Source organism: Exiguobacterium sp. SH1S21 (assembly GCF_004337175.1).
GTDB classification, from domain to species: Bacteria; Bacillota; Bacilli; order Exiguobacteriales; family Exiguobacteriaceae; genus Exiguobacterium; species Exiguobacterium aurantiacum_A.
The window spans coordinates 171184-226454 of record NZ_SJUY01000001.1; the positions used below are offsets into that span (position 1 = coordinate 171184).

At 53.7% G+C, this 55271-nt stretch carries 65 protein-coding genes (2 of these 65 only partly in view); 21 read left to right on the forward strand and 44 right to left on the reverse strand.

The features are described from left to right. The 3 genes from EVJ24_RS00810 to EVJ24_RS00825 all read right to left on the reverse strand — a co-directional run. Positions 1-198, reverse strand: partial view of a siderophore ABC transporter substrate-binding protein gene (locus EVJ24_RS00810; RefSeq protein ID WP_442899251.1) — the start only. 804 nt of this gene lie to the left of the window's left edge; only the first 198 of its 1002 coding nucleotides appear in the window; it begins with the start codon at positions 196-198; the stop codon falls past the left edge of the window. A 266-nt stretch (positions 199-464) separates the two neighbouring features. Beyond that, on the reverse strand, positions 465-1061 hold the full coding sequence (locus tag EVJ24_RS15480) for a hypothetical protein (RefSeq protein WP_236637503.1): 597 nt from the start codon (positions 1059-1061) through the stop codon (positions 465-467). Then, positions 1058-1630 carry a zinc dependent phospholipase C family protein gene (locus EVJ24_RS00825; RefSeq protein WP_131438897.1) on the reverse strand — a complete coding sequence of 191 codons (573 nt, stop codon included), beginning with the start codon at positions 1628-1630 and terminating at the stop codon, positions 1058-1060. Before EVJ24_RS00825 ends, EVJ24_RS15480 begins: the two co-directional genes overlap by 4 nt. 111 nt (positions 1631-1741) lie before the next feature. Between EVJ24_RS00825 and EVJ24_RS00830 the strand changes: the two genes are divergently transcribed. The 5 genes from EVJ24_RS00830 (at position 1742) to EVJ24_RS00850 (ending at position 3942) form a co-directional block, all read left to right on the forward strand. Next, a complete protein-coding gene (locus tag EVJ24_RS00830) occupies positions 1742-2269 on the forward strand; it encodes a TetR/AcrR family transcriptional regulator (RefSeq protein ID WP_131438899.1) in 528 nt (175 codons plus the stop codon). Between the two features lies 1 nt (position 2270). Then, positions 2271-2579 (forward strand): DMT family transporter, encoded by a 309-nt coding sequence (locus EVJ24_RS00835; protein WP_131438900.1) that lies wholly within the window; start codon positions 2271-2273, stop codon positions 2577-2579. 13 nt (positions 2580-2592) lie between these two features. Further along, on the forward strand, positions 2593-2928 hold the full coding sequence (locus tag EVJ24_RS00840) for a DMT family transporter (RefSeq protein WP_131438902.1): 336 nt from the start codon (positions 2593-2595) through the stop codon (positions 2926-2928). Positions 2929-2952: 24 nt separating this feature from the next. Beyond that, the gene (locus EVJ24_RS00845; RefSeq protein WP_131438904.1) at positions 2953-3294 is read left to right on the forward strand and encodes a nuclear transport factor 2 family protein; all 342 of its coding nucleotides are present in this window, start codon (positions 2953-2955) and stop codon (positions 3292-3294) included. Between the two features lie 132 nt (positions 3295-3426). Further along, positions 3427-3942 carry a hypothetical protein gene (locus tag EVJ24_RS00850; protein WP_131438906.1) on the forward strand — a complete coding sequence of 172 codons (516 nt, stop codon included), beginning with the start codon at positions 3427-3429 and terminating at the stop codon, positions 3940-3942. A gap of 37 nt (positions 3943-3979) precedes the next feature. On the opposite strand, the gene EVJ24_RS00855 is transcribed toward EVJ24_RS00850, so the two are convergent. The 5 genes from EVJ24_RS00855 to EVJ24_RS00875 form a co-directional block, all read right to left on the reverse strand. Continuing rightward, a complete protein-coding gene (locus tag EVJ24_RS00855; RefSeq protein ID WP_131438908.1) occupies positions 3980-4342 on the reverse strand; it encodes a VOC family protein in 363 nt (120 codons plus the stop codon). Continuing rightward, positions 4339-5112 carry an ABC transporter permease gene (locus tag EVJ24_RS00860; RefSeq protein ID WP_131438910.1) on the reverse strand — a complete coding sequence of 258 codons (774 nt, stop codon included), beginning with the start codon at positions 5110-5112 and terminating at the stop codon, positions 4339-4341. The genes EVJ24_RS00855 and EVJ24_RS00860 overlap by 4 nt, the downstream gene beginning before the upstream one ends. Then, positions 5109-5813 carry an ABC transporter ATP-binding protein gene (locus EVJ24_RS00865; protein WP_131438911.1) on the reverse strand — a complete coding sequence of 235 codons (705 nt, stop codon included), beginning with the start codon at positions 5811-5813 and terminating at the stop codon, positions 5109-5111. The genes EVJ24_RS00860 and EVJ24_RS00865 overlap by 4 nt, the downstream gene beginning before the upstream one ends. Positions 5814-5846: 33 nt before the next feature. Beyond that, the gene (locus EVJ24_RS00870; RefSeq protein ID WP_071398173.1) at positions 5847-6068 is read right to left on the reverse strand and encodes a DUF6440 family protein; all 222 of its coding nucleotides are present in this window, start codon (positions 6066-6068) and stop codon (positions 5847-5849) included. 141 nt (positions 6069-6209) lie between these two features. Next, a complete protein-coding gene (locus tag EVJ24_RS00875; RefSeq protein WP_131438913.1) occupies positions 6210-6926 on the reverse strand; it encodes a GntR family transcriptional regulator in 717 nt (238 codons plus the stop codon). A gap of 174 nt (positions 6927-7100) precedes the next feature. Here EVJ24_RS00875 and EVJ24_RS00880 point away from each other — a divergent pair, with 174 nt between their 5' ends. The 5 genes from EVJ24_RS00880 to EVJ24_RS00900 are packed head-to-tail and all read left to right on the forward strand — an operon-like array spanning position 7101 to position 11046. Continuing rightward, positions 7101-8420, forward strand: a complete 1320-nt coding sequence (locus EVJ24_RS00880; RefSeq protein WP_131438915.1) for a 6-phospho-beta-glucosidase — start codon at positions 7101-7103, stop codon at positions 8418-8420. After that, positions 8417-9736, forward strand: a complete 1320-nt coding sequence (gene celB / locus EVJ24_RS00885) for a PTS cellobiose transporter subunit IIC (RefSeq protein WP_071398176.1) — start codon at positions 8417-8419, stop codon at positions 9734-9736. Before EVJ24_RS00880 ends, celB begins: the two co-directional genes overlap by 4 nt. 29 nt (positions 9737-9765) lie before the next feature. Then, positions 9766-10065, forward strand: coding sequence for a PTS lactose/cellobiose transporter subunit IIA (locus EVJ24_RS00890; protein WP_035386318.1), 300 nt, complete (start codon positions 9766-9768; stop codon positions 10063-10065). Further along, complete coding sequence (locus EVJ24_RS00895) at positions 10062-10358, forward strand: PTS sugar transporter subunit IIB (protein ID WP_070328493.1); 297 nt, start codon at positions 10062-10064, stop codon at positions 10356-10358. The genes EVJ24_RS00890 and EVJ24_RS00895 overlap by 4 nt, the downstream gene beginning before the upstream one ends. Further along, complete coding sequence (locus tag EVJ24_RS00900; protein WP_131438917.1) at positions 10351-11046, forward strand: carbohydrate deacetylase; 696 nt, start codon at positions 10351-10353, stop codon at positions 11044-11046. Before EVJ24_RS00895 ends, EVJ24_RS00900 begins: the two co-directional genes overlap by 8 nt. Before the next feature lie 55 nt (positions 11047-11101). Here EVJ24_RS00900 and EVJ24_RS15565 read toward each other — a convergent pair whose 3' ends face one another. Both EVJ24_RS15565 and EVJ24_RS00910 read right to left on the reverse strand, forming a co-directional pair. Then, entirely contained in the window at positions 11102-11407 is a 306-nt protein-coding gene (locus EVJ24_RS15565) for a kinase to dihydroxyacetone kinase (RefSeq protein ID WP_370259157.1), read from the reverse strand. 60 nt (positions 11408-11467) lie between these two features. Then, a complete protein-coding gene (locus EVJ24_RS00910) occupies positions 11468-12028 on the reverse strand; it encodes an AAA family ATPase (protein WP_070328491.1) in 561 nt (186 codons plus the stop codon). A gap of 123 nt (positions 12029-12151) precedes the next feature. Here EVJ24_RS00910 and EVJ24_RS00915 point away from each other — a divergent pair, with 123 nt between their 5' ends. Then, positions 12152-13063: a cation diffusion facilitator family transporter gene (locus EVJ24_RS00915; RefSeq protein ID WP_131438919.1), complete on the forward strand. Its 912-nt coding sequence runs from the start codon at positions 12152-12154 to the stop codon at positions 13061-13063. A 31-nt stretch (positions 13064-13094) separates the two neighbouring features. On the opposite strand, the gene EVJ24_RS00920 is transcribed toward EVJ24_RS00915, so the two are convergent. The 5 genes from EVJ24_RS00920 to EVJ24_RS00940 are packed head-to-tail and all read right to left on the reverse strand — an operon-like array spanning position 13095 to position 18181. Beyond that, on the reverse strand, positions 13095-13871 hold the full coding sequence (locus EVJ24_RS00920; RefSeq protein WP_131438921.1) for a VLRF1 family aeRF1-type release factor: 777 nt from the start codon (positions 13869-13871) through the stop codon (positions 13095-13097). Positions 13872-13883: 12 nt separating this feature from the next. Next, positions 13884-15053: a hypothetical protein gene (locus EVJ24_RS00925; protein WP_071398181.1), complete on the reverse strand. Its 1170-nt coding sequence runs from the start codon at positions 15051-15053 to the stop codon at positions 13884-13886. Between the two features lie 21 nt (positions 15054-15074). Then, the gene (locus tag EVJ24_RS00930) at positions 15075-15914 is read right to left on the reverse strand and encodes a YitT family protein (RefSeq protein ID WP_131438922.1); all 840 of its coding nucleotides are present in this window, start codon (positions 15912-15914) and stop codon (positions 15075-15077) included. A gap of 19 nt (positions 15915-15933) precedes the next feature. Next, positions 15934-17052, reverse strand: a complete 1119-nt coding sequence (locus EVJ24_RS00935) for a M20/M25/M40 family metallo-hydrolase (protein ID WP_131438924.1) — start codon at positions 17050-17052, stop codon at positions 15934-15936. 1 nt (position 17053) lies between these two features. Next, on the reverse strand, positions 17054-18181 hold the full coding sequence (locus EVJ24_RS00940) for an AI-2E family transporter (RefSeq protein ID WP_131438926.1): 1128 nt from the start codon (positions 18179-18181) through the stop codon (positions 17054-17056). A 155-nt stretch (positions 18182-18336) separates the two neighbouring features. Between EVJ24_RS00940 and EVJ24_RS00945 the strand changes: the two genes are divergently transcribed. Then, complete coding sequence (locus tag EVJ24_RS00945; RefSeq protein ID WP_161568718.1) at positions 18337-19653, forward strand: S1 family peptidase; 1317 nt, start codon at positions 18337-18339, stop codon at positions 19651-19653. Positions 19654-19670: 17 nt separating this feature from the next. Here EVJ24_RS00945 and EVJ24_RS15400 read toward each other — a convergent pair whose 3' ends face one another. Both EVJ24_RS15400 and EVJ24_RS00950 read right to left on the reverse strand, forming a co-directional pair. Continuing rightward, positions 19671-19835, reverse strand: coding sequence for a hypothetical protein (locus EVJ24_RS15400; RefSeq protein ID WP_167615699.1), 165 nt, complete (start codon positions 19833-19835; stop codon positions 19671-19673). 19 nt (positions 19836-19854) lie between these two features. Next, positions 19855-20079: a DUF3221 domain-containing protein gene (locus EVJ24_RS00950; protein WP_131438930.1), complete on the reverse strand. Its 225-nt coding sequence runs from the start codon at positions 20077-20079 to the stop codon at positions 19855-19857. A 127-nt stretch (positions 20080-20206) separates the two neighbouring features. Between EVJ24_RS00950 and EVJ24_RS00955 the strand changes: the two genes are divergently transcribed. Next, complete coding sequence (locus tag EVJ24_RS00955; RefSeq protein ID WP_236637504.1) at positions 20207-21088, forward strand: tetratricopeptide repeat protein; 882 nt, start codon at positions 20207-20209, stop codon at positions 21086-21088. 67 nt (positions 21089-21155) lie between these two features. On the opposite strand, the gene EVJ24_RS00960 is transcribed toward EVJ24_RS00955, so the two are convergent. The 7 genes from EVJ24_RS00960 to EVJ24_RS00990 form a co-directional block, all read right to left on the reverse strand. Further along, entirely contained in the window at positions 21156-21905 is a 750-nt protein-coding gene (locus EVJ24_RS00960) for an SDR family NAD(P)-dependent oxidoreductase (protein ID WP_131438932.1), read from the reverse strand. Between the two features lie 352 nt (positions 21906-22257). Further along, positions 22258-23961 carry a methyl-accepting chemotaxis protein gene (locus tag EVJ24_RS00965; protein WP_131438934.1) on the reverse strand — a complete coding sequence of 568 codons (1704 nt, stop codon included), beginning with the start codon at positions 23959-23961 and terminating at the stop codon, positions 22258-22260. 191 nt (positions 23962-24152) lie between these two features. Next, a complete protein-coding gene (locus tag EVJ24_RS00970; protein ID WP_131438935.1) occupies positions 24153-25988 on the reverse strand; it encodes a methyl-accepting chemotaxis protein in 1836 nt (611 codons plus the stop codon). Positions 25989-26109: 121 nt separating this feature from the next. Beyond that, a complete protein-coding gene (locus tag EVJ24_RS00975; RefSeq protein ID WP_071398188.1) occupies positions 26110-26322 on the reverse strand; it encodes a DUF2922 domain-containing protein in 213 nt (70 codons plus the stop codon). Between the two features lie 30 nt (positions 26323-26352). Continuing rightward, entirely contained in the window at positions 26353-26565 is a 213-nt protein-coding gene (locus tag EVJ24_RS00980) for a hypothetical protein (RefSeq protein ID WP_071398189.1), read from the reverse strand. Positions 26566-26591: 26 nt separating this feature from the next. Next, a complete protein-coding gene (locus tag EVJ24_RS00985) occupies positions 26592-26732 on the reverse strand; it encodes a YvrJ family protein (RefSeq protein ID WP_016510821.1) in 141 nt (46 codons plus the stop codon). Positions 26733-26805: 73 nt separating this feature from the next. Next, entirely contained in the window at positions 26806-27018 is a 213-nt protein-coding gene (locus EVJ24_RS00990) for a hypothetical protein (RefSeq protein ID WP_131438936.1), read from the reverse strand. A gap of 314 nt (positions 27019-27332) precedes the next feature. Between EVJ24_RS00990 and EVJ24_RS00995 the strand changes: the two genes are divergently transcribed. Continuing rightward, positions 27333-27776: a MerR family transcriptional regulator gene (locus tag EVJ24_RS00995; protein ID WP_131438937.1), complete on the forward strand. Its 444-nt coding sequence runs from the start codon at positions 27333-27335 to the stop codon at positions 27774-27776. Between the two features lie 53 nt (positions 27777-27829). On the opposite strand, the gene EVJ24_RS01000 is transcribed toward EVJ24_RS00995, so the two are convergent. The 4 genes from EVJ24_RS01000 to EVJ24_RS01015 all read right to left on the reverse strand — a co-directional run bounded on the left by EVJ24_RS01000 (position 27830) and on the right by EVJ24_RS01015 (position 31618). Then, positions 27830-28564, reverse strand: a complete 735-nt coding sequence (locus EVJ24_RS01000; RefSeq protein WP_131438938.1) for a Fic family protein — start codon at positions 28562-28564, stop codon at positions 27830-27832. Between the two features lie 118 nt (positions 28565-28682). Continuing rightward, positions 28683-29027 (reverse strand): YxeA family protein, encoded by a 345-nt coding sequence (locus EVJ24_RS01005; RefSeq protein ID WP_131438939.1) that lies wholly within the window; start codon positions 29025-29027, stop codon positions 28683-28685. Positions 29028-29040: 13 nt separating this feature from the next. After that, the gene (locus tag EVJ24_RS01010) at positions 29041-30870 is read right to left on the reverse strand and encodes an FtsX-like permease family protein (protein ID WP_131438940.1); all 1830 of its coding nucleotides are present in this window, start codon (positions 30868-30870) and stop codon (positions 29041-29043) included. After that, positions 30857-31618 (reverse strand): ABC transporter ATP-binding protein, encoded by a 762-nt coding sequence (locus EVJ24_RS01015; RefSeq protein WP_131438941.1) that lies wholly within the window; start codon positions 31616-31618, stop codon positions 30857-30859. The genes EVJ24_RS01010 and EVJ24_RS01015 overlap by 14 nt, the downstream gene beginning before the upstream one ends. A gap of 107 nt (positions 31619-31725) precedes the next feature. On the opposite strand from EVJ24_RS01015, the gene EVJ24_RS01020 reads away from it, so the two are divergent. Then, positions 31726-32415 (forward strand): response regulator transcription factor, encoded by a 690-nt coding sequence (locus EVJ24_RS01020; protein ID WP_131438942.1) that lies wholly within the window; start codon positions 31726-31728, stop codon positions 32413-32415. A gap of 12 nt (positions 32416-32427) precedes the next feature. Further along, the gene (locus EVJ24_RS01025; RefSeq protein WP_131438943.1) at positions 32428-33798 is read left to right on the forward strand and encodes a HAMP domain-containing sensor histidine kinase; all 1371 of its coding nucleotides are present in this window, start codon (positions 32428-32430) and stop codon (positions 33796-33798) included. 17 nt (positions 33799-33815) lie between these two features. On the opposite strand, the gene EVJ24_RS01030 is transcribed toward EVJ24_RS01025, so the two are convergent. Beyond that, positions 33816-35669 carry a bifunctional diguanylate cyclase/phosphodiesterase gene (locus EVJ24_RS01030; RefSeq protein WP_131438944.1) on the reverse strand — a complete coding sequence of 618 codons (1854 nt, stop codon included), beginning with the start codon at positions 35667-35669 and terminating at the stop codon, positions 33816-33818. 275 nt (positions 35670-35944) lie between these two features. Between EVJ24_RS01030 and EVJ24_RS01035 the strand changes: the two genes are divergently transcribed. Then, positions 35945-37774, forward strand: coding sequence for a C40 family peptidase (locus tag EVJ24_RS01035; protein WP_236637505.1), 1830 nt, complete (start codon positions 35945-35947; stop codon positions 37772-37774). A 114-nt stretch (positions 37775-37888) separates the two neighbouring features. Then, positions 37889-40594, forward strand: coding sequence for an EAL domain-containing protein (locus tag EVJ24_RS01040; RefSeq protein WP_131438945.1), 2706 nt, complete (start codon positions 37889-37891; stop codon positions 40592-40594). A 28-nt stretch (positions 40595-40622) separates the two neighbouring features. Here EVJ24_RS01040 and EVJ24_RS01045 read toward each other — a convergent pair whose 3' ends face one another. Together EVJ24_RS01045 and EVJ24_RS01050 are read right to left on the reverse strand one after the other, a co-directional pair. Beyond that, positions 40623-40883 carry a hypothetical protein gene (locus EVJ24_RS01045; RefSeq protein ID WP_131438946.1) on the reverse strand — a complete coding sequence of 87 codons (261 nt, stop codon included), beginning with the start codon at positions 40881-40883 and terminating at the stop codon, positions 40623-40625. Next, complete coding sequence (locus tag EVJ24_RS01050; RefSeq protein ID WP_131438947.1) at positions 40880-41608, reverse strand: DUF3784 domain-containing protein; 729 nt, start codon at positions 41606-41608, stop codon at positions 40880-40882. Before EVJ24_RS01050 ends, EVJ24_RS01045 begins: the two co-directional genes overlap by 4 nt. Positions 41609-41738: 130 nt before the next feature. Between EVJ24_RS01050 and EVJ24_RS01055 the strand changes: the two genes are divergently transcribed. Beyond that, the gene (locus tag EVJ24_RS01055) at positions 41739-42212 is read left to right on the forward strand and encodes a DinB family protein (protein ID WP_131438948.1); all 474 of its coding nucleotides are present in this window, start codon (positions 41739-41741) and stop codon (positions 42210-42212) included. Between the two features lie 75 nt (positions 42213-42287). Here EVJ24_RS01055 and EVJ24_RS01060 read toward each other — a convergent pair whose 3' ends face one another. Further along, positions 42288-43529: a UDP-glucose dehydrogenase family protein gene (locus EVJ24_RS01060; RefSeq protein ID WP_131438949.1), complete on the reverse strand. Its 1242-nt coding sequence runs from the start codon at positions 43527-43529 to the stop codon at positions 42288-42290. A gap of 126 nt (positions 43530-43655) precedes the next feature. On the opposite strand from EVJ24_RS01060, the gene EVJ24_RS01065 reads away from it, so the two are divergent. Both EVJ24_RS01065 and EVJ24_RS01070 read left to right on the forward strand, forming a co-directional pair. Continuing rightward, on the forward strand, positions 43656-43895 hold the full coding sequence (locus tag EVJ24_RS01065; RefSeq protein ID WP_071398208.1) for a hypothetical protein: 240 nt from the start codon (positions 43656-43658) through the stop codon (positions 43893-43895). A gap of 213 nt (positions 43896-44108) precedes the next feature. Then, entirely contained in the window at positions 44109-44762 is a 654-nt protein-coding gene (locus EVJ24_RS01070; protein WP_131438950.1) for an excalibur calcium-binding domain-containing protein, read from the forward strand. Between the two features lie 19 nt (positions 44763-44781). On the opposite strand, the gene EVJ24_RS01075 is transcribed toward EVJ24_RS01070, so the two are convergent. The 12 genes from EVJ24_RS01075 to EVJ24_RS01130 all read right to left on the reverse strand — a co-directional run. Beyond that, positions 44782-45429 (reverse strand): DsbA family protein, encoded by a 648-nt coding sequence (locus tag EVJ24_RS01075; protein WP_131438951.1) that lies wholly within the window; start codon positions 45427-45429, stop codon positions 44782-44784. A 130-nt stretch (positions 45430-45559) separates the two neighbouring features. Next, the gene (locus EVJ24_RS01080; RefSeq protein ID WP_131438952.1) at positions 45560-45979 is read right to left on the reverse strand and encodes a GNAT family N-acetyltransferase; all 420 of its coding nucleotides are present in this window, start codon (positions 45977-45979) and stop codon (positions 45560-45562) included. After that, complete coding sequence (locus tag EVJ24_RS01085; RefSeq protein ID WP_131438953.1) at positions 45976-46917, reverse strand: hypothetical protein; 942 nt, start codon at positions 46915-46917, stop codon at positions 45976-45978. Before EVJ24_RS01085 ends, EVJ24_RS01080 begins: the two co-directional genes overlap by 4 nt. Further along, positions 46914-47891 carry a glycosylase gene (locus tag EVJ24_RS01090; RefSeq protein ID WP_131438954.1) on the reverse strand — a complete coding sequence of 326 codons (978 nt, stop codon included), beginning with the start codon at positions 47889-47891 and terminating at the stop codon, positions 46914-46916. Before EVJ24_RS01090 ends, EVJ24_RS01085 begins: the two co-directional genes overlap by 4 nt. Positions 47892-47897: 6 nt before the next feature. After that, the gene (gene rfbB, locus EVJ24_RS01095) at positions 47898-48947 is read right to left on the reverse strand and encodes a dTDP-glucose 4,6-dehydratase (protein WP_131438955.1); all 1050 of its coding nucleotides are present in this window, start codon (positions 48945-48947) and stop codon (positions 47898-47900) included. Beyond that, the gene (gene rfbA / locus EVJ24_RS01100; protein WP_131438956.1) at positions 48850-49824 is read right to left on the reverse strand and encodes a glucose-1-phosphate thymidylyltransferase RfbA; all 975 of its coding nucleotides are present in this window, start codon (positions 49822-49824) and stop codon (positions 48850-48852) included. Before rfbA ends, rfbB begins: the two co-directional genes overlap by 98 nt. Further along, on the reverse strand, positions 49821-50942 hold the full coding sequence (locus tag EVJ24_RS01105; protein WP_131438957.1) for a DegT/DnrJ/EryC1/StrS family aminotransferase: 1122 nt from the start codon (positions 50940-50942) through the stop codon (positions 49821-49823). The genes rfbA and EVJ24_RS01105 overlap by 4 nt, the downstream gene beginning before the upstream one ends. A gap of 23 nt (positions 50943-50965) precedes the next feature. Continuing rightward, entirely contained in the window at positions 50966-51664 is a 699-nt protein-coding gene (locus EVJ24_RS01110) for a WbqC family protein (RefSeq protein ID WP_236637507.1), read from the reverse strand. 14 nt (positions 51665-51678) lie between these two features. Next, the gene (locus tag EVJ24_RS01115; RefSeq protein ID WP_131438958.1) at positions 51679-52659 is read right to left on the reverse strand and encodes a glycosyltransferase family 2 protein; all 981 of its coding nucleotides are present in this window, start codon (positions 52657-52659) and stop codon (positions 51679-51681) included. A 12-nt stretch (positions 52660-52671) separates the two neighbouring features. Next, complete coding sequence (locus tag EVJ24_RS01120) at positions 52672-53787, reverse strand: polysaccharide biosynthesis C-terminal domain-containing protein (protein ID WP_131438959.1); 1116 nt, start codon at positions 53785-53787, stop codon at positions 52672-52674. Continuing rightward, a complete protein-coding gene (locus EVJ24_RS01125) occupies positions 53751-55010 on the reverse strand; it encodes an ATP-grasp domain-containing protein (RefSeq protein ID WP_131438960.1) in 1260 nt (419 codons plus the stop codon). The genes EVJ24_RS01120 and EVJ24_RS01125 overlap by 37 nt, the downstream gene beginning before the upstream one ends. Before the next feature lie 20 nt (positions 55011-55030). Continuing rightward, positions 55031-55271, reverse strand: the end of a protein-coding gene (locus EVJ24_RS01130; protein WP_131438961.1) for a glycosyltransferase family 4 protein. The gene runs 890 nt beyond the window's last position; the window shows 241 of its 1131 coding nt (coding positions 891-1131); its start codon lies beyond the right edge, outside the window — the gene reads right to left on this strand; its stop codon occupies positions 55031-55033.

Genomic DNA, 55271 nt, shown 5'->3' on the forward strand with positions numbered 1-55271 from the left:
CGTCCGGTTGTCGAGCGCGACGACCTTCTCCGGATTGACCGGTACTTCGATTGTGCCATGTGCGTCCGTGATTTCCACCGTCTTCGGTTTCGCTTCCGCTTCCGCGTTACCCGTATTGGTCGCCTCATTCTCATTCCCACATGCCGCAAGTAATAAGACAAGCGATGTCGCCATGATTGATGCTTTTAATTTCCCCACTTTTTCCATCTCCCTATATGTATTGATTACGCCGACAACCTTCTCAATCGAACGGCATCCCTGTTGTTGATCTTGTCTATGTAGGCAACAGGAATGCTTTATCGTTGATAATGATTATCATTGTCGTTTTCATTGAGAAGCATAGCAAACAAAAAAAGGATGCGCAATGCCAAATTTACAAAAAACGATTGGAAATCATTTTCCTACTATCTAATGCAAAATAAAAAAAGAAAGCAGCTTGTGTCGCTACTTTCTAGATTATACGGCTATTCTTTTTCTCGTTTTCTTTTCCGACCCCAAATGCTGTAGGTGATAAATATAACGAGTGTGTACGTGAATGAAAAGACGATGATTTGTAAAATACCGTCCGGAAGAATTTTTGTGATGAACATAAGTGAGAACAAGATAGACATAATCATATGAGGACCGCGCCTATCTTCTGGCAAATCACGCCAATAAATCACGACGAGCCCTAACGCGAGCGGCCCGCACAATGCGAGCAAGATGAAAAATGGGATCGAACGCATGAGAAATGGCAGGTTAGGCTTGGAATTACTCATATGACCCGCCTCGTATGCTTCTGAAATGCCGTTAGCGAGCACCAACAAGAAAATCCAAATCGATAACGGCATAATCAACCCAAGATTCCCAACGAGGCTGAACACGCGTACCGTCTTTTCTTTCGAGAATAGTCCCCAAATCAATGTGGCAATCAGGGCGACATCTAAGGCAATGTAGACCCAAATAGCCGTCATCAAATCCAAATCGGGAAAAAAGCGAGCGTTCAACGTGAACAGCGCCATGATTGTCAAGATAGAAAGTCCAAATGTTACATAAAGTGGCGCATAGAGGCGTTGAATCATGTGATCACCCCACTCTTCTGTTGGATCATCTGTCGACATCGAAGGATGCACGTCTCGACGTAACCATCGAGCTGGTGTGGCAAAAATATCGAGTATGTCCCTTCCTCTTTCGCCTCCGCATCTTGTTTGATTTTGAGTATCAGTGCCAGCAGCTCGTCTCGTGCGGCATCTGTTAACACGTCGAAATCGAAGGCGCCCAATCGCTGCACCAAACGAGCGTTATACGCATCAAAATCAGCATAATACATCGCCTGCTTTTGCGAGTCCTTCGTGATGACTTGCTTGAGCCAGGCTTTATAGAACCCCTGCAACCAAATCTCGTCCGCGACGAGGTGGCAATAATAGCCGAGTCTGAACGATTGATTCTCGTCCACACTGTCCATCCAATATTGATCAAGGTCGAGCCGTCGTGTCATATCCTCATGCCTTCCCGCGTAATAGTGGGTGTTTTGTTTAGAAGTCGTCGCATCGGGCGCAAGATTCCCTAATAAAAAAGCCGTACGATCAACATCTGGCAAATGCGCCAACACCTCATTCGCGATGACGAGATGCATCAAATGTGAACCCATCCTCTCTACCCCCTTTTCCTAATTATCCCATTCATGTATTCATCTCGACAACCCACCTCTAGTCTGATACATTCACTATACTGACCGTTCAGTATAGTAAGGAGGAAACATATGAGTAAAAAACAACTGTTACTGCGGACCGCCGCACAGATCATTCAAACCGAAGGCATTCAACAATTGTCGATGGACCATCTGGCCAAACGCGCCGGTATCACGAAAGGCGGCGTCTTGTATCATTTTGAAAGCAAGGCCAATCTGTTGCAGCAGATGAATATGATGGCGCTCGATGAGTTTGAGAGCCGAATCGTCCATCATCAAATAGGGTTAGACGGGCCTTATCCATTCACACGCGCCTATGCTCTCGCGACGCTCGATTATAGCGACGGGGACGCCGACTTGATTGCCGTCTTCATCTCGTCTCAAGAAGATTCAAGCGGACAGCTCTGGAATGACGCTGCCAAGCGTTGGGATGAACAGTTCGCCGCGGACGGGCCTGACGCCGATTGGGTGCTCGAGTTGCGACTTTTATGCGATGGATTTTGGTTCGCGCTAACGTATGGTTATAGCGCCGCGTTCAAGGAACGGGCCATGCGCATCATCCAATCCAAGTGCGATGAATTGACGAAAGGAAACGGTTAAGATGGGATTCATCTATCTCTGCTTAGCCATCGTCTCCGAACTTTTCGGCTCAAGTATGTTAAAACTGAACGCAACATCGACGAACCGACTACCGATCCTCGGTGTCGCGCTCGGATACGTGACCGCGTTTTATCTGTTGTCGCTCGCGCTCTTGTCCATCCCGCTCAGTTTCGCCTACGCGTTTTGGAGCGGTGTCGGTACGGCCGCGACGGCATTGATTGGCTTTCTCGTATTCAAGGAACAAGTTCGTAAACAGACCGTCGTCGGCATCGGACTCGTCATCGTCGGGCTCGTCTTGATGAAAATATGAAGGAGGGACACGTGTGAAAGGGTATATGTTATTACTGGTTTCGATTTCGTTCGAAGTGCTCGGCACATCGATGCTGAAGCTGTCGGACGGCTTCACAAATTTGTTGCCGAGCGTGATCCTGCTTGCGAGTTTCGCCGTCTCGTTCACGCTCATGGGCTTCGTCTTGAAGACGATCCCGCTCAGTATTGCCTATAGCGTCTGGGCAGGTCTTGGCACGGTCGCGACCGGATTGATCGGGGTATTCGCCTACGGTGAGGTTCTCTCGACACTGAATAGCATCGGGCTCATCGTCATCGTGCTCGGTGTCATCGTCATGAATTTCGGGAAAATGAATACGGTACACGGCTAACGTTTTTAGAAAGGAGTGACGCGAATGCTCGCACCATTGATCGAAGAGAAAGAACGCCTTTTATTGACGACGGAAGTTCGGACGTCGCCCGAGCGATTGCGTGAACTGTTGACCGAAGATTTTTTTGAAATCGGTAGTTCCGGTCGTGTTTTATACAAAGAAAACGACACAAATACGATGGACCTTGGAGAGATTGACATCACACTGTCCGACTTCAACCTCGAGGTCATCCGCGACGACGTCGTGCTCGCTACGTATCGAACCAAAAATCACGCGACTGAGAAGACCGCTCTCCGCAGCTCGATTTGGGTCAGGATTGACGGCGTATGGAAAATGCGATTCCATCAAGGGACACCTGCACAATAACGATAGGTAGGGCGCGCCGATTTAAGCGCCCCCTTTTTTTCTATTCACCCTGCCATTTTTTTTGCTCACCCGCCTTGTCCGGATGTCCTATAATTCACGTATGAATGACACCAAAAGAGAGGGTCGACAAAATTGAATACATATAGCACACGCAACCACCTTGAACCGGTCATGCGACGACCGAGAGCCACGTTAGAAGAGAAGTTAGCGCTTATGGAGTCACGCCGAAAGAAATTGATGTTCGAGCCGACGATCCCGCTCGATGCCATCCGTAAAAAGAAACCGTCCATCACCGTCACGTTCTCCGTCGGTGGCTTCGGTGTCCACAACGAGTCCACGTTGACGTTCTTTGAAGACGGGTCGGTCAAACGAGAAGTGATTTGGCGCGAAGATTACGACTTGAGCGTAGCAATCCCAAGCTCAGGTTGGTACGAGAAGGAGGATGCAATACGCGTCCACGAACGATTTGTCGCCCTCTCCTCACATCGTTGGCCTGAAGTGTTTGAAGAAAAAGGATATTACACCACCGATGGGACGCAGTGGAGCCTTGTTGTGAAACGTCTCGGGAAACTGACCCATCAGCATTCCGGCAGCAACGCCTATCCATCGAGCTGGAAAGCCGTCACGGAACTGTTCGGCATCTCGTGAACCGACAAAGGGAGCACCCACTGGGCGCTCCCTTTTCTCATATCGCCTGAATCATCTCGACCCGATTGCCGAACGGGTCGCGGAACTCGAACCGGTCAAAGCCAGGGATTGGAATCCCTTCAATCCGCTCGATTCCCTCTGCTTCAAGTTTTCGTCCCCACTCCGCTAAATCGGTCACCGTATAGGCGACATGTGCTTTCGTTTTCAGACGATTGACCCCGTCCTCGGTACCTACATGGACGCTTCGGTTACCGACTTGAAGCCAAAACCCGCCTCGTCCTTGAAGCGACTCCGGTTTGTCGATTTCATTCAAGCCGAGCACATCGCAATAAAACGCGCGTGCTGTCGCTTCTTCACCTTTTGGGATCGTGATTTGGACGTGATGGATGCCTGTGATCATGTCGTTTTCCCCTTCCGATACGTCAATCCGATAAACTGCAGTTTTTGGTTAAACAAGCGTGGATACGACATATAACCGACCATGACGGCTGAGATCGTCGCCGTCGTCAAAATGAGGAACAAGATGAGCAGTTGGTACAACACCGCCTCCATCGGGTCGGCGCCGCCGATGATAAGGCCGCTCATCATGCCCGGAAGCTGGACGAGCCCCATCGTCTTTTGCGCCTCGACGGTCGGGATCATACTCGTCCGGATGGCGTTCTTCAAGCTCCGCTCGATTGCGATTTTCGGTGCCCCGCCCATCGACAGGATGAGCTCGATGACCTCGTCGCTCCGTTCGACCTCGTCTTTGAACTTGTTCAAAAACAGGAGTGACAACACCATACAGTTGCCGATGACCATACCGCTGATTGGAATGATTTTCTCCGGCTCGAACGGGATGATGCCGAGCCCGAGCATGAGCCCCATCGTCAGCGATTCGACCGTGACGAGTGTGAGGACGATCATCCAGGTGATGCCAGGGATGCCGTCCCCTTTTTTGATGATATTTTGCGTCGCCGCGCCAATCATGAGGAGGATCATGAGAAGCATGAACACCGGGGTATCGCTCTCGAAGACGAACGTCAAAATGTAGCCGATCAACAACAGTTGAATGATCGAGCGTACCGTCGCGATGACGATGTCACGCTCGAGACCGAGCTTCAAAAACAACGCCAACCCGAGCGGAATCGCCACGAAAATCAAGGAAGTCATCAGTTCGATGAACGTCATAGCTCTTCCCCCCTGACGAAACGTCCGATCATCGGATTGTCCGACTCGTCGATGAACGACGCGTCACCGAACTCAATCAATTCCCCGTTCCGTAAAAACCACATGTCGTCACTGACCCGTCTCGCTTGATCGAGGTCGTGGGTGATCCAAATGACGGTGACCCCGAAATCTTTTTGAAGTCGCACGATCAAATGCTCGATCTCTTTCACCGTCCGGTAGTCGAGGCTCGACGTGATCTCATCTAACAGCAAGACGTCCGGTTTATTGACGAGCGTCCGGGCGATGGCGACCCGGCTCCGCTCCCCGCCCGACAACGTCTTGATCGGTTGGTCGAGCGAGATGCCGTCCAAGTCGACTTTTCCGAGCAGCGCTGTCGCTTTAGCCCGGTCGAGCGTCTCGCCGAAAATCGCTTTCGGTAAATTCAAGTTGTCGTACACCGTCCCGTCGATCATCGGGGCGCTTTGGAACGCCATGCCGATCTGTTTCCGGAGCGCGATGACATCGATATCGCGGATGTTCTCGCCTTTGAAATAAATGTCGCCCGCGTCCGGCGATAGTAGCCCGTTCATATGCTTCAGGCACGTCGTCTTGCCGGCGCCGCTCGGTCCGACGAACGTCGTGATCCGGCCTTCGCGGAAGTGGCCGGTGATGTTATGTAGGATGTCGTTATGACTGACCCCAATGAATTCGATAATGTGCATGTGCCTTCAATCCTTTCTCGATCCGATCCCTATTTACTGAAAGTTAGACACGTCGTCGACCACGACGTCACCGTTTGAATCAAGTAACGGCGTGATGCCACCACCCGTCCCGACCCATGTCTGGATGTAGTTGACACCGGTCGCTGTGTCGACGAGTACCATAACTTGGCCAAGTTCCGGCAACTGTTCCGTCAATTTGACTTGGAAACGCGTCGCCCCTGTCACTTCCTCGTCTGTTTTTTTCTTGAATAACATGACATCCCGCCTTCCTACTGTTAACTGTACGCAACATGACCCTTGGTTTCAATGAATGCGATATCTCCAAGGCTGACAAATCCTAAACCCGTTCATTTTTGTTTAATATGACTACAAAAAAACACGCCGACCTCGGCGTGTTTAGGAATAGCTCCGTTCGATGACAAAACTTGTCTTGTCCCCTCGGAAATATGAACGCGAGTACTCGATCGTTTTTCCTGACGCGTCCTCGGTCACCGTCTCGATATAAAAGCACGGCGTCCCGAGCGGACAGTCGAGAAGATCGCTTATCCGTTCGTCGGCGAGCGCGATCTCGAGCGCCTCGGTCGTTTTGGCGACGTGGACGTCGTGGACTTCCGCTAGCGTCTGGAACAGCGAATGCTCGGCCTGGTCTTTCGTGATACCCGGCGCGATCTGCCACGGGATGAACGAGACCTCGTACTGCGTCGGCTCCCCGTCGGCGTGACGGATCCGTTCGATCTTTTGGATCGGTGCTTGTTCGTCGACCGTGAACACGTCGGCGAGCTGGGCGTTCGCCGAGACGACCGACAAGTCGATGAGCGACACTTGGCCGCGCTTGCCTTGAACGGCGAGCTGGGCCGCGTAATTGTTCGGCGTATGCGATAACGTCTGCCGGACTTTCTTCCCGGCGACGAACGTGCCGCGCCCTTGCTGGCGGACGAGATAGCCTTCCGTCGTCAACTGGTTGAGCGCGCCGCGGACCGTCGTCCGGCTGACGTCGAACTCTTCGCATAACGCGTACTCGGTCGGGAATTTCTCGCCCTCTGTATAATGTCCGCTCTTGATGCGGGACAATAACTCTTCTTTGATGGCTGTTTGAAGCGTCGACTGCGACATTCTGTCACCCCTTTGTGTCATCCTTCTTTCCTTTATTCTGATACAGCAAACATACAAATGCAAATACAAAAAACAATTTGTATTATTTGTACTTTTTATATTGCGACAAGTTGTACTATTTGTTATATTTGTTACAACAAAAAGAAATCGCTTTCACAAGGAGGAGTTGGCACTATGGCAGTCAAGGTCGTCATCATCGGTGGAGGTTCGAGTTATACCCCCGAAATCATTGAAGGTTTGATCCAGCGGCAAGCGACGTTTCCGGTTCGGGAGATCGTTCTTGTCGACATCGAGGAAGGGAGAGACAAATTAGACATCGTCGGCCGTCTCGCCGAACGGATGATTCAAAAGGCAGGCGCTGACATCAGACTCAGTTGGACGCTCGACCGGAAAGCCGCACTTGTTGGCGCCGACTTCGTCTCGACGCAGATCCGCGTCGGTGGCCTGAAAGCCCGCGCCTTGGATGAACGCATCCCGCTCAAGCACGGCTTCATCGGTCAAGAGACGAACGGTGCTGGCGGCTTGTTCAAAGCGTTCCGGACAATCCCGGTTTTGATCGAGCTCGCTAATGAGGTGGCGGAGATTTGCCCGGACGCGTGGCTCGTCAACTTCACGAACCCGGCCGGTATCGTCACCGAGGCCGTCTTGCAACACTCGGCCCACAAAAAAGTCATCGGCGTCTGTAACATCCCGTTCAACATGCGCAACTCGGTCGCTGAGATTTTAGACACCCCGGTCGAACGTGTCGCCATCGAATTCATCGGACTCAACCATTTCGTGTTCGGCCGCCACGTCTGGGTCGACGGCGTCGATCGCACGGACGACGTGCTCGCGTCACTGAACGCCGGCACCGACTACTCGCCGGCGAACATCGTCGGGCTCGGTTGGAGCGAATCGTTCTTGAAATCGCTCCGCATGTTGCCGAACCCGTACCATCAATACTATTTCCAAACGGCGGACGTACTCGCGAAAGATTTAGCGGCGTATGAACAGAACGGCACGCGCGCCGAGGTCGTCCAGCAAGTCGAGGCGCAACTGTTCGAGAAATACAAAGACATCGAACTCGACGTGAAGCCTGTTGAGCTCGAACAGCGCGGCGGCGCCTACTATTCCGACGCCGCCTGCAACTTGATGGATTCGATCTACAACGATCGCAGCGATATCCAGACGGTGAACACGTTAAACCGCGGCGCGATTCGTGATTTACCGGACGACGCCGTCATCGAAGTGAACGCCGTCATCACGAAGGCTGGTCCACGTCCGATTTCAATCGGCGCGTTACCGCTCCCGATCAAAGGACTCATCACCAACTTGAAGACGTTTGAACAGCTCGCCATCCGCGCAGCGATGTCCGGCTCATACAACGATGCCTACCTCGCCTGCCTGATGAACCCGCTCATCCAAGATGAGAAGAAAATCGATCCGCTGCTCCGTGAGCTATTCGACGCGCACGAAGCGTACTTACCACAATTTAAGAAGGAGGTTTACTCATGAACAAGTTTATCGAAATCGCTGGGCGCATCGGTTCCCAGCGACACTTAGTCGCCATCCGTGATGGATTCGTCTCGGTCATGCCGCTCATCATCGTTGGTTCGCTCGCTGTCCTCATTAACAACTTCCCGGCTATCAATTTAGGTGGCCTCTCACTCGACTTCGTCGGCATGATGAACAATGCGTTCGGCGAAGGGAACTGGCAAGGACTCGGCGGCAACATTTGGACGGCCTCGTTCGCCATATTAGGCCTTTTGGTCGCTTTCTCGATCGGGTATAACTTGGCCCGGTCATATGGAGTCGATGGGCTCGCCGCCGGTATTTTATCGGTCGCATCATACATCATGCTCGTGCCGGTCACAGAAGACTGGGGACTTAACTTCGCTTGGCTCGGTGCCCAAGGATTATTCGTTGCCATCATCGTCTCGATCGCAGTCACCGAACTGTTCCGTTACCTCATTAACACGAAATTGACGATCAAGATGCCGGAAGGCGTACCGGGCGGGGTCACCCGTTCGTTCCAAGCACTCATCCCGTCGATGCTCATCTTGACGCTCGTCGCCGGAGTTCAACTGTTCATGACACTCCAAGTCGAGCTAAGCATTTTTGAAGTCATCTTTAAAGTCATCCAGCAACCGCTTCAAGGGTTCGGCGACTCGCTCGCGGCCGGTCTCGTCATCGCTTTCTTGAACCATATCCTTTGGTTCTTTGGACTGCACGGCACGAACATCATCGGTTCGGTCATCGAGCCGATCTATCTCCCGCTCATCGAGCAAAACTTGGCCGCGTTCCAAGCAGGCGTGTCGGCGTATGACGTCCCGTACACGGTGACTAAACCGTTCCTCGATTCATTCGTCTTCATGGGCGGATCAGGTACGACGTTCGCCCTGCTTCTCGCCATCTTCATCGTCGTCCGCAAACAGCGCAACCACCCGTACCACCAAGTTGCGAAACTGTCGGCTCCGGCCGGACTGTTCAACATTAACGAACCGGTCATCTTCGGTCTCCCGATCGTCTTGAACCCGGTCATGTTGATCCCGTTCATCTTGGTACCGGTCACGCTCACGATCGTATCGTACGTCGCCCTCTCAACGGGCATGGTACCGAAGACGGTCGCCATCGTGCCATGGACGACGCCACCGATCATCAGCGGTTACCTCGTCACCGGCGGTAGCGTCCGCGGCGTCTTGCTCCAAATCGTCAACTTGACGATTGCGACGGCGATGTATATCCCGTTCGTCATGGCAGGAGCGAAAGCGATGACGGCCGAAATCAATAAAAATAAAGCAGAAGTCAACGAAGGAGAGAAAATCAGTTGAAGACAGAAAGCATCCAACAATTATCGTTCATGATCATCTTGCACGCCGGAAACGCCCGCTCATCGGCGTTCGAAGCGATCGCCGCCGCCAAACGCGGCGAAGGTGAACTCGCTGAAGCGAAAATGAAAGAAGCGGATGAGGCGTTTCTAGAAGCCCACAAGCTTCAAACCGAACTGTTGCAAGAAGAGGCACGCGGTGCGACGAGCGACATGAGCGTCCTGCTCGTCCACGCCCAAGATCACTTGATGACGGCAATGACCGTCAAAGAACTTGCGATCGAGATGGTCGATATGATCACTCGACTCAACCAATTGGAGGAACTGAAATGAACATCTTACTCGTCTGCTCGGCTGGTATGTCGACATCGATCCTTGTTGAAAAAATGCGCACCGAGGCCGCAGCGCGCGGCTTGGACGCGACAATCGAAGCCATCCCGGAATCACGCTTGAAAGAACAAACGAACGTCGACGTCATCTTGATCGGACCACAAGTCCGCTACCTCGAAGGCAAGATCAAAGCATCCGTCACGGTACCGGTCGCTGTCATCGACAATATGGCTTACGGGCTCATGAAAGGCGACCAAGTGCTCGACCAAGCGCTCGGTCTCGTACAAAATGCATAAAACGCACGTCTTGATCAACGCCGATGACTTTGGACTGACATCTGGTGTGAATACCGGAATCCTCGACAGTCACGTCAACGGCATCGTCAATTCGGCGACACTCATTATGAACGGCTATGCCGTCGATGAGGCCGTCACGCTCGCAAAACTCCATCCCGGCTTACGTGTCGGCGTGCATCTCGCCTTGACGTGGGGACGGCCGCTCGCAAAGACGAGTACACCGCTCACGAAAGAAGACGGGACGTTCCGCTACACGAACCGGTTTCTGACGGAAGCGGCACCCGACCCTGAGCTCGTCTACCTCGAGTGGAAAGCGCAAATCGAGGCGTTCCGCGCGACGGGACTGTCGCTCCATCACCTCGACAGCCATCATCACGTCCATGGCTGGCCGGCGATCCAAGACGTCATCGTCCGTCTCGCCGAAGAATATGACACGACGTTTCGGGCCTTAACGACACTCGATGCACGACGGGACTTGTGGGTGACCGAGCGGTTCAGTGACCAGTTCTACGGCGATGGTGTGTCCCGGGCAACGCTCGACGCCATTCAACCAGGCGACTCGATCGAAGTCATGGTCCACCCGGCCGACATCGATGAGATTTTACCAAGCGTCACGTCTTACCTCGTGCAACGCTTACTGGAAAAGCAACTATTGATCAACTATGAGCGCCCTGATTGGTGGGTGTAGAAAAAGAGAGTTGTTCACCGTTTACCGGCGAACAACTCTCTTTTCTGTTCGTAGATTAACCAGGTAGACCTCTTTCTTGTCTACTCATGTCTTCAATCACTATGTCATAGATCTCACCTAGCGACGCACAATATTTAACGAGATCCCACGGTTCGTTCGTGTGAAAATGAATTTTAATTAGATTTTCGTCCCCGACTGCCAACAAACAATCTCCCGCGAAGCTTGTGTTAATGTACTCAAATATAGCATCTTCGGACAGTTGCTCCCCTTCGATCAACAGTTGTGTATCATACTTGAATTCTATCATCTTGTTCACCTCCAATTTCAAAGGATAGACTAGACAGAGTGTAATGATTACCATCTAGTGCTAGATTATCTCTTTTAGTACCGATTGGCAAATCAGCCGTCGCTCTTCAAACTTCTAAAGGTTGAATTGGCGTTGAATCTGTCGCGCGACCGTTTCGGCATCAAGGTCCGTGTTATTGATCCGCAAATAGTTGTCGACATCGATCTCTCCATCACGCGAGTTCAAGCGGTACAGCGTCGCCGTCTGCTTCAACTCGGCCTCGGACCAGGCGATATCCCGTTTCGTCGGCTTATGCGCCAGCCGGTTCTCGGTCGTGTTCCGGGCGAGCCGCTCCTCGATGTCCGCTTCGAGCTCGACGTAGTAGACGTCGGCCCCGTGCGACTCGAACAGTTCCGCCACTCCTTCGATGTACGTCCGGTCTTCTTCCATATCAAACGCCCAGACGAATGTGAAGATCAAGCCGGGCTGATCGCTTTTCGCGACCGCTTCGAATAACTCGTGCCGAAATAATTGGACGAGTCGGCGCCCCTCGTCTGTCCCGTAATCAAAGAACGGGCTGACGAGATCGATCGTCATATGGTTATGTAGTAACTTCAATCCTGTCTGTTTCGCTAGCTCCTGGCCGACCGTCATCTTGCCGACGGCTTGTGGACCGATCAGTATGACAAGCTTCATTCCTTCCCCGTCCTTTATCCATTTTTTTCTAGCATACCATACGGCTCGAGTTCTCGAATAGGAACACTGAAAAGCGGGAAAACACGTACCAACGGCTGCTCAGCTTCTAAGGAGGACATTCTCATGCCAAAAGACCCCAAACTCGAACGCTTCGTCTTGCGTGTCTCAGTATTCGGTTCTTTATTCTTCGCCATCGCCGGGATCATCGTCGGTTACGCGTTATCGTCCGCTTTCATCCTGTTCGATGGCGTCTATTCGTTCTTGAGCGTCATCATGAGCTGGATCTCGCTCCGGGCCGGCGTGTTCATGCTGACGTCGGACAAGCGCTTCCCGTTCGGCAAGAGCACGATCGAGCCGTTCATCATCTTGTTCCAATATGGTGTCCTCTTACTCGTCATCGTCAACGCCTTCCTCGGTGCGATCGATGATATCCGCGCCGGCGGCAACGACCTCGTCCTCGGTTGGGCGCTCGTCTATCTCACAATCAGCGGCGCATTGACGTACGGGATTTTCCGCTACTTACGGACGTTCCAGATGAAAGCGAGCTCCGGTCTCGTCAGTGCCGAGATCGTCCAATGGCGACTCAGCTTCATCTTGACCGGTGGTGCCCTCATCGGCTATTTGATCGCCCAAGTGCTCGTCTGGCTATCGTTTGACGCCATCTCCCCGTACGTCGACCCGGTCATGCTCATGCTGATCACCCTTTGGCTCGTCAAGACGCCGCTCATCGAGATGTGGGTCGCCATCAAAGAATTGATCGGGATGAACACCGAGACCCCGTACAGTAAACAGATCACACTCACCATCCTCCAAGTCGCCCATCAATACGAAGTCTCGAAAACATACGTCCGGACGACGAAGTCCGGTAATCTTCTCTTCATCGAGATCGACCTCGTCGTGGCGAAAGACTACCCGTATGACAAAATCGCCGAGCAGGACCGGATCCGTCAAAAGATCGAGGACGCGCTCGCCTTCTTGCCGTATGAGAAATGGCTGACGATCTCGTTCACACAAGACAATCGCTGGGCAGAATAATAGCGAGCGACATAACGTCACTCGCTACTTTTTATTGCTCAAACGCCCGGCGCAGAATCTCTTCTTCCTCGGCGTTTCCTAAGTTCCGGTTCACGACGCGCTCGATGTCGATGTCGAGTTCATCTTTCAATAAGTTCGCACTCCGATCTTGCCCGATGATGACGACCTCGTTCCATTTATGTTTCTTGTGTAAGGAACGAATCTCACCGGCGATATCCCGGTAAAACCGTCGGACTTGTTTTTCTTTCCGGCTGTCGAATTGGTCGATTTGGCTGCTTGACGCTGCCTCGCCGCCTTTGCCGCGACCTTGGTACCGTCTCCATTGATCGGTGTCTAAATCAAGATCGAACACGACGACGTCCTCAACTTCACCGAGCCGCGTATCGTAGGCGGTGATGCTGTCGAGCTGGGCGAGCAAGATGCCCGTGTTCGGGAATTCGGCGTCGAGTCTCTCGATTTGGTCCAAGTTAGGTTTGTCACCGTAATGGAAGTCGTTCTCGACGTCAAGCTGCAGGAAGTGGAGCTCGAATAAGCCATCATTTCCTTCCGCAAACAAGACGATGCTGCGCAACAGCTTATGCTCGTTGCCCATAATCTCACGCTCGGCCCGTTCCCGGACGCCTTTGAACGCTTTCAACTTCGCCTCGTCTCCGTTCTTGATTTCTTGCTCGAGTCGGCGCAGCTCGTTCTTCAAATGAATCTCCCATTTGTCGCGCTCGCTCGGCTTCGTACTTAAGTAGAGACTCAGTACGCCCGCCTCCGCGTTATGCAGTTGCTTGATCTTTCCGAGTTCTGTTGATAATGCCATCTTGTTCCCTCCTCAGTAAATGAACGCAGCAAGTATCCCTGTGATGAACACAGATGTGATCGTGACCGTCGAGAACCCGGCGACAATCATTTTCGGTAATATTTCATCCTCGATAATATGCACCTCCTCTTCCGTCTCCCCGATATTCTTCGCCGCCTCTTCGCTCAAGATGAGTGTTCCTGGGAAACCATATAACGACGTCAACCCGATCGCCATCGACATCTCTTTCGAGTAGCCGAGGAAGCGGCCGACGAGGAGCGCAAACAACAAAAGTCCGGACACGCCGAGAACGAATGAAATCGTGATCGGCACGATCAAATCGAACAACGCACTCGGTGACAGCGTCGCGAGTGGTCCGAAGATGATGAGCAGGATGGCGATCATGATGAGACCGTACGCATCGATCCCGTTCAACGCGTTCGCTTTCAAAACCTTGAAGCGGCGCAACACGATACCGAGGATCAAGGCGATGACGAACGTGTTCAGGTAACCGTTCGTCCATCCGCTGATGACGGTCGAAATCAAGACGACGACCCCCATGACGAACAACGTCCCGGCCGTCGTATGGAACGGCGCCGGCAAAATCGAATCATCTGTCTCGTCATGGACGACGGCATGTTGTTCAGGCGTGACGAGCGTCCCGTCCCGATGTGCCGTCCGGATGCGGAGTGCCTCTTTCCGTAAGATGATCGACGTGAGCGGAAAACCAATCAGCCCTTGCGTCGCCGCGATCAAGACCGGGAATACAGCGACCGAGACGAGTCCCGCGTTGACGGCGGCGTCTTGGACGAGAATGATCGAGATCGTCCCGCCGCTGATGGCTGCGATGGCACTTAAAATATAGTTCGTATCGAGGAAAAATTGCCCGATCACGTATAGAAAAATCCCGATGCCGAGCACGGCGGAGACACCGATGACGAACGTCTTCCATTGTCGCTTGAACTCGTCGAGACTGATGAGCGTCCCGAGATGGACGATAACGAGTCCGACGACCGTCTGACCGAGGGCTAGTAAAGATGATGACGGTAACAAATCTTCCGGGAACAATCCGGATTTGAAGCCGACGAGAAAGATGACAGACGCGACAAATAGCGAGGACAGCAACGCTTTCGTTTTCTTGGCGACGAAATCACTGATCGTCCAAATGAGCATGACGATTGTGAAGGCGAGTAAGGAGTTCATGAAGGGCTCCCCTTTCCAAAGTTAGACGCGCGGTTGGTAGCTGAATCCTAATCCATGCACATCGGCGACGTTGTAGACGATCATGAACGAGCGTTTATCGATTGCGTCGATCGTTCTGAGTGCCGTCTGATATTCGCCACGTGTCAACACGATCATCAACATTTCCCGATTTTCTCCTTGAAACCCTCCTCTCACGTCAAAGACGGTGATTCCCCGGTCGACGTCCCGATAGAGTGCCTGCTTGATGTCGTCTAGGTGCGACTCGCTCATGATGAAGATGGCTTTTTTCCGGTCGAGGCCGAGCTCGATATACGCCATGACCGCCGACGTCAAAATGATCGAGGCGATTGCGAACAGGAACGATTCGATCCCGAAGACGAACAAGCTTGAGACGACGATGAGCGCATCGGTCAAAAAGAAGCCGATCGCCGTGTTCAACCCGGTGTATTTGTGCAAGATGAGCGGCGGGATCGTCGTCCCTCCGCTCGAGGCACCGATTCGATACAGCATGGCGACCGCCGCAGCGAACAAGATACTGCCAAACACGACCGAGAAGAACCGGTCTGTCGTGACCATATATTTCGGGACGACGGCGAGAACGAGCGGCAAGAACAGGCTGCCGAGCAGCGTATTGTAAAACACTTTCTTCCCGAGAAAGACGAACGTCAAGACGAGCATGACCCCGTTCAAGACAAAGACGACGATCGAGCGGTCGATGCCGATCACTTCTTCTAACAAAATCCCGATCCCGGTCACGCCACCAGCCGCAATCTCGTGAGGACCTAAAAACAAGTTGATCGCCAACCCGAGGACGATGATCGAGGCGAGGATGATGCCGACGTCAATGATTCGTTTTCGCACGACAACCCATCCCCTTCCCTTATGCTTTGAACGACTGCATCGTCTCAATCAACCGGAGTACGAACGTCACACTGTCCTCGAGCTCTTTGATCGGGATCGACTCATCGACCGTATGGATCGCGTCGTACCCGATGGAGACGTTGAGTGCGACTTTTCCGAACTCGTTGAACACGTTGGCATCACTCCCACCGCCGCTATGCTCATAACGTACCGGGAACGAAGTATGCGCTAGCGCTGCCGAGACGTGGCGGACGAACGGTTCGTCTTCCTCGAACCGATAGCTCCGGATCATCTGTTGTTGCTTGATGTCGACCGTGCCGCCATGGTTTTGTGCCGCTCGTTCGAACGTCTCGATCATGTGTGCGACTTGTTCGACGCAGGCGTCGTGATCGAGCGACCGGGCCTCCCCGACGAGCGTCGCGTGTTCCATGACGACGTTACTGCCGGTCCCTCCCGAGATCTTGCCGATGTTCGCGGTCGTTTGTTCAGTGATGCGCCCGAGTTTCATCTGATGAATCGCCTCGGCCGCGATGACGAGTGCCGAGATACCTTTCTCTGGTTCGAGTCCGGCGTGAGCCGCCTGCCCGTGGATATCGATATTCAGGCTGAACATACTCGGTGAACTTAAGATGATGCCGCCGACCGATCCGCCGTTGTCGAGGATGAGCCCGTGCTTCGCTTTCAGTGTTGACATATCGAGTGCTTTCGCTCCGAGCAAACCGACTTCTTCTCCTGGTGTGAGTACGAGTTCGATCGGCCCGTGCCGGGTTCGTCCTTCACGCAACCGTTCCACCACTTCAATCATGATGGCGATTCCGGCCTTGTCGTCGGCCGCTAAAATCGTCCCTCCTTCTGAATAGACAACATCATCCCGAATGACCGGAACGATGCCTTTACCAGGTGACACCGTATCGATATGAGCCGACAGGAATAACGGTGCGATCGAGGCGTCGCCGGCTAGACGGGCGATCAAATTGTTCGAACCGAGACCGGTCTCTGCTGTCGAGTCATCCTCGTCAAGTTCAAGACCAAGTCCATCGAATCGTTCTTTTAAATACTCTAAAAATGGACCTTCGGCATAAGACTCTGAATCAATTTGGACGAGTTCCATGAACGTGTGGGTGATGCGCGAGGACATATTAGTCGCTCCTTTCGATCGGAAGCTTCGACTGTTTGCGTAACGCGTATAGTTTTTGCAAGTTGAGGAATGTGACTTTCAAGACAGCATAGAACGGGACGGCGAGCAACATGCCGACGATACCGGCGAGGCGTCCCGCGACGAGCAGGACAAGAGTGATGGTGATGGGATGGACACGGAGTGACTTGCCTTGGACGAGCGGTGAGATGACGTTGGCATCAAGCTGTTGGACGATGGTGATGGCGATGATGACGTAGAGCGCTTTGACCGGTTCGTCGATGAATGCAATCAAAACGGCGGGTGCGGCCCCGAGAAACGGACCGAAGTAAGGGATGATGTTCGTCGCGAAAATGAACAGACCGAGCGGCAGGAAGAACGGGACGTCGAGCAGCCAAAGAGCGATTGTCGCGAAGAAGCCGACGAACGTACAGACGATGAGCTGGGCCCGGACGTAACGTTTGATCGTCTCGTGCATGTCGTGCAAGATGTGACGGGCGTTTTGTTCATACGCCTCAGGGATCCACCGCACAATCGCCGTCGCGAGCTTGCCCCCGTCAATGAGCATGAACACGTACAAGAATAGAGCGATGAACAACGTGAACAGTCCAGACACGATCAGTGCGAGCACGCGCCCAAGCGAACCGGCGACAGTACCGATGAGTGAACCGAGCGCGTCGGTCAACTGACGAATCCACGTCTCGATCGATGCCGCGTTCTGCTCGGCATAGTCCCGAAACCACGCGTATTCCTCGAGCCGTCCGTACAGCAACAAAAACTGACGGTAGCTCCCTTCAGCAAAACGTGGGAACGCGTCAAGCAGCGCGAGCAGTTGCCTTGTGATGAGCGGTCCGAGCGTGACGACGAACAACACGACGAGGGTGAGGAGCAACAGGAGCACGCTCAAAATCGCAAGTGACCGTCGCTTCCATTTGATCTCAAGGAAATCGACGAGACCGACCGTCAAATAAAACAAAATGCCGGCGAACAAGAACGGTGTCAGTACGGTCGCGAAAAAGATACCGATCGGATAGAACAAAAACTCGACTTGTTTCGCCATGAAGATGATCGTCAAGATCAGCAGTACCCAGATGCCGTTACGGAACGCACGCGTTGTCCAAAAGGGCTGCATGGGCGTTTCCCCTTTCTTGAAATATATCTATCTCTTTCCCGATTTCCGGAAGTTCATTCCATCCCTGTCTGCTTACCCCGTCAAAATATTGTTTATCCCTGTTCCATTTAAGGTATAGCTAATCATCTATGCATATGAAGGAAGGTGTCACCCTCGTGACTTGTCCACGCTGCGGAACGAAGACCCGCTCAAAAACAACTGCTTGTCCGACGTGTGGCCATCGCCCCCGTCGCTTAAAATGGATTGCCATTCCGACCGTGATTGCACTTATAGCATTCATCTCTATTTTAACAGTCGCCTATTTGAAAGAAGCTCCTCGTTCGACGGACTCACTCGCTGACAAAGTCAACTTGAACATCTCCGAAGACACCGTCTCAGCCGATAACGCTTCGATGATTGATTTGACGACGCTCGAGAAAAGTCTGTTTTCCGTCGGTGCCGGGACAGGGTTTTTAATCAGCCCGCAAGACATTTTGACGGCTGCCCATAATGTTGAAGGTTTGACGACGATAACAATCGACCACGATGGGAAGAAAATTAAAGGGACCGTCGTCGGTCGTACCGTCGACGTCGCCGTCATCCGGATCAATCAAATGAAAGAGACGCCGTTCATGTTCAGTCACGCGATTGCTGCGGCGGACGAGACGCTCATCACACTCATGCCGTCTAAACGGATCGAAGGCCAGATGACGTTCAATGAAACCGGGTATGAGCGCGAGTTCGATATCCCGAGACGGGCAATCGGCAGTCCGATTGTTGCTTCAGATGGACGGGTACTCGCCATGCACCTCAAGTCAAAAGCACTCCCGGTCGCCCTGTTCGAACAAGACGTGCTCGCGTTTCTTGAATCGGACACACCAGCACCGCCGCTCGCTAAATTGGCACCGGTCGCCCCAATCACACCACCTCGAAATGAGCAGCCTGTGACGCCAACGGCACCAACGCCACAGCCAGAAACCGAGGCCCCTGCTCCGGAAGCAGCACCAGAACCGACCGCGCCTGCTGAAGAGCCGATTGAAGCCGCACCGGCAACGCCAGAGGAAACACCGGAGCCTGAAGTCGTTGAACCGGAAGTACCAGCCGAAGAACCGGAGACTCCTCCCGTCACGGAAGAGCCGGCCGAACCTGAACCGCCTGTGACGGAACCCGAAGAACCGGTTACCCCTGAAAAACCGGCGGCTGAAGCGGAGAAACCAGTCAAAAAGCAAGAAAACAAACCGAAAGATCAGCCACAAGAGAAACCGGTCACAGAAGAAAAACCGGTTAAAAAAGACCAACCCGCTGAACAAGAAAAGCATGTTGAAAAAGAACAACCTGCTAAACAAGAAAATGCCGTTAAAAAAGAACAACCTGCTAAACAAGAAAATCCTGCTAAACAAGAACAGCCTACCAAACAAGAAAAGCCTGCTAAAGAAGAAAAAGCTAAACCGGCTACCACAGAGCGAGACGAAGAAAGCACGCCTTCCGACTAAATCGGAAGACGTGCTTTTTACTCGCCCTTATTCAATTTGCGTTGCACGTTACCGACCGCGGCTCCGAGTAACAGCAGCAAAATCGATAGCATCCAAAACGGGATCGCGTCTTGCAAGAGCCAGACGAGAAATGCGCTCAGCGCGATGACGCCGCCGAGCCAAAGAAAATTCCACTGTCCCATATGACTCACCTCTCATCCATCATAGCACATCAATCCGGTGCGCCGCCGCCTGGGGCGGCAATGATTTCGTCATCATCTCACTATGCTCGACCCGCACGAATTGGCCGACCGTGAGCGTCGATATGTCCCCGATTTGTTCGTCTAGATGAAACACGATGCCGTCGAACGGTTCAGCCTCCAAATTCGGTGCGACCCGGATTCGCGCTGCCTCGAGTTCGACGATATAGCCCATGAACGTGACCACCTTGATCCCTCCTTCCCCCAAATACGCTCCCCTCTTTTCTTTTCCCATTTTTTCAAATAATGCTACTTCGTGAAGCGATTGACTTGTATAATAAAGCGACAATCACAAAAGCTGGGAGGGACCTCATTTGAAACACACCATCGACTTACACACCCCAGACTTTCAGCGCACCTTCCTTGAGATGATGCTCCTTGAAGAGTTGATCGACGACTATAACGCCGAGGCCATCGAGACGCTCATCGTCCGCGGCGAGACGGCTTTCCCGAACGACCCGTTCTTCCCGGCGATGCGCGCTTATCCGCTCATTCGCGAAGGCGATTTCAAGACAGCCAGACAAGTGCTCGAAACCGCGAGTATGATGGGCGACCATTACCTCATCCATTGCCTGCATGGCGCCCTCAGCGAAGACGCCGGGTTTACGTTTGAGGCCGAGCAACATTACTGCCGCGCCGTCGAGCGCTATCCGGACGTGCCGATGACACGGCGCGCCCTTGCCGTCCATTACTTCAATCGTAAATTCTACGGCGAAGCGGGCTTACACATCATGCACTACGTCCGTCTCGCCGGTTTCAGTGAAGAGACAGTGCCGATGTTGCTCGAATTCTTCCAAGCGTTCGACGAGATCCCGCTCGAGATGAACGACGAGCTGCTCAAAGCCGCAATCGGCTATTTGAATGCGAATCCGCGAAACCCGCGGGCCCATTCCCTCTATGCCTCGATTTGCAGCCATCGGGTCGAGATGCTCGTCAAGCGTTTGCCGGAAGACGGCCAACTCGACGACGAGACGATCGCGGCGCTGCTCGAAGTCGAAGAGCACGGCATGTGGAGCGCGACCTACGACGACAGTGAGGACAAAATGTTCCGCGCCATGTTCGCCGACTATATCGATAACGTCGTCTTGCCGAACACGTCCCGAACGTATGTGTATCGCCTACGCCTGCGCTACTGGTATCACCGCCTGACCCACCGCCTGACCGGGGGCTATGCGGATACGATGCGGCAGTCTTAAGACAACAGCCCGAACTCTTTTGAAGAGTTCGGGCTGTTGTCTGCTTATGGTATGAATGCTTTCTAACTCACCCCATAAACGGATGAATCGGTCCGCGCAGTTCAAATGAGTAGTCCTCGTGATTGACGATGCCGACCGTTTCATCGCTCTCAAGCAATTGAACTAAAAACTCGGCCATCTCTTCGGCCGTATGGTACTTCGCGACGTTCTCACTGTAATCGAAGTTCTCTTCCTCGCGGGCCCGGCTCGCGAATCCGGTCTCGGTCGCAGCCGGTGCGAGCACTTTCGCCCGCAACTTGTCGCCGTTTTGGATAAGTTCTTGAGCGAGTCCTTCCGTGTAGGCGCTGACGAAGAACTTCGTCGCGCTATACGTGACCCCTTTCGCCGCGATGCGGTAGCCGACGACCGAGGCAATGTTTAGGAGTGTCGCCCCTTCGACCTTGTGGTAGTCCCGGACGTACAAGTTCGACAAGACGGTCAGCGCCTCGACGTTTAGACGAATCATGTTTTCCATTTTCCCGACTTCGGCGTCTTTCACAAGATTCGAGTCCCCGAACCCAGCGTTATTGATCCACGTCTCGATATCGAGGTCGGCGAGCGACTCATAGAGTGCATAGACGTTTTCACTATATGACAAGTCATTCGTTTTGAGGATGACGTCGCTGTCTGGTGAGATTGACTTGATCTCGTCACGCAATTTTTGAAGCTCGTCCGTGCGACGCGCGACGAGCACAAGCGATTTCCCTTGCTTGGCAAGCTGCTTCGCCGCCTCGTAGCCGATGCCTGAACTTGCCCCTGTGATGACCGTATATTTCATTCAAATTCCCCTTTTCCATCTAAAATGCGTTCTATCCCGTCATTCCCGAAACGTAGCATCGTCAATCCTTTGAACGTACAAAAGCCGTCCGAGGAATGCTTTTAGCTATCAGTTTCCGTTTCCTAGGTTCGTGCACATGACGCAGGCTTTTCTTCTGTCGTTGAGCCCTCAGAAAATGACAAGCGGCCACCCCAGAGGGCGACCGCTTGCGAAGCTCGTTCATGGCGCCGCAGACTCCTGAGGGGTCAGCAAGCGAAGGGAGACCCAGCAGCGACGAAGTCGCGATGCGGCTCCCTGCTTGCCCCTAGGAAAGCGGAGGCGCCGAAAGGACGAGCTGATTCGATTGTGTTTGTCACGTATTGAATTTTCCGATCAACGTCTGCAGATCGCCCGTCATGTTCCCGAGCGACTCGGCAACGCCGTTCAACTCTTGGATCATCGCGAGCTGTGAATCGGCTGTCTCGCCGACCGAACGCATCGTCTGCGCCATCTGTTCGCTCTCGGTCGCAATCCCGAGGGCGGCCGTGGCGACTTGTTTTGTCGTCAAAGCGATCTCGTTTGAAGCGACACGAATATGCAACGTGTTCTCAACCGACGTCTCGAGTTGGACGACGATTTGTTGGAACGCGTTTGTCGCTTTCTCCAACAGTTTCGTATTCGCCTCGACCCGCTTCGCACTGAGTTCGTGCCTTGCGAGCACGGCGTTTGATTGGACTTGGATCGATTCGATCAACCCGGCGATCCGTGTCGCCGACTGTTTCGACTGCTCGGCGAGTTTCCGGACTTCTTCGGCGACGACGGCAAACCCTTTACCTTGTTCACCGGCCCGGGCCGCTTCGATGGCCGCGTTCAAGGCGAGCAAGTTCGTCTGGTCCGTGATTGATTGGATGACTTCCGTGATCAAGGCGATCTCGTCCGACTGATGTTTCAACGCCGCAATCGATTCCCCGGTCATTCGTGTCTCTGTTTCGAGGGCGAGCACTTCTTGTTTCGCTTGTTGAATCGTCTCGTCACCTTGTTCAGCGAGCTTTAGACTCATCGCGACGTCTTCGCTGATTGTCCCGATTGAACGGGCAATCTGTTCGACGCCTTCATCGGCCGCCGCGACCGCTTTGGCACTGCCCGTCGCTTCTTTCGCTTGTTGAATCGTCTCTTCGACGACCGCCTCGATCATCCGCGTCGTTTCTTCAGTTTGCGACGACATCTCTTCCGTGCTAGCGTAAAGCTCTTCCGATTGCGCCGTGATCTCTTGGGCGTTACGGTTCACTTCATTGATCAACTCACGCAAGTTGCCTTTCATTTGGTTGAAGCCGATCATGAGTTGCCCGATCTCGTCACGCGTCAGCGCGTCCAAGTCGGCACGTGTCAAATCGCCATTCGCGACGACGGCGACTTCGTCTGACAACATCCGAAGCGGGACAGTCACCATTTGTTTCAAGGCATATCCCGCACCGAGTGTTAAGAGCAAGATGAGGATTGCGATTCCAGTTGAGTAGAGGAACGCTTTGCTTCCTAACGCTTCCAGTGATTTTTGTTTCTCAAGCATCGTCGCTTCCGACTCCGCTTGAAGCTGTTGACCGAGCTCGGAAATCGATGCCGTTACGTCTGGCATGAGGCGAAGTGTGAGCCGATCAATTTCGTCTTGGTTTTGGTTATCAGCCGCAATGATGACTTCTTCTGCCAAATCGTCATACCCTGACGCATACGACAAAGCACTCTCGATTTCAGCTTTTTCTTCCTTTGTCTTCACGAGTTTGAGCAATTGTTCAAGCGCGTCTTTTTTCTCTTTTGACCCTTGTTCGATCTGAGCGAGACGATCCTCTTCTTGGACGAGAATATACCCGCGCACACCGTACGCCTGACGCGTCATGCCGAGCGACAGGTCGTCTGCCGCCTTCATCTTCATCACGTCCTGACTGATCATATCTTCATACTGATTCGTCATATTTTGAAGCGTCCATAAGTTATAACCCATTCCGAACGCGACGAACAATAAAATAAGTCCGATGCCACTAAATAATTTTTGCGTTAATGACAGTGTTTTCAATCGTTTCATCTCTTTTGAGGAACACGTCCTCTCCCACCTCTACTTCTCTCTAATTTTGTATTGCCACTCTTATATCGGATGACGAAACCTAATATGTACCAAATAAAAGAAGTCTGACTTCTCATTGACTACCTTTATCAGTTTTATGTTCCAATTTTTGTCACAATTAAAGACCACAGTCGTTTGACTGTGGTCTTGTCTCATAACTTGAACTGTGACACGCGATTCGATAATTCGGTCGCCCGCTGTTCTGTCTCGTTCATCCGCTGTTGGACATCGTTGAACCGTTCGACGGACAGTTGGACTTTCTCTGAGATCGACTGCGTCCCGTCCGCTCCTTCCGTCACGGTCGTTGCGACTTCTTGGATGACGTGCAAGATGCTGTCAGTCATATGGCGGAGCTGCAACGCGTTCGTCTCGAACGTATTCGCCGTCTTGCCGAATACGGTAGCGTCCTCTTCGTACTGCGTTGCCGATTCCTCGAGCCGGTCGTAGTCGGCGAGCACGTTCGTGTTCAAGAACGTGAGCATATCTGCCGAGCTCGTATTGAGCCGTTCGACCGAATCGATGACCGTATTCGACACCGTTTGAATCTCGTTCACAGTTTGACGCGAGTTCTCGGCGAGCTTACGGATTTCTGACGCGACGACGGCAAAGCCTCGCCCGGCGTCACCGGCCCGGGCCGCCTCGATCGATGCGTTCAAGGCGAGCAGGTTCGTCTGGTCGGCGATCGTGAGGATCGCACTCGTCAAGACGCGGATCTCTTCGACCGACTGGGCACCTTTGATCGCCTCATCGAGCTCGACGCGTTTTTTCTGGATGATGGCGTTCGCTTCCGTCTTCGAGGCGATGGCTTGCGTGCGCATCGCGTGGGCACGCTGTTCGACATGTCCAGCTGTTTTGGCACTATCGTTCGAGAGATCGACGATCGTATCGATCGAGCTGCCCATCTCGGTCGTCGAGGCACTCATCTCTTGCGACGAAGCCGCCGTCTCTTCCATCCCGGCCGTCAGTTCTTCGACCGTACCTGACGTCTCTTCCATATAACGGCTCAATTGGGTCACTTCCGCGGCGACTTCTCGCGACGATGTGAGCACGACTTTTGCCGTCTCGTCGACATCGATCATAATCTCACGAAGCGAAGCGAGGAAAACGTTGAATGAACGGCTCACTTGCGCGATCTCATCGTTCGACGTGACCGGGATTGACACCGTCAAATCGCCGCCTTGCGATGCTAGTTCATCGAATTTCGTCTGAAGCATCCGCATCGGCTTGATGATTGAACGAAGTAGACTCATCCCGAGGAACAAGAGTACGACAATCGCCCCAACTGTCACGGCCAGCAAGGCGATGAGCGCTTGTTGGAACTCACGCTCCATGTTTGCCCCGACTTGCCGCGAGCCTTCTGAGTTGTAATCGACGAGTTCGGTCAAGCGTTGCGTAAAGTTATCATATGTAGACCGCGACTGGGCATCGTAGTACGAGCGGGCCATGCCGTTGTTGCCCGATGTACTAAAGATGAGCATGTTGTCTGACACGCGTTGATACATCTCCCATTGGCGAGCGAAGTTGGCGAACAGTTCTTTATCGGTTTCGCCTGACGCTGTCGCCTCATATTTCGGCGCAAGTTCATTGATTTTAGCCCGAATCTCTTTCAGTCTCGCCATCAATTCTTCTTTTCCGGCCGCGTCCTCGGTCACGATATGCTCGAGTTCGAGCGCACGATAGTTCGCGGCGAGCGTGTTCAGTTCGTGGGCGTAGTCGAGCCCTTTATTCCAGTTGTTGACGATATCGTCGCCTTGACGGTTCGCGTCGGCGAGTGACAACAGCGAGTAGCCGCCGACACTGGCGACCATGACGAGCGCGAGGATGACGAGTCCCCATAACTTTTGACGAATCGTCAGGCCTTTCCCCGAAGACGCGGGGGTTTCTACTTGTTGTTTCCGTTGTTTCGGTTTCCATGTAAAGCGGCGGACATCGATGCGACGCAGGTTCAATCGACGTACAGCCACTGACCATTTTTCTTTCCATGCCATGTATGTATTCCCCTCTCAAGTACAACGTTTCATTATTTATCGTCTTGAAGTCGAGAAGTTTAAAGTGGATTGACCAAAATAAAAAAAGGTGACTGAAAACTCAGTCACCTTCCGGGTTCGATTATTGGATGTTCAACACCGTCTCGGTGCCTTCAATCATCTTGATCTCGGTCCACTTGACGACGTTTTTGCCGAGCGGGTCGTTCGCGACCATGAAGTCGGCGAGCGCTTGCACTTTCGCTGGATCGACCGGTTGTTTGACGTTGTTCAAACGGAAGCGGGCAACTTTGTTAAACGTGTCCAAAAAGGCGATCTCTAGTTTTGTCTCAGTCATGGTTCATTTCCTCCTTAGATTGTGAGTGGATTAGGCTAAGTCGTATTCGCGGACGACCGACACGGTGAAATCTTCATGTTCGAGAAGATCGAGCATGAGCTGTCCGTATGAGTCGGCAACATCTGCCGTGAGCGCAGCGCGAATCGGACCGAACCGTTGCGTCTTCTTCGTCGGTTTCAAACTTTCGAGGTCATGATGCGTCGTCAGGACGAGCGTGGCTTTCTTTTCTGTCAGCTGTGCCATAGGGGATGGCTCCTTTCGGGGAGTGGTTACGATTCAGACGGATAGGTGGAATCCAGACGTTCGAGCAGCTGAATCATCCGCTCAAGACGTGTCTCGATCCGGTGGAGCAGATAGAGCGAGACGACGATCGGGAATCCGAGGTTTGAGATGAGTTCGGGCCAGCTCATGTGACCACCTGCTCATCGTGCCGATTGTGAGCGGCGGGACGAGGGGGTATTAGCATACGTGGGAGCCTCCAATTTAGACCGTCACGTGGAACTCACGCGACACGACGTACGTAGCGGATTCGACCGCGAGTAACGGGATCAACAAGTCGCCAAACTGTTTGATCTCCTCGGTCTCCATCCGCGCACCGAGCGGACCGAAGCGGACGAGCTGACGTTTTTCCTTGCCGTCAACGAGCCGTTTCGTGTCGAGATAAAAAACGCTTACGTATTCTCGATACACTGCCATATGTCTCACCTCCTTCGCCCTTATTAACCGACGAGGAAACCGTTTTGCTCAAAAGTCGCAAATTTCCAAACCGTGACTTTTGAACCACACCATCAAGCAGTCGTTACATTTGCCTCAAATCATTCCTATGACTTGCATCACCATACCATTTAGGGTATTTTTATAGACGTTGTGTAAATTTGACAACCGCATCGAAAGTCCCACAAATTCATTTCCACGCTTTCAAAAAATGAACAGTTAATTTTTTGAAAATAGGGTACTATACGAGGGAGGGTACTACCACCCGGCAGACTTGAAGAAGGAGCTAACACTAGATGAACAACTTAGACATCGCACTCGCCACGCCAATTCCTTCCGCTCAATTTGAAGTTGACACGATCGATTTAACGTTCTTTGCGACCGAATGGGATGCATATCATCCCGAACTAGGTAAACCATTTCAATATAACGGACGCCATTTACTTGTCTATCCGCTTAAAGAATTGAGTCGCGCCTTCACCGTCGCCGGTATCCCCCGCAGCCAACAACAGTTGATCAAATGGGAGACGGACGGCGTTTTACCGCCGACACCGTTCACGATGGGACGCAAACGTTTTTATACGGAAAATCAGATCCGCACAATCGTCGATATTGCTTTGGAATGTGGATTACGACCACGTACACACGTCCGAAAGACTAACTTTTCAGATCAAGTACATGTAGAATTGACGTACATACTTCAATACGAATTAGCCGAACGAGAAAGTTCGCTCGCATGAGCACACAAAAAGCCTTTCCCGACGACACGTTGATCGTCGGGAAAGGCTTTTTGTTAGTCAACGGAAACGGCTCGCAAGTACAAATCAAGCGACGCTTCGACTTCTGTTGAAACGAGTTCGATGAAATCATCATACGTACCGGTCGGATGTGCACGATCCAGTGCGTTGTAGTATGCCAAACGATTTTCAACTCTGATGATGACGGGCGGATATCCTGATTTCATCAATTCCAAATTGAGTAACAGGCGAGACGTTCGTCCATTCCCGTCGATGAAGGGATGGATCCCCACAAACTTACCATGCAACAACGCTCCGCGCTCCACCGGGTGAAGGTTGATTGCTTCTGTTTCGTACCAGTGAATCAGTTGCTCCATTTGTTCTTGAATCATATACGAAGGTGGCGGCGTATGGACAGCCCCGGCGATGAACACTTGTTGATCGCGGTACACACCTGCATACGCATCATCAATTCCTTTCAAAACCAACCGATGCAAGTTTTTGATTTGCCATTCTGAAAACGGTTCTTCCCGACGAACGATTTCTTCTACGTAGACAATCGCCTCTTGGTGATTGATAACTTCTAGATGTTCTCGCATCGTCTTCCCGCCAACCGTTATGCCTTCTAGGACAACTTTTGTCTCATTAATTGTCAACGTGTTGCCTTCGATGGCGTTCGAATTATACGTCCACTCTAAAAATAGTTTCTCTCTAAGGCTTCGGAGTGTATACACTGGTAACGGCCGCTTTTGATCCAACTCTATTTTTTTTATTGTGATCCGTTCAAACATTCGCTCCGTCTCCTTTCATGAACGCTTCTTGTTTGGTGGTAAATTAATTGTAGCATCAACGAGCTAAACGTACTTATCTCGATTTGAAATAAGTACGCGCAGCTCGTTGATGCTCTTCCTATAATTTCTCCCGAGCCGCCTTCGGAATATCTGCGACCGTTACTTCATCGTAAGACGTGACGACGTCTTGATCTTTCACATATAGCTTCAAGTATGCCCCGCTTCGAAGCTCCTTCGCCGCCGTGAACGTGACCGGTTGCGAATCCCCGTCTTTCGTCAACGCCGGCATCGTATACTCGTAGCGGCGGACGACGTCACCCGACTCGAGCGTCGTCTCCTCAACGTTTGTCGCTTCCCCGATTTGTACATATAACGCCTCTTTCCCAAGCCGGTTCCAGTCGATGTTCACAAGCCCGAGCGCCACGATGACGAGGGCGAAAGCCGCAATTACTAGTTTCTTCATAATATTCTCTCCTTCAGATAACGTATTTCGTAAACCGTCGAACCGTCAACACGTAATACAGCGTATAAATGGCAGAATAGACCGCCATCCAGACGAGCACCGGTACCGTGAAGTCCATGACGAGCAAGCGCGAGAACGCGAAGAGCGCGACCGAGGCGTGCAAAATCCCTAACGAGAATGGGGCGAGGAATACGACCGCGATCTGTTGACGGATCGTGCGTTTAATGTCCCGCTTCGATACGCCGACTTTTCGTAACACCGCGTACTTCGAGCGGTCTTCCTCGGCCTCGGTCATCGTCTTGAAGTAGATGATGCTGCCCGTTGCGACGAGGAAGACGAGTCCGAGAAAACTACCGACGAACAAGAGTGCTCCGTGCATGGCCATCGTCTCAGCGTATAACGCTGTCGCACTCGAGAAGTTATCTGCTGTCGACAAGCGATCCGACAAGACGGTCTGCTCTTTATAGTCAGCGACGGACACGGCTTGATACATCGTCCCTTCTCCCGGCAATGTCTTGAAGACGTCATCCGGTGTGACTAGGAACAGTCCGCCGAACGTCATGACGTTGAGCGGTGTCTTGTCATAGCGGGACGCGACCGAATACGTCGTCTCGTCTAGCGTCACATCGTTCACGTCTTCCGAGAACCGTTCGTCATAGAACGGATCAATCAAGAAGACGCCTTGCTCTTGCAGCGGTTCCGGTTCACTCCAGCCTAGGTCGGTGGCAAGTTTTCGGAACGTCGTCTCATCGATGACGCCATATTCCCGCTCTCCCGTCTCTAAGGCGACACGAACCGTCTTTTGCATGACGCTCGTCTCAGCCAACACATCGGCGTCGATGTCTTGTTTGTCGCCTTGCCAGGCGAACGTATATGGAGCGTACGAAGTGACTTGTTGTTCCGCGTAATAGTAGACGCTAAAGATGGCCCCGCCAGCCGTGATCGCCGTCGCACTGATGATACTGATGAGCGTCAACGTCTTCGCGTTGCCTCGAATCCGGTATAACAACTGTGACGTCGTCAATAAGTTGAGCCGGCGCCACGCCCAACGCTCATTCGCTTTTAGGCGGCTGAGGATAAAGATGAGGACGCTATGGAACAAGAGACCGGAACCGATGACGGTAAGACCGATGATGAGAAGCGGCATTGCCGCCGCAAGATAACCCCAAAGCGGAGACGTGGCGAGATCTTGCAGCGCGAGCGTGTAAGCCGTACCGAGGGTCAGGATCCCGAGTAGCGCCATGAGCGGACTCGCTTTCGGCACATCCTCGCCTTTTTTGTCGGCATGGAACAGTTCGATTAATTTGAAGCGATAGATGACCCGGTAACCTTGGAACGATGTGAATAAAAAGATGGCGAAGAAGACGAGCGTCGTCTCGACGAGCGCCGAGGTCGAGACCGTGAACCCGATCGACAAGTCGCTGTTCATCAAGTTGAGTAGCAGCCGCAACAAAACGTTCGACCCAATCAAACCGAGCCCGATCCCGATCACGAGCGATACCGCACCGATGACGAGGTTCTCAAACAACAGGATGAGACCAATCTGCTTTTTCCGTACCCCGAGAAGAGAATACAGTCCGACTTCCCGTTTACGTCCTTTCAAGAAGAAGGCGTTCGAGTAAGCGATAAACAGCGCGACGAAGATGAGCAGAATGAACGTCGAAGCGTTCATGAGACCGCTGATCTGTCCGGACGTCTCGGCGAGGGCACTAATTTCCCCGCTATGTTTGAGCGTCGCGAACGTAATGTAGATGATGATCGAGAAGATTGTCGTCCCGACGTAGAGCGCGTACCGCGATAGATTGCGGGCGACGTTCTTCTTCGCCAAATCAAATAGCGTCATCGGTCGCACCGCCTTTTGCGAGCTCGTCCAAAATCGCTTGATAAAACACGTCGCGCGACTTGCTGCCTCGAATCAACTCGTGCGACAGCTTTCCGTCTTGAATATAGAGGACACGGCGGCAAAAGCTCGCGGCATAGGCATCGTGTGTCACCATCATGATTGTCGTCTCAGCCTCGTTCAGCCCGGCGAGTGTCTGTAACAGGTCGGTCGCCGACTTCGAATCGAGCGCACCGGTCGGCTCATCGGCGAAGATGAGTTTTGGATTGGCAACGAGCGCCCGGCACACAGCCGTCCGTTGTTTTTGCCCGCCTGAGATCTCGTACGGATATTGGTCGAGTATTGGCGTGATGCCGAACCGCTTGGCGAGCGCATCGACTTTATCCCGCGTCTCGTGGACTGGTGTCTTGGCGACGGCGAGCGGCAACAAGATGTTCTCCCGGACCGTGAGCGAGTCGAGCAAGTTGTAGTCTTGGAAGATGAAACCGAGATGGTCGCGACGGAAGTCCGACAGCGATTCCTCATCGAGCTTGGCGATGTTTTTTCCTTCGACGAGGATATCCCCCGCGGTCGGCGTATCGATCGTCGCGAGCACGTTCAACAGTGTCGACTTCCCGGCACCAGATGGCCCCATGATGCCGACAAATTCACCGTGCTCGATCGTGAACGATACATCGTCTAGCGCCTTGAACGTCGTGTTGCCTTTCCCATATGTTTTTTCGATTGCGTTGACTTGTAATAATGATTCCATGAATAGCACCTCTTTCTAAACACTACGATACAGCCCGTACCTTAACTGAAAATCACGCGTACCTTACGAAATCCTTAAATGATATGCTACAAGGAGAGGTGATTTCATTGGACCAACCACGTATTTTAATCGTCGACGACGAAAAAGACTTATGTATACTCATTCAAAAAGCGCTTGAGCGAGAAGGGTTCACACAAATCGCGACCGCCCACACCGTCAAAAGCGGCTTGGAGACGTTCCACACGTTCGCCCCGCACATCGCCATTCTCGACGTCATGTTGCCGGATGGTGAAGGCTATGACCTGTGCCGCCAAATCCGCGACACGTCGAACATCCCAATTTTGTTCTTATCCGCGAAGTCAGACGAAATCGACAAGATCCTCGGCCTCGCCATCGGCGGCGACGATTACATCACGAAGCCGTTCAGTCCAAAAGAAGTCGCCTTCCGTATAAAGGCGCAGCTTCGCCGTGTCTCGATGTACGAGGCACCAGCACCCGTCGATACAATCGTCGGGCCGTTCCGGTTGAATGTAGACGAGACAGAAGCATACAAAGACGGCGTCCGGCTCGAACTGACGGCGAAAGAGGTCGGCCTGCTCGCCTGCTTCATGCGTAATCCGAACCGGATTCTCAGTAAAGAAACGTTGTTCACCCGCGTCTGGGGCGAGGACTTTTACGGCTCTGACAATACAGTCATGGTGCACATGCGCCGGCTCCGCGAAAAAATCGAACCGAACCCGTCACAACCGATCTATATTAAGACGGTCAAAGGGCTCGGCTATAAGTTTGAGGCATAGGGGGCATTTGAATTGAAATGGAAATTGACCGGACGTTACTTGGTGTCGATTCTCGCCATCGTTGCCATCGTCGTCATTTTGAACGTCGTCATTCTCGTCACGTTGCTCGTCAACGACCGGACCGGGATTGATGACGTCGAGAGCAACTCCGGGGAGACGTTCACCCGCACGTTCAACCAGTACATGTCACTCGAGGACGGCGCACCGGTCGTCAACGAAGACGGGATAACCGCCCTTGAGGAGTTCGGCGCGTTCATCCAAATCCTCGATGCTTCAGGTGACGTGGTCAGCGACGTCGGAGCGCCCGTTGACGCACCCGATTCCTACTCCCCAATCGAACTGATTCAGATTTATAAGTACAAAGACGACGATCTCGTCCTCTACTTCGTCGGCGAATTTGAAACGTATAGCTACTTGATCGGCGTACCAGACGCCAAAGAGGACCGTGCCCTGTTCATGCTTGATCCCGAGGCAATCTTCGCTTACGTGTCGCGAGCGACAGTCATCTTACTCATCGTCGACCTCGCCGTCGCCGCACTGATCGGGCTCGCCTTCAGTTCGATTTTGACACGCCCTGTCTATCGTTTGACCGAGCGGATCGCCCAGCTGAAAGCACGCGACTTCTCGACCGTCGAACCGAAACGGCCCGGCATGTACCGACCCGTGTTCGCCAACTTGAACGATGTGTCACAGACACTGACGACATATGAGTCAGAACGGGAACAACTCGAGCGCCGCCGCAAAGAGTGGATGAGCAACGTCTCCCATGACTTGAAGACACCGCTCGCCTCGATCCAAGGCTACGCCGAACTGCTCGAGGATACAGGAGTCGACGAAACGGAACGGCGCCAGTACGCTGAAGTCATCGAACGCCAAGCGCTCTACATGAAAGAACTGCTCGACGACTTCAACTTGACGATGCGGCTGCAGCATGGTGATTTCCCGCTCAACCGCGAGACGACCAGGCTCGAGCCGTTCGTCCGTGAGCTCGTCATCGACGTCTTGAACGACCCGCGGTTTGCGACGCGCGACATCACGTTCTCAAGCACAGACGCCACGTCACGCGACGTCGACCGTCATTTCATGAAGCGGGCGTTGCTCAACTTCATCTATAACGCCCTCCTTCATAACGACGAGTCAGTGACGGTACATGTCACGGTACTAGGCGGGACGATTATCGTGCAAGACGATGGGAACGGCATTGATGCAGCCGATCTGCCGTATATTTTCGAACGTTATTACCGAGGGACGAATACGACCGACGCGCTCGGCAGTGGGCTCGGGATGGCGATCTCCCGGGACATCGTCAAGGCACACGGGGGCACGGTCACCGTGACGAGTGACCTCGGTGTCGGGACGACGATTCAGATTGACCTGCCGTAATGAAAACAAGGATTCGCTCAACGGAGCGAATCCTTGTTTTCATTGTTATAAGCTTCAATCCACGCCTCGAGCTCATCAATCGGGAGCGGACGCGAGAAGTAATACCCTTGCATCTCGTTACAGCCAAGCAAACGGAGCGCGTCGTGCTGCTCGGTCGTCTCGATGCCTTCGCAGACGGTCTTTAAACCGAGGCCGCGGGCGAGCTCGATGATCGATTGGACGATGACGTTTCCGGTCGGGTCGTTCTCCGTCGCTTGGATGAACTGACGGTCGATTTTGATCTCATGGATCGGATAATGCTTTAAATAGACGAACGCCGAGAAACCTGTCCCGAAGTCATCGATCGAAATCGAGAAACCTTGCTTGCGGAAGGCGATGAACCGTTCGATGACGTGCTGTTGATTCTCCATCCCGACGCTCTCCGTGATCTCAAACGTCAAATAGTCCGGGCAGACACCCATTCTTTCAACGACACGGGCGAACTTCTCGACAACGCCTTCTGATAGGAAATGACGGGCCGACAAATTGAGCGCCAAGTGATATGTCCGGCCAGAGGCGTGCCAGGCGTTCAATTGGCGGCATGCCTCCTCGAGCGCCCACTCCTCGAGGGCGATGATGACACCGGTCGACTCGGCGAGCGGGATGAAGTCGAGCGGCGGGATCAGCCCCTTTTCCGGATGGATCCAACGCATGAGCCCTTCAAAACCGTTAAGCTGTCCGGTCGACCCGTCAATCTTCGGCTGATAGTAGAGCGCAAACTCGTTCAACGCGAGCCCTTTGCGCAAATTCATCTCGAGCGTCAATCGGGCCGTCGCCTTCTCGCTCATCTTCTCTTCATAGAAGATGATGCCACCGCGTTGGACATGATGATGACTAGCGGCGATCCGTGTCGTGTGAATCATCTCGAGCGTCGAGCGCGCCTTATCCTCAATCGAGATAAAGGCACTCATCGTCAGGACGACATCCAGTTCATCGACGGTAAACGGTTCGTTCGTCACCGTCTCACAAAGCATGTCGGCAATCCCGTACGCTTTGATCCGGTCGCCGTACGGCGTCCATACGACGAAACCAGATTGAGAACTCCGGGCGAGCATCGCCGGATCGACGACGAGTTGGAGCCGATTCGCGATTTCCTGGATTAATTGATTGGCCTTCTCGCTGCCGAGCGCGTCCTCGACAGAGCGGAACTCATCGATTCTCACGTAAATGAGTGACCCGAGGTGATGATCGAGTTCGTCCCGCATCCGGTCGACTCGTTCGATGAACGCGTTCTTATTCATCAGTCCTGTCAATTCATCCGTATAGGCGAGCCGGGCGATGTGTTGTTCGACCGACTGACGTTCGAGCCGGCTATATAAAATAGCGACAAAATCAGCGAGCGTACTCACGATCAGCTCTTCGACATACGTCCACTTCCGAAGCTCGTACGTCTCGCAGCAGATGACACCGCGGGCTTGCCCGTCCGCAAAGATCGGCGCGTCAAGCATCGAGTAAACCCGCTGTCCTTCGACGAAGTATTGTTGATATAAATTTTTCACCCATTCGTGCGTCCGGACATTCTTAAACAGGAGGACACGATTCGTGCAGAGCGCATCAAAATAGACCGGTGCGTCCTGACGATAGACCGTTAATGCCGGCTTGCTGATGCCTTTATCTTTTGAATACGCGACTTGACAACTGATCGAGTGTTGCGTCTCATCGAAGTGCCAGATCGATACGGTGTCGACTTCGAGCATATCCGCGACGACTTCGCACATGTAGCTGATCGCCTGCTCGACTGTCGCTTCGGACACGTCCGGCATCCGTACGAGTTCGAACAGTTTCTCTTGATGTTTACGGTATGTTTGTGTTGAAAAGTTCCCCTCGATCATAGTCCCCTACCCTCGTTCAAACAGTTTTGCCTTAATGATAGCATGAAGCACAAATACGAGACCTTCCAAAATTCAACAGAAAGTCAATTTTTAATTTCCCTCTTTTTAGGAGTCATCTATTTGATAGACCTACTAAAAAATATTGACCTGCTTTTCAAGGAATCTCGCTCGAATGAGTCCTTTCCACCATTGCTTCCCGGTTTCTCGGCACCGTACAATAAATGTGTATCGTTACCCATCATGAATGACTCAATTATATTAAAGGAAGTGACTCCATGGATCACAAGTCCGGCCTCATGTACTCATTCGCCGCAATCGCCGCCGTAAGCGTCCTCGCCCAGGCCGACGAAGCGTCCGCCGCTAGCACCCATATCGTCCGAGCCGGTGACACGCTTTGGTCGATCAGCCAACAGCACCAAATCCCGCTCGCGACACTCAAGTCGATGAACAACTTGACGACCGACCGAATCGCCATCGGACAAACACTTCATTTGGCTGGATCATCGACCGTCCTCACGACAACGAGTACAGCAGCAAGTACAAATCGAGTGACGACCGCTGCATTGAACCTTCGCGCCGGTGCCGGTACGAGCCATAATATCTTGCTCACCATCCCGAAAGGTCAAGCGCTCAAACCGCTCAAGACGAGCGGTAAGTGGTCGCAAGTCACCTTTAACGGGAAGACCGGCTGGGTGCATAACGATTATCTCGGTACAGCCAAGGCAGCAACGACTAAGCCGACGGCATCAACGAGCACCGTCAGCCCGGCCGCCCAATCGACGTCACAGACGACCGTCAACTTGAACCTTCGGGCTTCGAAATCGACAAAGGCGAACATACTCGTCACGATCCCGAAAGGAAAAACGGTCACGATCCTAAAAGTCGAAGGTTCATGGTCGCACATCAAATACGGTTCGACGACAGGCTACGTCGCCACTACATACTTAAAGAAGGCCGCCGCGACGCCTTCACCGGGTCAACCTGTCACACCTTCACCGAGTCAGCCGGCGACACCGGCAGCGCCGAAAGAAGAGAGCGTCAATCAAGCGTTCGTCACGACGGCGAACTTGAACGTGCGAAAAGGAGCAGGCATCGGTTTCGCGCTCGTCACGACGATCCCGAACGGCGCGACCGTGCAAGCAACGAAACAGAGCGGCACTTGGTACTACGTCACGTATAACGGAAAGAGCGGTTACGTCAGTGCCGGCTACTTGAAACAGACGACGACCGCACCGAGTGCACCGGTCGCACCGAACTTAGGTGACGCCGGTGCTGGGAACACTTCGGTCGATTACGTCGTCAACACCCCGTCCTTGAACGTCCGTGCTGCTGCGTCGACGAGTTCCGCCATCGTCGGTAGCGTCAAAGCCGGCCAGACGCTCCGCGTCGTCCAGACGGCAAACGGCTGGCACCAGATTTATATCGGTAACACGACCGGCTTCGTCGCAGCGTCGTTCGTCAAGGAAGTACCGAAAGGCTCAACGACGGCACCAACATGGGTCAGCGGGTCGTTCGACTCACATACGTTCTATACGGCAAGTCCGGCCGCAATCCGCGCCCAAGCAAACGATTCGAGTCAAGTCGTCGGGTCGACGCTCCGCGGCGGACTGTTGAACGTCGTCGGCGAGACGGCGACACACTACCGTGTCAACGAGAACGGGACGCAAGGCTTCGTCGCCAAAGCGTTCGTCACCCAAGTCAACGGGCAGACCGCCCAAGCAACCCGACTCGCGACGATCGCCGTCGCTAAGAAATACGTCGGGACGCCGTACATCTGGGCGTCGTCTAGTCCGGTCAACGGTGGCTTTGACTGCTCAGGCATCATCTATTACGCGTTCAACCAAGCAGGTGTCTCGATCCCGCGGACGAACGTCGCCAACTATTGGGCCGGGTCTTACTTCGGTCCGCAGCTCGACAAATCGTTCGTGCCCCAGGCCGGCGACCTCGTCTTCTTTGAGAACACGTATACGGCCGGTCCGTCCCATATGGGCATCATGATCGACGCCGATACGTTCATCCACGCCGGGACGTTTGGTCTCGGCTACAACCAAATCAGCAAAGAGTCATATTGGAAATCACGCCTCATCGGCTACAAGCGACCGTGACCTTTGACGCATTTAAAAACCCGACCTTTGTCGGGTTTTTTTTCAGTTAGCAGGATTTCACTTGAAAGACTCGAAATGCGATATAAGATAGGAAAGGTAGAAAGGGAGTGTACGATGGGAAGCAACCGATTCGCCAAAATTCCGTACCGGATCTATACGATGGTACTTGCTGTCGCCTGCCTCGTCGGTGTGTTGTTATTCGGTCTCGGATTAAGCTATTACTGGAAAGAGAAGCATGTCAGCGTCGATCAGTCCGTGACGAATTTGAACCATGCATCCGACCTTGCCGGCGTCGAGTCTTACCTTGTCCTCCACCAGGCCGCGAAACTGTACGAACTGAACTCGGGCCAGCCGACAGCATTGTTGTCCTCGCCTTATCGCGAACGCGCGCTCCAGTATAACACCCAGCTGCTCGATGATTTCGAGACCGGGGTCCACGAACGCGAACGGGATGCCCTCCTCGCTTTTTCTGAACGACTAGAAGAGACGCTCGACGGCGAGTTGAGCGAATTCGACAACGTCCCGTTTGACGTCATCGAATCGATTGACCGGCGCTGGCTCTACCAAGGCTTAGAGCGGACCGCGCAAGCGAACACGGCCTACGAGTTGACCGATGCCGTCATGCGGATGCAGATGACGTTCATCCAAAACGTGACAAACTTGCTGGCGGAGACGCCGGACCGAGAAAAACTGGAAGTCGAACTCGCCTCCATCGCCACTGAAGCGCGTTTACTTGAAGAGATTATCGCGACGAATCCTACTCTCCAAACGAAATCGACCGCTGATTTAACGGAGAGCGCCCTAGCGTTGGGACGACTGGCTTCGGCCGGCTCGACGCTCGAGGCGCGTTACGTCAACGGGACCAAGTTTTACGAAGACTCGCATGAAGTGCTCCAGACCATCCGCTCGTCGACCGAGTCATTGCTCCTAGAGGAACGAAACCGATACGGGACGCTCGCCGTCCTCGTCTTGCTCGCGACGCTGCTGCTTTCGACCGGACTCTTGGCCGCGCTTTGCTATACACGTAAAATGTATGCCCATGATTTAAGTCATTTGAAAGCCCGTGCGCTCGCCATCGACCCGAGCACTGAACCGGTCGAGGCGTCATTCCCGGCCAGTCATGACTTCCGCGGCATCGAAGACGAGCTTCGAGAGATTGCGGTGAGCGTCCATTCGACCGTCAACACGCTCGAGACGCAATCGAACGACCTGCTTCGCTATCACGAGCGTTGGTCGTCCCTGTTCTCAGAGACCGGTCTCGCCATCGCGTTGATCGATGACGCCTATAACTTCATCGAACGGAACGATGTGTTCGATCAGTTCTTCGGCGAACGGAACTTGTACGAAATCAACCAGCTGTTCACCAACACAGGTCGTCGCCTGTTCCAAGAAGCACTTGAAGGTGTGACCGAGCATGGGACGAGCGCCCAATTCATTTTGCATTTAAAAGGAGAACATGCCCGCTTCTTGAACGCGAAAATCATTCCGCTCAAGCGCGGGGGAACGCTCACGTATTATTTGATCCTTGAAGATGAAACCGAACGCGTCGAGCGTGAACGGAAAGTCGATCGTCTCGTCCGATTCGACCTCGCGACCGAACTGTATAATGAGTATGGTTTTATCCGAGCCTGGGAAAAACAAGACATCGACGGAACCTTCCTCTTGATAAAGTTGAACGATTTCCATCATCTCGTCGATTGGTACGATACGATTTATGCTGACCTGCTCATGACTAAGTTCGCCCGTCACGTCGAGGAACGACTCGAGAAGTATGCGCATCATTTGTTCGGCCGCTATCGTGACGACACGCTCATGCTGTACGTCAAAGGGTTTAACACACTCGACGAACATGAGCTGATGGAGCTGTTCCCGACTGAACTGTTGATCAATCAAAAACGGCAGACCGTCCACGTTCAAATCGGGGTGGCACACACGACGCCGAACTATACGGATTGTCTGTTCGAGGCGACGCGAGCACTCCAACACGCCAAAGAAACGCGGACGCCGTTCGTCTGGTATGACGCGAGCATCCTCGCCCAGCTACAGTGGGCCGCATTGATCGAACAGGCGCTCCCCGAGGCGATCGAGCAAGGACACATCACCGTCGCCTATCAGCCGCAAGTCGAATTGACAACCGGCCGCGTCGTCGGGGCCGAGGCGCTCGCCCGTTGGCAGCATCCGGATATCGGTCACGTCCCGCCGAACGAGTTCATCCGGATCGCTGAACGGTCAGACCAGATTTTATGGTTGTCACACTCGATCCTCGACCAAGTCATCAACCAGCTCGTCGCTTGGCGCGATACATCATTCTCCGACGTCTCGTTGTCGTACAACTTGTCCGCGCACTCGGTCGACCCGTCGATCGTCACGAAGCTGCGTGATTTGATCGAGACGTACCCGTGGCTGCCGGACCGCTTGAAAATCGAATTGACCGAGTCGGCCGACATCATGTCACATGCGAACGAGCTCGATCGGCTCGAGGACATCGCCGACCTCGGCTACTGCTTGTCGATCGATGACTTCGGCACCGGCTACGCCTCGTTCGAAGCGATTTGGCACTTGCCGATTCAAGAAGTGAAGATTGACCGGATGTATGTCAGCGGGAAAGCGAAAGACAGCACATCATTCCTCCGTGCCGTCTCACGTTTCGCGAGCGAGCAGGCGCTCACATCCCTCGCCGAAGGTATCGAGACGAAGGAAGACCTTGAACGGATGATTGCCGAAGGAGTCGAGCTCGGACAAGGCTATTACTACGCCCCGGCGCTCAAACCTGACGCATTCGAGGCTTGGGTGAACGAAAAAAAAGGACGCCCTGAGTGAGCGTCCCGATCGGCTGACGTCTAGCACGTCAGCCTTTTTTTCGTCCAATCACGTTCAGTACGAGCTTTAAGACAATCAAGCCGAAAATGATCGGCAAGATGACTGGAAGCGTGCCGCGCGGCAATAGACCGAACACGATGAACACCGTCATCCCGACCGCGAAAAACAGTTTGATGCCCCGGTCTGTCGTAAATTTGTCCCATTGCCAGACGAGCAAGAGCAGCGCGAGCGGCGGAAAGAAGAACGTCAGGAAAAAGAACGGCATGTTGCGCGCGTACCATGGACTCATCGAGTGATCACCTCCTCATATAACTGTTCCGTCGCTTCGTTCGTTTCAAGATTTAGATAGATCGGTTTTCCGCTCCAGTCGATGCGGATGGCGGCTGTGGCGTCACGGTTGATGAAGAGAAGCACGTCTTCCTTATAAGTCGTTCGAAAGTGTCCTGTCAGTTGTGAGCTTGTAGCGGCCCCGTTCGTTCGACGCTCGACGTCCGGGACGTTGGTCAATATGACATCAACAATCTCGTCATACGGCACGATTTGTCCGTAACTGCCTTCGATGACGAGTGCCGTATCGGTCAGTGTCACCTCGGTCGGTTGGGAGAACCAAAGCAGGAGCCCCGGCACGACCGTGAGCAAGAGCACAGAGACGAGGACGATCGGGATGAGTTTCTTCTTCCCGCCCGGACGAAGCCGTCCCGTGTCGTCAAAAATATTCCCGTCATACTTTTGGGCGCGCCAAAGGATGACGACGATGAACAGGATGAGCACGATAAAGAGCGGCTCGATTCGGACGACGAGCCCGAACCAATCAATGAAGCCGACGATGAGAAAGATGAAGCCGATGCCGTAACACATGATACCGATCAACCGTGCGACCGGTTTGATGTCGACGCGTGCCTTGTCTGCTTCGTTCATAGTGTTATAGCCCGAGATGAGAAAGTGCCACCCTAACTTGTGGACGGCGAACCCTAGGACAAACATGAGCAGTGCTACAAATACAAGAATCCACATGGACGAGTCCCTCCTATCTCTTTCATTCTACGAGAAAACCGACCGAAATGTTTCATCGGATCATCAGACGTGCGCGAACGAAAGGCACATGCGTATACTAGCGGTAGAATACGCAAGAGGAGGTAGTCTTATGTATCGTACCGCTAACGACTTCAAACAGGATTGGACAAAATCATCGACCGGCACGCTCGACGTGCTCCGTGCCATGACCGATGACACGCTCGGCCAAAAAATCGTCCCCGACCATAACTCACTCGGTTGGATCGGTTGGCACGTCACGACCGCCCTCGGCTACTTCACGAACTTGCTCGGTTTCCGTCTCTCAGCTTTGAAGAGCCTGACCCAGCCCGATCAAGCGGGCCTGATCGCCGACCAGTACGAACGATACGCGCAAGAAATCTCAAGCGCCGCTGACGGTTTTACAGATGACTACTTGCTAGAAGAAGTCGATGTCCACGGGAAGATGACGCCGCGTGGTGCCGTCCTCCGCATGATGATCGACCATCAGACGCATCACCGTGGTCAGATGACGGTACTTTTACGCCAAGCGGGACAACACGTGCCCGGTGTCATGGGCCCGACAAAAGAACAGATAAACCGCTAACCGCCGTCGCACTCAGCACTTATGTTATGGACCGCAACGAAAAAGACGAGACCTGTTGAACGGTCTCGTCTTTTATCATTTCGATGACGGTGTGTTCGTCTTGCCCTGCATGCGGCCGACGCCTTCGTACTCGACGTCTTCTGGGTCACGTGCATACTTCCATGCGTTGCGTGCGTCAATCAACCGTTTCGTCCGCATCCCAGCGAACGCTTCCGGTTTCAAGTTGACGAGTTCGTCCCATTCCGTGACAAGAATCGCCACGTCGGCTCCTTTGAGTGCCTCTTCCGGTGTCAACGCTTGACGGTACTCCCACTTCGCGAGCGGATCGTAGCCGACGACTTCGACTTCACGTAACCGTAAGTGATTGGCGAGTGTGATCGACGGTGCGTCACGCATATCGTCCGTCCCTGGTTTAAAGGCGAGACCGAGGAAAGCGACACGCAGGTTCGGACGGTGTTCGATCTTCGACGCGACGTAAGCGATCTGTTCATCGTTCGCTTGAATCGCCGCACGGATGACCGGCAAGTCGAGTTCGTTCTCGGCCGCGACGTTCAAGAGCGCGTTCATATCTTTCGGGAAACACGAGCCGCCGTAACCGAGACCAGCGTTTAAGTAAGAACGTCCGATGCGCGGATCAAGCCCCATCCCGTCGGCAATCGTCGCGATGTCGGCGCCTGCTTTATCCGCGAGGCGTGACAAGTCGTTCATGAAACTGATCTTTGTGGCGAGAAATGCGTTCGAGGCGTACTTGATCAGTTCGGCGTTGATCGGTGTCGTGCAAACAATCGGCACACCGAGACGGCCATAAATGCCGGCGAGTTCTTCACTGATTTCAAGATTTTCGCTGCCGATAACGACGCGGTTCGGTTTGAGGACATCGGCGAGCGCCCGCCCTTCTTGTAGGAATTCGGGTACGATTGCGAAAGTGTGGAATGGATACATGATACTAAGTAAGTCGGTCGTCCCCGGTGGCACAGTGCTACGGATGACGATTTTTTGCTTCGTGTTGATCTCAGACAAAGCGGCATCGACGAACGTCATGTCGCAGCTGCCATCTTCCTTGCTCGGCGTACCGACAGCCAAGAACAAGTAATCGACATCATTTGTGTCGGCGGTGTTATCCGTAAGTGTGATCGAGTCTGCATAGTCTTGGAGCACCTCCGACATACCCGGCTCGTGAAACGGTGCGTGGCCGCTCATGAGGCGGCGCAGTCTCGGTTGGTCTTTCTCGACACCGATGACTTCATGTCCCGCTTTTGCAAGACCACACAGGGTGGCTAATCCGACATATCCTAAGCCGATGATTCCAAATTTCACGCTAGTTCCTCCTTAGATAATCTATCTTCAACTGTAGCGAAAAGTCGTCTTAAAGGGAACCCTCTAACACTCTCGCAATGTTGTCTGCTATAATTGGTCAAAATGATGCTAGAAAGGAATAACCGCATGGGCTTGCTCGCTTTCTTTTTGATCACGTTATTCATCTATTACTGGTTTCCGGTCCGGGGGGGGCTGCGAACCTTGTTGCTCATCCTCGTCATGATCAGCGGATGGCTATCCATCTTTGAAATTGTTGCGATTCTCGAAGCCCGTCCCTGGGTGGTCGCTCCGATTTTCCTCGTCCTCGGTCTCGTGATTTGGAAATGGCGTAAAAATCAACAGCTTGAAGACAAGAAGAGCGTTTGACGACAGTCGAGCGTTTTTTCTTTTTGTCTTATTCCACGAATGCCCCGAAATTCCTGCTTCCCGATTATGTATACAGTGTGAACATCTACGGGTATGATCGCGTTTCGGCATCCAAGTGTTGCTTCGATTTCCTGAAAGTATGCTCGCTTTGTCACTTCATTTTCGAGTCAAAACAGGAATAGTCAAAGAGAGTCTAGGAAAAGAGGGGTGTCTATGACAATCATGACGTTCATCACGGCCGCGTGCGTGGCGAGCACGCTCAGCCTCGTGTTCATCTGGTTCGCCGAACATCCGGTCGAGCCGATCAAACTACAAGTCTTCGCGACCGTCTTATATTTACTGCTCGTCGGCTCGAGCGTCTACTACTACAACTTGGAACAAGACAAGCTGCACGTCAGCTCCGACTTAGCTGAGGTCGAGGCGAGCTACGACGAATCCCTGCTCGCCCTCGAGGAACAACATGCCGACGCCCTCGCCTGGCAAGCGATTCAAATCGAACAGGAAGTGACCGAGAAACTCGAGGCACGTCTTGCCGCCCGCGAAGACATGATGCAAGACAACTTGTTTCAAAAAGTATTCGATTTAGAAGAAGTCATCCAGACGCAACGGACTGAAATTTATGCGCTCGAAGACAAGTTGCGGGAAGCGAACGCCTTGACCGAACAACTTGCAAATGAACTGACCAAGCTTCAAGACGACGCGATTGCCGCGGCCGACGAGACGGACTCGTTCTTCGAATTGTACGGCTCCTGCACCGATTTGAACGCGGTCTACCCGGACGGTGTCCCACTCGAGCACGACGCCTATTTGCTATCGTTCGACACTGACCTTGACGGCATCGCCTGCGGACAGAGCGACACCCAGTAGACGTGAGGGTGTCGTTTGTTCATTCTTCAGGCATCTCGACTTGTTCCCCAGCCTCAATCTCGCCAGACATGACCCGCTCCATCTCCTCTAAGCTGAACGCGTCGAGCAACTTGATCCCGTTCACGTACACGGTCGGCACGTATTCGACGCCGAGGTCACGCGTATAGAGCCGTGCGTTTTGAATCCCCGCGTCGACTTGCGGCGCGAGCAGAGCTTCCGCGTCCACATCGAACGTTTCCGCGAGCCGGTGGACGTACGCCTCCGTGCCAAAGTCCGAGACTGTCTCGGCGTCGAGCCCGATGTGGCGTTGCAACGCATAGTACCGTTCCGGCATCACTTGTTCCGCATTCGCATCGACACTAGCGAGCAGTTGCGACTGCTCATTCAACAAGACGAGCGGCTGTCCTTTGAACGTCGCCTCTCCCGTCTCGATCCACCGCGACTCGATCTCTGGCAAGACGCTCTCCATCCATTTTTTGCACCACGGGCAACTGTAGTCAAAGACGAAGACGATCTCGTGCGAACCATCGCCGAGCGCGACTTTATCTTCGAGCGGGAGCTCATACCTCGTATATGTAAACTGCTCTCCTCGTTCATCCGCCTCGCTCTTCCCGCAAGCGGCTAGTACGATCATCAACCCAATCAACATCCATGCTTTTCGTTTCATCCTTCATCCTCCATTCGTTCAATCCTTCACATATTTATGTTATACCAACACCCCCAAAAAATTCGAGTGACATTCTGTTGACGAATCGCGGTGACGACAAAAAGAAGCGCTTCGATTCTATTCAGAACCTTCACGCTTCGCGCTCCATAATCACATCGTTCCCCGCTTGTCCCGTCCCGATGAAGCCATGCTTTCTATAAAATGAAATGGCGTGCTCATTCGTCTTCTCGACGTGAAGCCGGATCAACTGCTTATGTTGCCGCGCCGCTTCATCGCACAGTCTGACCAACAAGTCATGCCCGCTCCCTTTCGGCGCCTCCGGCAAGACGCAGATATGACTGATGAAGGCGACATCCGTATCAAAATAGACCGCGAGGAGACCGATCAACCGGTCGTCGTCCCACAGTTCGAACGATGTCGCCTGGTCATGCAGCTTGCGCGCATATTCGTGCAAGTCGATCCGTTCCGACAATGCCGTCGGGAACAACGCATCACACGCCTCGAGGTGGGCCTCGTAGTCGGCGACCGACCCGCGGCCGAGCGTGATCATACGTCCTCCAAGACGGCGACACCGAAGCCGTCGCGTCCGAAGGCGTTGCCGTTATACAGCAAATACTGCCGCCCGTTCATCTCGAACACGTGCGGGTAACACTCCATTGCTGAATCCCACCCCGAGTCGCTCCGCTCGAAACCGAGCGAGGCGTCGTCGCGCGTCCACTGCATGAGGTCGTCGGAATAAGCGTAACCGAGCCGGTAGCCGCGCGTCGGGTCGTCCCGGAAGCCGAACGTGTCACGGAAACAGAACACCATGTGATAGCGGCCACCCGCCTCGAACACGGTCGGGAGTGCCTGGCTCTCGTCTGGAATCACATCATCGACGATGCGGCCGTGCCGAGTGAACGTGCGCCCGTCCTCGGACGTCGCGAGCGCGATCTTGTACGTCCGTTCGGCGACGCCGTCCGGTCCCTTTTTCCACGTCGTACCGTAAATGTAGTACATATATTGCTTGTCTTTCGTGAAGACGAACGGGTCCCCGACGAGGAACGGCTCATCGACACTCGCTGATAGCACCGGCCCGTCACCGAGCCGCTCGAACGTATGCCCGTCGTCATGACTGACCGACAGGCCGATCCCCGTCTCGACCGACACCGACTCGCGTCGGCTCCAGCCGCTCGTATATCCGTACAGGCCCGCGTCCGTCCGCGTGACGTGGAACGGGAAGATTCCGTGCTCATCGAACGTGCCCAGTTTTCCGAGCGGGATGACCGGGTCGTGCGATACGGCAATCACTTCGAACGACGGTGTCATATCGACGTAACGGATATGGCTCTTGAACGTCCCGTCCGCATCCGGCTCCCGGGTCGAGAAGTAGATGCGGACGAAGTCGTCGAAGACGAGTGCTTGCGGTGATTGAGCGAACGCTGAATAGTCCCCGAAAAAGCCGTGCGGCTTGGGATCGAAAATATGCCCGAGTTTCCGCCACTTCATGTCGTTTCCTCCTTCCGCTCGGCGATGCCGAAACCGGCCCGTCCGACCTCGTTGCCGAGATAGAGCAGATAACGCTTCCCGCCGACGACGAACGTGTGTGGATAGGCGACCATCTCGTCGTCAAACCCGACGTCTGAGCGGGTGAAGCGCATGACGTCATCGTCGCGCGTCCAGTTCAACAAGTCCTGAGACGACGCATAGCCGAGCCGATACGTCCGTTCGGGATTCTTCCGGTAATCGGTCGCGTCGCGATAACAGAAGAACATATGGTACGACCCGTTCTCATAAAACACGTCCGGGCTCGCCTGCGCCTCGTCCGGGATGATGCTCTCGATCAAGTCGCGCTCTTGTTTCACCCAGTTCACGCCGTCGGCTGACGTGGCGAGACGGATCTTGTACACCGGTTCCGGTTTGCCCTCGTGCATGAGCCACTCTCGGCCCGCGATGTAAAACAAGTACCACACGTCTCCAAAGCGTCGGATTTTCGGCCCGCTCAAGACGAACGGTTCATCGAGCGTATACGACAAAACCGGTCCCGGCCCGATCCGCTCGAACGTCTTGCCACCGTCTTGACTCACTGCTTTACCGACATTGACGTTGAACGGAACCGACGTACAACGTGTCCAACCCCCGTAGTAGGCGTGTACCTCGTCCCCGACGTCGATCGCCGAGAACGGATAGATGCCGAACTCGTCGAACGTGCCCCGCTCCCCGAGCGTGAGCACTGGCTGTTCACTCACACGTAAAATCGAGAAGTCTCGTTTATCGACGTCGACGTAAGCACTATAGCTGACGTAGCGGCCATCGATTGGTTTCGGCCGGCAACTGAAGTAGATGCGCAAATACGTCTCGCGCTCGAGTACGGACGGCGCCTGCGCGAATGCATCCATCCAATCGATGTCGGTATCTCGTTGCGGACTGAACAGCAAGCGCCGGTTCGTCCATTCGTACGTCGTCTTCGTCGTCTCAGCCATTCCCCGTCACCCTTTCGCGTACATCTTGTCGTAGTAGTGTGCATAATCCCCGGAAACGATGTGGTCGATCCAATCAGGATGCGTGACGTACCAGTCGACCGTCTCCCGCAAGCCTTGGTCGAACGTGTAGGCCGGACGCCATCCGAGCTCGGTCGTGATCTTCGTGTTGTCGATCGCGTAGCGGCGGTCGTGCCCGGGCCGGTCGGTGACGAATGTGATCTGGGAGTCATTTTTACCGAGCAGTTCTAAAATTAAGCGGACGATCGTCACGTTCGCTTGTTCATTGTTGCCACCGATGTTATACACGTCGCCGTCGCGTCCCCGCTCAGCGACCGTCCAAATCGCCACGCAATGGTCTTTGACGTGGAGCCAGTCACGGATCTGTTGACCGTCACCGTACACCGGGAGCGTCTCCCCGCGCTCGGCGCGTTGGATCATGAGCGGGATCAGCTTCTCGGGGAATTGGTATGGTCCGTAATTGTTGCTGCAACGCGTAATATTGACCGGGAGGCCGTACGTCTCGTGATAGGCTCGGACGATGAGGTCGGAGCTCGCTTTCGAGGCCGAGTATGGACTGTTCGGGGCGAGCGGGGTCGTCTCGGTGAAGAGCCCGTCTGGCCCGAGCGTCCCGTACACCTCGTCGGTCGAGACGTGGACGAATTTGACGCCTTCCGAATAGTCACGTGAGTGTTTATCATCAGGACGTAAATTCCAGTGCCGCTTTGCCGCGTCTAACAGCACTTGTGTCCCGAGCACGTTCGTCGTCAAGAACACGTCCGGTTCGACGATGCTCCGGTCGACGTGCGACTCGGCCGCGAAGTGGATGACGCGCGTCACGTCATACGTCGCAAACACGCGTTCGACCGTCTCGCGGTCCCGGATGTCACCTTTGACGAACACGTAACGCGGGTCGTCGATGTCTTGTAGCGTCTCGAGGTTACCGGCGTACGTGAGCGCGTCAAGGTTGACGATACGCCACTGCTCGTTTTCCAGAAGCATCTTTATGAAGTTTGATCCGATGAACCCGGCTCCGCCAGTTACGAGTAAAGTCTTCATCTTCGACACGCTCCTCTTCAAGAAGTGATAGGATGTACTGCCCGTAATCCGTCATCTTTAACGTTTGGCCGATATCGCGGAGTTCGTCTGACGTGATGAACCCGCGGCGCCAGGCGATCTCCTCGAGACAGGCGATATAGTAACCTTGCCGCTCTTGCACTGTCTGGACGAACACCGACGCCTTGATCATACCTTCTGGCGTCCCCGTATCGAGCCACGCCATCCCGCGTCGGAACAAGACGACGTTCAAATCACCGGCCTCTAGGTACATCTGGTTGATCGAGGTGATCTCGAGCTCGCCGCGCGGGGACGGTTGTACTTGTCTCGCGTACTCGACGACACGGTTGTCATAGAAGTAGAGACCAGGTACGGCATAATTCGACTTCGGCTGCGCCGGTTTCTCTTCGATCGAGATGACGCGGCGATTATCGTCGAACTCGACGACACCGAACGCACGTGGGTCCTTGACCGGATACCCGAACACGGTCGCCCCCGTCTCGCGTTGTTTCGCGTCACGTAAAAACTGCGTCAAATCCTGTCCATAAAAAACGTTATCTCCGAGGATAAGGCAGACCGAGTCGTCACCGATAAAGTCCGCACCGAGGATGAAGGCGTCGGCGAGACCGACCGGTTTGTCTTGCACTTTATACGTGATCGACAACCCGAGCTGATGTCCATCCCCGAACAACCGCTCATAACCAGAGATGTCCTTCGGTGTCGAGATGAGCAGAATGTCTTGGATCCCAGCGAGCATCAAGACCGACATCGGATAGTAGATGAGCGGCTTGTCGTAAATCGGGAGCAACTGTTTCGAGACGGCTTTCGTCATCGGATAGAGCCGTGTCCCATTACCGCCTGCTAAAATGATTCCTTTCATGTCCGGTTCCCTCCTTCAATAATCAAGTCGCAAATCCGGTCGACCATCTCGAGCGTCATGTCCGGATAGAGCGGCAGCGTCAAGATGCGGTCGGATACATATTTCGCGTTCGGCACGCGGGCGTCGAACGTATAACAACCAAAATCGGTGACGAGCGGATAAAAGTACTTCCGGGCGAAGATGCCGTGTTCGGCGAGCCAAGCCATCATCTCGTCGCGGCGGCGCCGGTCGCCTTTGAACAGCACCGGATAGTAGGCGTAGTTCGAGACGGTGTTGTCGCCTCGGCGGTTCAAGCGAATCGTCGGGATTCCTCTGAGCCGTTCATCATAGCGTTCGACGATAGCGCGTCGTTTCATGACGTCGTGCTCGAACCGCGGCAAGTTACAGCGCCCCATCGCCGCCTGGAACTCGTTCATCTTGGCGTTGCCCCCGACCGATTCGACCGATTCAGGTCCAGTGATGCCGAAGTTGACGGCCTGTTCGATGGCGTCTCGGTAACTCGTCTCATCGTAGGCGAGCGCACCGCCCTCGACTGTATGGAATACTTTCGTCGCATGGAAACTGAACATGCTCATGTCTCCATATGTGGCGATGCTCCGTCCTTGATGCGTGACCCCGAACGCATGGGCCGCATCGTACAGTACTTTCAACCCGTGCCGTTTGGCGATACGGTCAATCTCGTCGATGTGGCAGACGTTGCCGTACACGTGCACCGGAAGGATGGCCGACGTCTTGTCGGTGATGAGCGACTCGAGCTGCGAGACGTCTAGCGTATAGTCGAGCGGATTGATGTCACAAAAGACCGGCGTCAGTCCTTTTCGCACGAGCGCATGCGTCGTCGAGGCGAACGTGAACGGTGTCGTGATGACCTCGCCCGAGAGGCCGAGGACGTCGATTGCCGTCTCGAGCGCCAAATGTCCGTTCGTCAGGAGCGAGACGTGCTCTGTACCGAGCAATCCCGTCAATTCTTCTTCGAGTGCGCGGACGTGTTCGCCGCGATTGCTGAGCCAGCGGCTGTCCCAGAGTGGCCGGATCATCTCGACGTACGCCTCGAACTCAGGCATCGCCGGACGTGTCACGGGGATTGGCGGCGACAGATCGTGTTTCGGTAAGTTCATCTAGTCCCTCTCCTTCTATTAAGTCAAGTTAGCGTGTAGGCGTTCAGCAGCTCGCGGACTTTCTGTTTCGAATTGAACATGAGCACATCGATGATCGACAAGTTCGGTGTGAACGGTTCATTGAATTGCCGGTATGTGACCGGCTCCATCTTAATGAAGTCGAGCACGACCCCGGCTTCGGCGAACATCGCTTTATCGTATAAGGCTGTGCCCCCGATTGCGTTGATGTAATGGTCCGCATCTAAATGTTCACAGATGGATAAAACGAGATGCTCACATTTCGCATTTTTGTCGTTCGTGAGATCAGACGAATAGAGGATTGATGTGTCGAATTCGATATAGTCACGCACTTCACTCAAGAGACGCCCTAAGTAAGCGGCGACGTTCCGCTCCTCGTCTTTCATGATCCGCTCGACCATCGGCATGACGTCGTCAAAGTGAGGCGCGTGCTGATAGGCGTGACGGATGAGACGTAACTGGGAGTGCCGCTGCTTCGCATCAAGTACACGGTCATGCTCGTTGATCAAACGCAGTTGGGACATGTGCTCGACCGGCATTAAAATCGGCTTCGTTTTACCCTCGAGCAGGATTGTGTTGCGATGGATCCAGCCCCCTTTAATGAACTGGACATCGTCCAGGATGACGAACGTGTCGACCGCGGCCATGAGTTGGAAGTAGCCGAGGTATGGAAAATAGTAAGGTTGCATGATCGCCAGTTTCACATTCGTCGCCCTCCTTACGTCGCCCGTAGCGACCGAAGCCGAATCAACAGTTCGGTGACGATCGGATGCCGCACCATCAAATAAGGACGAATCCGCTCTTTGCCGACGAAGCGGTCAAGGTAGCGGTCGTACCGTGGTGACTTCAAAGCGGCATAGTCTCGTCTCAACCGGTGTAACCCGACCTCGAACGAGATCCGTGAAATCTCCATCTCTTGACGGTACTGTCCTTTCGAATACGCATCGAACGTGTCAATGAAGCGGATGAACGCCTCGTGACGCGCGATATCCCGCTCGAGATTCCCTTCGTTCCAGATCGTCGTCGCCGAACCTTTGACGCCGAACCGATAGACGCTCATCACCTCGGGCATATAGTAGGCGTAGCCGTGACTCGCGACGTATAATTTCATCGAACCGTCGCTCGCCGGCGTATCGCTCAGCCAGTCGGGTCCGTTCACGATCAGCCCGTTCGGATACATCATCGACATCGTCGGAATGAATCCGAGCAGTTGCAGCTCACCGGCGTTATACGTCCGCGCTTCAAACGACGCATATTTCCGGTTCTCAGGCAGCCATGGAATGACACGCCAGTCCGTATGCAACGTGTCGTCCGTCTCGACGTAGGCGTCGTGGAAGCAAAGCGTGCAGTCGGGATTTGCTTCCATGTAGTCGACTTGCTTTTGCAGCTTGTGCGGGTCGGTCCAGTAGTCGTCACCGTCACAGAGGGCGACGTATTTGCCGCGGGCCCGCTCTTCGTTCAACAAGTTGACGAACACGCCTTTGGAGTACTGGTTCTCCGTCTGATAGATGACCCGGATCTTGTCGGGATGAAGACGTTCGTAACTCCGGACGATTTCAGCCGTCCGGTCCGTCGACGCATCCTCATGAATCAGGATCTCGAAGTCGAAGTCTGTCTCCTGCATGAGGAATCCTTCGATCGCCTGACCGATATACGCCTCATGGTTATACGTGATGCAGTTGATACTGACCATGATCATCGCATTTCCTCCTCACAGCACTTCGGTTTCAGTTCGGGCGACGGTATCGGCGTACGTGTCAGGCTGACCCGGGTCGAACGGTTCGTTCACCCACATGAGGGTGACGAGTTCGGTCGTGCCGACGTTCTCGATGTTGTGGACGTATCCAGGCGGGATCTCGACGACTTCGAGCGTTTCCCCGCTCACATGGAACGTCATGACTTCGGTCCCGTCGACCTCGCGGAGCCGGATGACCCCTTCCCCGCTGACGACGAGGAATTGCTCATGCTTCGTGTCGTGCCAATGCTCCCCTTTTTTGATGCCGGGCTTGGCGACGTTGACCGACACTTGCCCCCGGTCCGGCGTCTTCAAAAACTCGGTGAACGAGCCGCGCGCGTCACGGTGCATCAGGAGCGGAGTCACCATCCGCTCTCTCGGTAAGTAACTTGTGTACGTACTATACAGCTGTTTTGTGAACGCGTCCGACAAGTCCGGTACGCTGTGCGCCGCCCGCATCGTCTCGAACGCCTCGAGTGTGCGGACGACGTCGAGCAGGCAGATTTCATGCGCCGGGACGGTCGGATAGAGCGAGACGTCCGTCGTCAACGTGTCAAGAAACGAGGCGACGACGTCATCGACGTGGGCGAGCGTGAGCAATCGGTCCGGGTCGTTCACCGTGACCGTCTCGCCGCGCGCGATCTGATGACAAAACGTCGTGACGGCGCTGTTGTAAAACGGACGCCCCCACTTCCCGAACACGTTCGGCAAGCGGAACACGTGGACCCGCATTTCCGAGCGTTCACTGTAGACGACGAGCACGTTTTCCGCGTCACGCTTGCTGCGGCCGTAGTCGTTGTCTTGCGTCGCCTGGATCGACGAGGCGAACACGAGTGGGACCGGGTTGTATGACAACAGCTCCGTCGCGATGACCTCGGTCAAATCGACGTTACCGGTGATGAATTCGTGCGGGTCTTCCGGTCGGTTGATGCCGGCGAGATGGAAGACGAAGTCGGCCGCTCGGAGCATCCGGCTGCGTTCAGCGAAGTGCGTCTCCCGCGTGACTTTAAGGACGTTGTGCCCATCCTGTTCAAGTGCGTGCGTGAGGTGTTTTCCTAAAAAGCCGTTTGTTCCGGTGACGACGATGTCCATGAGAAATCCTCCTTCCGTTGAATAGCCGGCGTGACGTGAAGCGTCACCCATTTGTCCGGATGATCGAGCAAGCGGAGCATCGTCGGCACGTCTTCAAACCGAAGGATGAGACTGCCGAGCGATTTGTTCGCCCCTTCGAAGCGTGGGATATCCGCACCGATCGCGTAGGCCAAATTCGATTTGACGATTGTGTACCCTTGGGATGCGAACGTGAGTCCGATAAAACGGCCTGGGATCTGACTGCCGAGAATGAAGTAACTCGACGGCGTCGTGACACGTTTCATTTCCAATTCGACCGGGCGTCCGAGCGCGAGGTCGATCGTCGCGCTCACCATGTCGACGCCGGTCGCCTGTTCGATGATCTGCGGGATATAGTTGCCGCCGTTACGGGGGCCGATATCAATCAAATATATTTTTCGATCAGAAACGAGAATATCAAAATTGAGTGCCCCATTCTGAAATTTGACTGCTGTGATCATACGCTGAAGTGTTTCATGGACACGTTTTTGGATTTCCTCCGAATGAACGCTTGGAAAGCTCGCAGCAATCGGTGCGTATGGATTGATCCCTTTATCATTGAAGTGACCATTCCCAAAGCACCGAAAAACGAGTTTTCCATCGATCACAAACCCGTCTCCTGCGACTTGATAGCCATCACGTTTGATGAACTGCTCGACGACGATCTCTCCGCCCGGTGACACCTCGAAGGCGGCGGCTAGCTTTTCGCGAATCCTCCTGGGCGTATCCGACGAGGTGATGCGGCTAATTCCTTTGCTGCCCGACGAGTCGGCTGGTTTGACGACGTACGTCCCACGCAGCGTCGACAGTGCTGAAACGGCCGTCTCGAATTCGGTGAAAGCGTATGCCTCAGGCGTCGGGAAGCCGTTCTCTTTCAAGAAGGCACGGAATTTGGCTTTATTCGTCAACGTCTCGACCGTCTGGAACGGGTTCGTGACGAGTCCGAGTGCTTCGCCGACGTAAGCCGCGGTCCGAGCGGCCGGGTCGGACGCGTAGGCGAGAATCCCATCGATTTTCTCTTCCTGTGCCAATTCGAGCACGCGATCCCGGTCGAGTGTGCTGACGCAATAATAGCGATCAGCGACGTGACGCCCCGGGTTGTCCGACAAGTAATCGCATAAAATCGTGAAAATCCCTTTCTCTTTCGCTTTCAAAATAACTGGCGTTTGGTGCATGGCTCCTCCGAGTAACATGAGCTTCATCATGTTGTTAATCTCCTTTGTCGTCAGATGAGATTAGCTTGTGCGATTAAATCCCGATACGTTAAAGCAGTACTAGAATTTCGTCGATGCTCGACGTTTTGCTTTGAAAGGGCCCCATGTATTTCGAGAAGTTCCGGTACTTCCAGATAGTTCCGAAGCGACGCCTCGAGCGACTCCGCGGTTGGCTCACATTTGAAACAGTTCTCACCTTCCTTTAAATGACGCGACACGTTGTCAACGTGGCGACTGACGATCGTTCCCATA

What these genes read in the sequence shown, in the direction of transcription:
- EVJ24_RS15480 (WP_236637503.1), bottom strand. Translation starts at nt 1,061, where the DNA reads ATGATTCAACGCCTCTATGCGCCACTTTATGTAACATTTGGACTTTCT.
- EVJ24_RS00825 (WP_131438897.1), bottom strand. Translation starts at nt 1,630, where the DNA reads ATGGGTTCACATTTGATGCATCTCGTCATCGCGAATGAGGTGTTGGCG.
- EVJ24_RS00830 (WP_131438899.1), top strand. Translation starts at nt 1,742, where the DNA reads ATGAGTAAAAAACAACTGTTACTGCGGACCGCCGCACAGATCATTCAA.
- EVJ24_RS00835 (WP_131438900.1), top strand. Translation starts at nt 2,271, where the DNA reads ATGGGATTCATCTATCTCTGCTTAGCCATCGTCTCCGAACTTTTCGGC.
- EVJ24_RS00845 (WP_131438904.1), top strand. Translation starts at nt 2,953, where the DNA reads ATGCTCGCACCATTGATCGAAGAGAAAGAACGCCTTTTATTGACGACG.
- EVJ24_RS00855 (WP_131438908.1), bottom strand. Translation starts at nt 4,342, where the DNA reads ATGATCACAGGCATCCATCACGTCCAAATCACGATCCCAAAAGGTGAA.
- EVJ24_RS00860 (WP_131438910.1), bottom strand. Translation starts at nt 5,112, where the DNA reads ATGACGTTCATCGAACTGATGACTTCCTTGATTTTCGTGGCGATTCCG.
- EVJ24_RS00865 (WP_131438911.1), bottom strand. Translation starts at nt 5,813, where the DNA reads ATGCACATTATCGAATTCATTGGGGTCAGTCATAACGACATCCTACAT.
- EVJ24_RS00870 (WP_071398173.1), bottom strand. Translation starts at nt 6,068, where the DNA reads ATGTTATTCAAGAAAAAAACAGACGAGGAAGTGACAGGGGCGACGCGT.
- EVJ24_RS00875 (WP_131438913.1), bottom strand. Translation starts at nt 6,926, where the DNA reads ATGTCGCAGTCGACGCTTCAAACAGCCATCAAAGAAGAGTTATTGTCC.
- EVJ24_RS00880 (WP_131438915.1), top strand. Translation starts at nt 7,101, where the DNA reads ATGGCAGTCAAGGTCGTCATCATCGGTGGAGGTTCGAGTTATACCCCC.
- celB (WP_071398176.1), top strand. Translation starts at nt 8,417, where the DNA reads ATGAACAAGTTTATCGAAATCGCTGGGCGCATCGGTTCCCAGCGACAC.
- EVJ24_RS00890 (WP_035386318.1), top strand. Translation starts at nt 9,766, where the DNA reads ATGATCATCTTGCACGCCGGAAACGCCCGCTCATCGGCGTTCGAAGCG.
- EVJ24_RS00895 (WP_070328493.1), top strand. Translation starts at nt 10,062, where the DNA reads ATGAACATCTTACTCGTCTGCTCGGCTGGTATGTCGACATCGATCCTT.
- EVJ24_RS00900 (WP_131438917.1), top strand. Translation starts at nt 10,351, where the DNA reads ATGCATAAAACGCACGTCTTGATCAACGCCGATGACTTTGGACTGACA.
- EVJ24_RS15565 (WP_370259157.1), bottom strand. Translation starts at nt 11,407, where the DNA reads ATGGTAATCATTACACTCTGTCTAGTCTATCCTTTGAAATTGGAGGTG.
- EVJ24_RS00910 (WP_070328491.1), bottom strand. Translation starts at nt 12,028, where the DNA reads ATGAAGCTTGTCATACTGATCGGTCCACAAGCCGTCGGCAAGATGACG.
- EVJ24_RS00915 (WP_131438919.1), top strand. Translation starts at nt 12,152, where the DNA reads ATGCCAAAAGACCCCAAACTCGAACGCTTCGTCTTGCGTGTCTCAGTA.
- EVJ24_RS00920 (WP_131438921.1), bottom strand. Translation starts at nt 13,871, where the DNA reads ATGGCATTATCAACAGAACTCGGAAAGATCAAGCAACTGCATAACGCG.
- EVJ24_RS00925 (WP_071398181.1), bottom strand. Translation starts at nt 15,053, where the DNA reads ATGAACTCCTTACTCGCCTTCACAATCGTCATGCTCATTTGGACGATC.
- EVJ24_RS00935 (WP_131438924.1), bottom strand. Translation starts at nt 17,052, where the DNA reads ATGTCCTCGCGCATCACCCACACGTTCATGGAACTCGTCCAAATTGAT.
- EVJ24_RS00940 (WP_131438926.1), bottom strand. Translation starts at nt 18,181, where the DNA reads ATGCAGCCCTTTTGGACAACGCGTGCGTTCCGTAACGGCATCTGGGTA.
- EVJ24_RS15400 (WP_167615699.1), bottom strand. Translation starts at nt 19,835, where the DNA reads ATGGGACAGTGGAATTTTCTTTGGCTCGGCGGCGTCATCGCGCTGAGC.
- EVJ24_RS00960 (WP_131438932.1), bottom strand. Translation starts at nt 21,905, where the DNA reads ATGAAATATACGGTCATCACAGGGGCAAGTTCAGGCATCGGCTACGAG.
- EVJ24_RS00965 (WP_131438934.1), bottom strand. Translation starts at nt 23,961, where the DNA reads ATGAAACGATTGAAAACACTGTCATTAACGCAAAAATTATTTAGTGGC.
- EVJ24_RS00970 (WP_131438935.1), bottom strand. Translation starts at nt 25,988, where the DNA reads ATGGCATGGAAAGAAAAATGGTCAGTGGCTGTACGTCGATTGAACCTG.
- EVJ24_RS00975 (WP_071398188.1), bottom strand. Translation starts at nt 26,322, where the DNA reads ATGACTGAGACAAAACTAGAGATCGCCTTTTTGGACACGTTTAACAAA.
- EVJ24_RS00980 (WP_071398189.1), bottom strand. Translation starts at nt 26,565, where the DNA reads ATGGCACAGCTGACAGAAAAGAAAGCCACGCTCGTCCTGACGACGCAT.
- EVJ24_RS00985 (WP_016510821.1), bottom strand. Translation starts at nt 26,732, where the DNA reads ATGAGCTGGCCCGAACTCATCTCAAACCTCGGATTCCCGATCGTCGTC.
- EVJ24_RS00990 (WP_131438936.1), bottom strand. Translation starts at nt 27,018, where the DNA reads ATGGCAGTGTATCGAGAATACGTAAGCGTTTTTTATCTCGACACGAAA.
- EVJ24_RS00995 (WP_131438937.1), top strand. Translation starts at nt 27,333, where the DNA reads ATGAACAACTTAGACATCGCACTCGCCACGCCAATTCCTTCCGCTCAA.
- EVJ24_RS01000 (WP_131438938.1), bottom strand. Translation starts at nt 28,564, where the DNA reads ATGTTTGAACGGATCACAATAAAAAAAATAGAGTTGGATCAAAAGCGG.
- EVJ24_RS01005 (WP_131438939.1), bottom strand. Translation starts at nt 29,027, where the DNA reads ATGAAGAAACTAGTAATTGCGGCTTTCGCCCTCGTCATCGTGGCGCTC.
- EVJ24_RS01010 (WP_131438940.1), bottom strand. Translation starts at nt 30,870, where the DNA reads ATGACGCTATTTGATTTGGCGAAGAAGAACGTCGCCCGCAATCTATCG.
- EVJ24_RS01015 (WP_131438941.1), bottom strand. Translation starts at nt 31,618, where the DNA reads ATGGAATCATTATTACAAGTCAACGCAATCGAAAAAACATATGGGAAA.
- EVJ24_RS01030 (WP_131438944.1), bottom strand. Translation starts at nt 35,669, where the DNA reads ATGATCGAGGGGAACTTTTCAACACAAACATACCGTAAACATCAAGAG.
- EVJ24_RS01035 (WP_236637505.1), top strand. Translation starts at nt 35,945, where the DNA reads ATGGATCACAAGTCCGGCCTCATGTACTCATTCGCCGCAATCGCCGCC.
- EVJ24_RS01040 (WP_131438945.1), top strand. Translation starts at nt 37,889, where the DNA reads ATGGGAAGCAACCGATTCGCCAAAATTCCGTACCGGATCTATACGATG.
- EVJ24_RS01045 (WP_131438946.1), bottom strand. Translation starts at nt 40,883, where the DNA reads ATGAGTCCATGGTACGCGCGCAACATGCCGTTCTTTTTCCTGACGTTC.
- EVJ24_RS01050 (WP_131438947.1), bottom strand. Translation starts at nt 41,608, where the DNA reads ATGTGGATTCTTGTATTTGTAGCACTGCTCATGTTTGTCCTAGGGTTC.
- EVJ24_RS01055 (WP_131438948.1), top strand. Translation starts at nt 41,739, where the DNA reads ATGTATCGTACCGCTAACGACTTCAAACAGGATTGGACAAAATCATCG.
- EVJ24_RS01065 (WP_071398208.1), top strand. Translation starts at nt 43,656, where the DNA reads ATGGGCTTGCTCGCTTTCTTTTTGATCACGTTATTCATCTATTACTGG.
- EVJ24_RS01070 (WP_131438950.1), top strand. Translation starts at nt 44,109, where the DNA reads ATGACAATCATGACGTTCATCACGGCCGCGTGCGTGGCGAGCACGCTC.
- EVJ24_RS01075 (WP_131438951.1), bottom strand. Translation starts at nt 45,429, where the DNA reads ATGAAACGAAAAGCATGGATGTTGATTGGGTTGATGATCGTACTAGCC.
- EVJ24_RS01080 (WP_131438952.1), bottom strand. Translation starts at nt 45,979, where the DNA reads ATGATCACGCTCGGCCGCGGGTCGGTCGCCGACTACGAGGCCCACCTC.
- EVJ24_RS01085 (WP_131438953.1), bottom strand. Translation starts at nt 46,917, where the DNA reads ATGAAGTGGCGGAAACTCGGGCATATTTTCGATCCCAAGCCGCACGGC.
- EVJ24_RS01090 (WP_131438954.1), bottom strand. Translation starts at nt 47,891, where the DNA reads ATGGCTGAGACGACGAAGACGACGTACGAATGGACGAACCGGCGCTTG.
- rfbB (WP_131438955.1), bottom strand. Translation starts at nt 48,947, where the DNA reads ATGAAGACTTTACTCGTAACTGGCGGAGCCGGGTTCATCGGATCAAAC.
- rfbA (WP_131438956.1), bottom strand. Translation starts at nt 49,824, where the DNA reads ATGAAAGGAATCATTTTAGCAGGCGGTAATGGGACACGGCTCTATCCG.
- EVJ24_RS01105 (WP_131438957.1), bottom strand. Translation starts at nt 50,942, where the DNA reads ATGAACTTACCGAAACACGATCTGTCGCCGCCAATCCCCGTGACACGT.
- EVJ24_RS01115 (WP_131438958.1), bottom strand. Translation starts at nt 52,659, where the DNA reads ATGATCATGGTCAGTATCAACTGCATCACGTATAACCATGAGGCGTAT.
- EVJ24_RS01120 (WP_131438959.1), bottom strand. Translation starts at nt 53,787, where the DNA reads ATGGACATCGTCGTCACCGGAACAAACGGCTTTTTAGGAAAACACCTC.
- EVJ24_RS01125 (WP_131438960.1), bottom strand. Translation starts at nt 55,010, where the DNA reads ATGATGAAGCTCATGTTACTCGGAGGAGCCATGCACCAAACGCCAGTT.